A 56,067-nucleotide genomic window follows, 5' to 3' on the forward strand; every position below is an offset into this window, starting at 1 on the left:
CAGACCAGGAGGGGAAAGACGAGGAAGAGCAGGCTGACCTGGCTGATCGCGGCGAGGGGGACGAGGACGGCGGCGGTGGCGACCAGGCACAGCGCCTCCTTCCACCGGCGGACCCGGAACCGCTCCTTCGGCCCGACGAGCAGCAGCAGGAGCGGGGTGACGAGCAGGACGCCCATGGTGTCGCCCACCCACCAGGCCAGCCACACGGCCCAGAAGTCCCCGGTGTCCAGCGTTCCGAGCAGCACCTGCACACCGGCGCCCGCCGTCGAGCTGATCACCATCGCGCAGAGCCCGCCGAAGACCAGGGCCAAGCCGTCGCGCAGGCGGGAGACGTCCGGCCGGAAGCCGACCCGGCGCAGCACGAGGACGGCGCAGAGCGGCGCGACGGTGTTCCCCGCGACGTTGACGAGGGTGGTGGCCTGCGGCGTCGTGAGGGAGGCGATGACGAGGAGCGAGCCGAGGGCGATGCCCGGCCACACCCGCAGGCCGAACACCAGCAGGGCGGCGACGGCGACGCCGGTGGGCGGCCAGATGGGGGTGACCACTATGCCCTCGATCGTGAGCCGGCCCAGCAGGCCGAGCCGCCCCGACAGGTAGTACAGGGCGGCGACGGCCAGCGTCGTGAGGGCCGTCCCCAGGGGCCTTCGTAACCATTGACTGTCCACCACACAGCCATCAGACACCGGCGCGGGCCGCTCGGCCACCGGCACCGGGTCCGATCAGGGGTCGGTGGGCCGCCGCCACCGGGCGCCGCCGTCGTAGCCGACCACGAGCACGGCCGCGTCGTCCTCGTGCCCCACCGAGTCCGCCAGCTTCATCACCGCGCGGGCGAGGGCTCCGCTGCTCATGCCGGCGACGACGGCGATCTCGGCGAGCCGGGTGACCTGACGCAGGCCCTCGTCGAGGCTCAGCGACGGGCCCTCCACCACGCCGTCGGTGAGGAGGACGAAGACGCCGCCCTCCGTGAGCCGGTGACGGGCTACGGGGAACGCCGCGCCCTGGAGCACGCCCAGCGGCGGTCCCCCCTCCCTGTCGTCCACTCCGGAGCGGCCGTCGGCGGTCGCCCAGATGTGCGGGGTGTGCCCGGCCCGCGCGCAGTCCAGGGTCCCGGTGCGGGGGTCGAGACGCATGAAGGTGCAGGTGGCGAAGAGGTCGGCGTCGAGGGAGACGAGCAGGTCGTTCGTCCGGGCCAGCAGTTCGCCGGGGTCCGCCGTGACCGAGGCCAGCGCGCGCAGGGCGACCCGGACCTGTCCCATGAAGGCGGCCGCCTCGATGTTGTGGCCCTGCACGTCGCCGATGGACATCCCGATGCTGCCGTCCGGAAGGGGGAAGGCGTCGTACCAGTCGCCGCCGACGTTGAGCCCGTGGGTGGCCGGGGTGTATCCCACGCCGAGCTGGATGCCGGGCGGGTGCGGCAGGTCGCGGGGCAGCATGCCCCGCTGCAGCTCCACGGCGAGCTCGACGCGGGAGCGCTGGATCGCCGCCAGCTCGCGGGCCCGCGCCGTCATCGTCCCGAGCCTGTCGAGCAACTCCTCGCCGTCGTCGACGGACCTGCTGCGGAACATGGCTCGCTCTCCGGTTGTCTGGCTGCCCCTCCAGACTGCCCTCAGTCGGCGCGGGGCGCACCCGGGCGGGCGGCGGGTCAGGGCATCCGGTGCGGCGGCCCGGGAACCGCCTCGTGCGTGAGCGGGGTGCCCTGCGTGGCGGGAGAGCCGATGCCGGACGGCGAACCGCCCAGCGCCGCGTCCATGGTGTGCAGCCGGCGGTTCTGCAGACTGCCGATGTACGACATCCAGGAGAGGAACACCACGGTCAGGATCGCGAATCCGATGGTCTGGCGGGGACCCGCCGTGAAGCCTGTCAGGACGGTGATCGCCACGAACATGAACGCGAGGAGGGCGAGCGCGGCCTTGCGGTGCCGGGTCCGGTGCAGCCGCTGGTCGACCAGCCGCCCCATGGCCTGCCGCTCGGCGGGGTCCGAGGGGACGTCGCCGGTGCGCAGCCGCCGGTCGAGGGAGACCAGGCCGTCCGTGCTTCCGGCGGCCCGCCGCTCCTTGCGCCGCATCACCAGCGCGACGCAGACGCCTCCGACGGACGTGACCGCGGTGCGGATCAGGACGGCGCCGAAGGAGCCCTGCGGGTAGAGCAGTTGGACGAGCACGGCCCCCGCGAGCACGCCCAGCAGAAGCTGTGCCCAGAAGTGTCTGGCCAGAAAGACATGGACGCGTTCCATGGACCCACTCCTCGGTTCGGCTGTCGGGTCCCACCCGGGTTCCCCTGTCACCAGCGCGTACGCCGTGGCCGGGTCACGGGATACGGAAGCGGGCCGTCCGGGGGGGGCGGGCAGGGTCAGTTCGCGGAGCGCTCCTCGTTGAGCGCGCGGACGGCTCCGGCCGCGTCGCCGATCGTGGCGTAGTCGACGGCGACGAACGTGACCGGGTGGCCGCGCTCGCGCTCGCACCGGTGGACCCGGTCGAGGACGAACCGGCGGGTGTTGACCGTGCCCGCGTCCAGACGGCTGCCGCCGTTGTCGGTGATGAAGTGGTTCAGCAGGAACAGTCGCCCGTCGGTGCCCCCGCGGTGCGGGGAGCAGTTCATCCGGTCCGGGGAGCGGAACGCGAACGGGGTCTCCATGCCGTACCGGTAGAAGTTCCGGTACCAGGGGGCCGGGCCGTCGGCGTCCTCGGCGAACACGACGAGCCGCCGGCCGCTGTCGACCATCTCCCCGAGGGTCGGCCAGGGATGGTCGGGGTCGGCGTCGGGGGTGAACAGCAGCGGGTCGAGGCCCGCCTCGTGGAAGGCCTGCTCGGTGTCGCTCGCGCTGATCTCGTCCTGCACGATGAAGGTGACGACCTCCGTGGGGTGCTGCCGCATCCACGCGCCGATCTCCCGCAGTTCCGGGACGAGCGCGACGGCCCCCGCCCGGCACACGGCGTGGCACAGCCACAGTCCTTCGCGGGGCGGGTTGATCGTGTTGACGGCCCGCTGCACGAGCTGCTTCTGCTCGGCCGTGAAGTCGGACTCGTCGAGACGCGCGGTGATCTCCTCGGGCCGTTCCCAGCGGTAGGTGTCGAGTTGCAGGGCGCGTACGCCGTCGTTCAGCTGAGCGGTGATGTCCGGGTCCTGGAGCGGCCCGATGAAGCGGTCGACGGTGGTCGACATCGCGTTGTGCGCCGTCAGCTGGGCCACCTCGTCGTAGGGGCGGTCGCACAGCTCGGCGCTGCCCTGGCACAGCCGCGGGGCGGACGCGGCGGTCAGCAGCGGGGTCACGACGATGCCCGCCACGGCGAGCGCGGCCGCGCCGAGCCCGATCGCGGGGGCCCGCCAGGGCGCGCCGCCGTCCGTACGGCGCCGGTCGAGCAGGCGCCCGGTGACGGCGAGCAGCGCGGCGGCGGCCACGGCGACCAGGACCGTCAGGAGGACGGTGTCGAGCAGCATGCCGTGGGCGCGGTCCTGCACGTCGTCGACGAGCCGGTTCAGGGACGGCGGCCAGGACGCGGACGGGCTGACGAGCCGCCCGTCGCCGAGCAGTTCCCAGACGCCGACGGCGGCGGCGACCAGGGCGGCGCCCCCGAGCAGCGGCAGGGCCAGTGCCATGAGCCTGCGGCCCGGGCGCGCCGGGCCGGTGATCCAGAGCGCGACCAGGCACAGCGCGAGCACCGCAGCCGCCAGCGCCTCCACCACGCCGAGCCCCACGGAGGTGTAGGGGCGGATGTCGTGCACGGCCCGCAGATCGTTGCCGGACGCGGCGAGCACCGTGGCGGGGTCCCAGGTGCCGCCGTCCAGACTCTCCTGGACCCGGCGGACGGCCGAGCCGGAGCGGTCGGTCCTGGCGGACGCGGCGACGGCCGCCAGCGCGGTGGCCACGTCGCCGTCGGCGAGCGCGGTCTCCACCTCGCCGCGCAGGGCGGCCCGCTGGTCCGCCGGCGCGACGGCCAGGAGCGCGGTGGTCACCGCCGCCGCCTGGCTCTCGGTGAGCGACAGCCGGGGCACGCCCTGGGGCGCGCGGCCCGCGGCGAGTTCGCGCAGGGCGTCCGAGACGTCGGCGGAGAACCGCTCGAAGTCCGGCTCGGAGCGGTTCTGCACGCCGGCCACGAGGTCGCCCAGGTAGATCTGGGCGAGCTGGTCGAGATTGGCCAGCACCGGCCGCAGGTCGACGGTGAGGTCGAGGGTGGAGCGGCTGCCGTCGAGGTAGCCGACGGTGGCGTCGATCCGCTGCCGGACCAGGGCGCGGACGGTGTCGGGCGGCAGCACCAGTTTGATGTTGGAGGTCACCTGCGCCTCGGGGACCGGCAGCTGGGCGAGGAGCTGCCGGGTCGCCGGCGCCGTGCGCGGATCGACGAGGACCTGGTCGTACAGCCGGTCGTAGGCGTGCTCCCGGTCGAGGGCCGAGGCGTAGAAGCCCGGCGAGAGCAGGGTGCCCCGCAGGCTCGCCGTCACGATGACGCAGATCGTGGCGAGCACGGCCCCGACGAAGGCGGCCGTGCGCACCGCCCTGCTCCGCAGGGTCCCCTGGGCCGCGGCCTTCTCCATGGGGCTCACTCCCTCCGCCCGGAGCGTGCGCAGGCGCGTCGCCCCCGCTCTCCCGATGATGCTGCCTGCGGGCGCCGTCCGCGTCCCGGGCGGGCCGCGAGGGACGGATTCCAGACGGATCAGGCGGAACCGAAACGAAAGGGGCGGGAGGGAGGTCAGCGCACTCCGGCCCGGGTGCGCTGGGGCGGCATCACCGGCAGCCCGGCCCAGTCGAGCCGCAGGACCGCGAGGTCGTCGGTGTGCCGGCCGGCGTTGCGGACCTGGACCTCTTCGAGGATGCGGTCCAGGTGCGCGCCCGCGTCGGAGTCCGCGCACGCGTCCATGATGGCCAGCAGCCGGTCGACGCCGAGCCGCTCGGCGCTGGCGTCGACATGCCCCTCGACCAGGCCGTCCGTGTAGAGGAGCAGCGAGCCGGAGGGCGGCAGCCGGACGGTGGTGACCGGCCACTTGTGCAGCCCGGGGGCGATGCCCAGGGCCACTCCGTGCTCGATGCCGAGTTCCCGTGAGTGTCCGTGGGACGTCAGCAGCGGCGCGTGGTGACCGGCCAGGTGGAGGGAGGCGGTGCCCGTGCTCCGGTCCACGGTCACCAGGGTGCAGGTCGTGAACAGGTCGGTGCTGCTGCGTTCGGCGATGTGCATCTGCTCCAGGAGTTCCAGGAGCGCCCCGCCGCGGTGGCCGCCCAGCGTCAGGGAGCGCCAGGCGATCCGCAGGCACACGCCGAGCGCCGCGGCGTCCGGGCCGTGCCCGCTGACGTCGCCGATGACGGCGTGCACCTGTCCGTCGGCGGTCTCCACGACATCGAGGAAGTCGCCGCCGAGCAGCGCCTGCTGGCGGCCGGGGAAATAGCGGCTGGTGGCGACGACGTCGCCGGACGACAGCATGGGGGCCGGCAGCAGGCCGCGCTCCAGGCGGGCGTTCTCCTCGGCGCGCAACTTGCCCGCCTGCAGATTGGCGTTGGCCCGCTCGGCCTGCTTGCGGTGCAGGGCGTAGCGCACGGCCCGCTGCAGCAGGTCGGGCTCCACCTTGCCCTTGACCAGGTAGTCCTGGGCGCCGGCGGCGAGCGCTTCGACGCCGGCCTGGGACTCCGCCAGACCGGTCAGCACGATGACGGCCGCGTCCCCGGCGGCGTCGAGCAGCTCGGCGACGGCGCCGACCCCGGAGGCGTCGGGCAGATGCAGGTCGAGCAGCACGCAGTCGCTGCGCCGCGCGGCGAGCGTCTCGCGGGCCTCCCCCAGGGTGCGGCAGTGCACCAGAACATGGTCGATGTCGGTGTCGAGCAGCAGTTCCTCGACGAGCAGGGCGTCTCCGGCGTCATCCTCCACCAGCAGGATCCGGCAGGGTGCGGACGTCCCATCGAGCGCTGTCATGACAGCAGCGATCCTTCACTGTCGGCCGCCGCGGCGGACGGTTGGAGGGGGAACGTGAAGCTGATCGAGGTGCCGTCGCCGTCGACCGGGTCGACGGTGATGGTGCCTCCGTGGAACTCGACGGTCTTCTTGCACATCGCGAGGCCGATGCCGGTGCCCGGGTAGGCCTCGCGGGTGTGCAGCCGCTGGAAGATCACGAAGACCTTCTCGCGGAACTCGGGGGCGATGCCGATGCCGTTGTCCCGCACGGTGAAGTGCCACATGCCGTCCTCCTCGCGCACGCTCACGCGGATGTGCGGAGGGCGCTCGGGGGCCCGGAACTTGATGGCGTTGGACAGCAGGTTCTGCCACAGCAGACCGAGCTGGCCGGCGTCGCCGTGCACGGTCGGCAGCTCGTCGTGCTCGATGCGCGCGCCCGACTCCTCCACGGCGACGCTGAGCCCGTCGATCGCCCCGTTCAGGGAGTCCTCGAGCGACACGGACCGCTGATCGTGGACGCGTCCCACGCGGGAGAACATCAGCAGGTCGTTGATGAGGACCTGCATGCGGTTGGCGCCGTCGACGGCGAAGGCGATGTACTGGTCCGCCCGCTCGTCCAGCTTGTCGCCGTAGCGCCGCTGGAGCAGCTGCGTGAAGCTGGAGATCTTCCGCAGCGGTTCCTGGAGGTCGTGCGAGGCCACGTACGCGAACTGCTCCAGCTCCGCGTTCGAGCGCTTCAGGTCCTCGGCCTGCTGGTCGAGGAGCGTGCGGGCCTCCTCGCTGCGGGCCAGCTCCTCCACCAGCCGCTCCCGCATCCCGTCGACGTCGCGGGCCAGCTGCTGCAGATCGGCGGGGCCGGTCGCGGTGACCTGCCGGTCGAACCGGCCACGGCCCACGTCCCGTGCCGCGGCGCCGAGGTGGGCCAGCGGGCCGGTCACGCCGCGCCGCAGCCCGTAGAAGATGATGCACATCAGGACGGCGATGACGGCGGCGATGGCGACGAACACGCCGTTGCGCAGGCGCTGCGCCGCGTCGAGGTCGTCGCCCGCGCGCACCCGGGCGGCCCGCAGGTGGTCCTGCTGCCGGGAGAGCGAGGTCCGCACGGAGTCGAAGAGCCGCTTGCCGTCGCCGGCCCGCGCCGAGGCGCTCCGGACGGCGTCGCCGCCGGTCGCCGCGGCGACCGGCTGTGCCACCTGCCGCTGCCAGGACTCGACGGCGGTCCGCACCGCGCGCAGGTCCTTCTCGGCCTCACCCGACCCGGCGACGAGCCGGTCCAGCGTCTTCAGCGCGGTCTTCTCGTCCGCCCTGCCCTGCGTGTACGGGGTGAGGAAGTCGCGGCGGCCGGTGAGCCCGTAGCCGCGGACTCCGGTCTCCTGGTTGACCAGGGCCGCCTCCAGGCGCACCGCGTTGATCAGCGCCGGGGAGCGGTACAGGACGACCTCGTCGGTCAGCCGCGACGTGGTGCCCAGCGCCCACGCGCCCAGCGATCCGAGGAACAGCAGCACGGCGGCGCTCGCGGCGACCCCTGTCGTCAGCCAGCGCCGCGTCGTCCACCGGGCTATGCCCTCCGGCCCGCGCCGGCCTCCGCCCACGTCCATGCTTTTGTGCTCCTTCGACCGTCACGAGGCCTGCCGCCGACAGCAGCGGCGTCGATACGATACGGCACATGACAACACTTGTTGTCGTCGGTATTCCCTGAGGGTACGGTTCGGGCATGCCAGGAAATGATCCGTCACTTCTCCCTGGAAGCCGAACCTTCGAGGAACTGGCCGTCCAGGCGGTCCAGGACCTCGTCGCCGACCTCGTCCCGCAGGCCGAGTACCCCCCGGACAGCGATCTCCACGGTGAAGCCCCCCACAACGCACTCCGACGCCTCCGCGTCCTGACCCATCTCCAGCACGCGGTGAGCGAGCTGGAGAGCGAGGCGGCCCGTGACGCCGCCGCCGCAGGCGCCGGATACCCTCAGATCGGCGAAGCGACACACCTCAGCCGTCAGGGGGCGCGCCGCCGCTGGCCCGGGCTCATCACCCATGAAGCCCGCCCGTGCCCCCCACTCGTCCCCCGGAGTACCACACCATGATCGCTGCTCCTCGCTCCTACGACGTCCTGCTCGTCGAGGACGACCTCGCCGACGCCCTGCTGATCCAGGACGCCCTCGCCCAGCACAGCACGCGCAACCTCACGCAGGTCGCCGACGGGCTGGAGGCCCTGGAGTATCTGCGCGATCCGGAGACGTCGCTTCCGGACCTCATCGTGCTGGACCTCAACATGCCGCGGATGAACGGGCGGGAGCTGCTGCGCATCCTCAAGGACGACGCCGCCCTGCGCGCCGTCCCGGTGGTCGTGCTGACCACGTCCGCCGCCCCCGACGACGTCAGCGACGCCTACCACCAGCACGCCAACGCGTATGTGACGAAGCCGGTCAATCTGGAGGATTTCGAGGCGGCGGTCCGCAGCATCGACGCCTTCTACCTGGAGACGGCCGCCAAGCTCCCGCGAACCTGACCGTCCCACCCCGGGGCCTCGCCCCGTCCCCCCAGTTCACGTGGCCTTTCCCTCAGTGCCCCCACGCCGCTCCGCCGCGGCTGGGGGCACTGTGCGTCGCGGCCCCGCGGGTGCCTCCCGGGCCGACTCGACCTTGACAGGAACACAGCCACTTGTATGGTCTAGGCCAAGCGTCAACGGCCGTTCCGCTTACGGGAGTCGGCCCTGCTGTGCAGGGCTGATCTCCATGTCCCTTCGCGCCTCTTGGCCCCACCCTCGAGAGGCCGTCCCGGGCGTGCGTCCCCACATCACGCACACCCCGGGAGACCTGCAGTGAAGGAGTAGGCATGCACGCCCGAAAGAAGACGGCCGCCCTCATCGGCGCGGCTCTGGCCCCGGCTCTGGCCCTCACCCTCCCCACGGGTACGGCGAGCGCTCACGGCTACATCAACTCACCGCCCAGCCGGCAGGCGCAGTGCGCGGCCGGCACGGTGTCCTGCGGCGACATCACCTACGAGCCGCAGAGCGTCGAGGGCCCCAAGGGGCTCACCAGCTGCAGCGGCGGCAACAGCCGCTTCGCGGAACTGGACGACGACTCCAAGGCCTGGGTCGCCACCCCGGTGCAGAGCAACGCGACGTTCGAGTGGAAGCTCACCGCGCAGCACGCGACGAGCACCTGGCAGTACTTCGTCGGCGGCCAGGAGATCGCCGAGTTCAATGACAACGGTGCCAAGCCGGGCGCGACCGTCACCCACCAGGTCGACTTCGGTTCGCTGACGGGGCATCAAAAGGTGCTGGCCGTCTGGAACATCGCCGACACCACCAACGCGTTCTACTCCTGCATCGACGTGAACGTCGGCGGCTGACCCCACTCCCCCGCCTCCGTGGTGCCGCGGGCCGTCCCCCACGACGGGCCCCCTGACGGGCACGTCACGGCCCCCGGCACCACGGCTTCACCCCTCCGGCCGCGCCGCCCACGAGCGGCGCGGCACGGCACACCCCCCACACCTCTCGCCCTTGGGAGCGCACGCATGCGCCATCGCATCCTCGCCCTGCTGACCGCCGCCGGTTCGGCCGCGACCCTCACCGCACTGACCCTGACCGGTCCGGCCTTCGCCGAGAAGCCGGCCGACCGGCCCGCCCAAGAAACTTCCGCGCAGGCGGAGTTCGTCGTCAGCGAGGCCCAGTTCGACCAGATGTTCCCGGGCCGGAACTCCTTCTACACCTACTCCGGGCTCACCGCCGCGCTCGACGCGTACCCGGGATTCAGCGGGACCGGCAGCGACACCGTCCGCAAGCAGGAGGCCGCCGCCTTCCTCGCCAACGTCAGCCACGAGACCGGCGGCCTGGTCTACGTCGTCGAGCAGAACACCGCCAACTACCCGCACTACTGCGACGCCTCGCAGTCCTACGGCTGCCCGGCGGGCACCGACAAGTACTACGGCCGCGGCCCGATCCAGCTCAGCTGGAACTTCAACTACAAGGCGGCGGGCGACGCCCTGGGCATCGACCTGCTCAACAACCCCGACCTGGTCCAGAACGACGCGGCCGTCGCCTGGAAGACCGGACTCTGGTACTGGAACACGCAGACCGGGCCGGGGACGATGACCCCGCACAACGCGATCGTGAACGGCGCCGGGTTCGGCGAGACCATCCGCAGCATCAACGGCAGCATCGAGTGCGACGGCGGCAACCCCGCGCAGGTCCAGAGCCGCATCGACAGCTACGAGAAGTTCACGCAGATCCTGGGGGTCGAGCCGGGCGGCAACCTCGGCTGCTGACCCCCGCAAGGCCCTGACCAGCAATCGGTCACCGGAATGCGCGTGAAGGAGTCGTGACGGGGCAGTGGATGTCGTGCCACTGTCCCCGATCCCCGGAGCATCCCTTGACCGCGAGCATCACGGCCCCCGTGAGTCCCGCCGCAGACACCGACGCCCCCGCCCACGACGCCCGGCAGCGTCTGCGGCGGCGCCTCGAGCGCCTCATCGGCATCGCCGCCACCGAGGGCAATGCGCTGACTCCGTTGCGCAACGGCGACGAGATCTTCCCCGCCATGCTGGACGCCGTGCGCGGGGCACAGCACACGATCGACATGATGACCTTCGTGTACTGGCGGGGCGAGATAGCCCGCGAGTTCGCGCGCGCCCTCGCCGACCGCGCCCGCGCCGGTGTCCGGGTGCGGCTGCTGCTCGACGGTTTCGGCAGCCGCACCATCGAGAACGAGCTGCTCGCCCTCATGGACGAGTCCGGGGTCGAGGTCGCCTGGTTCCGCAAGCCGCTGCTGCTCTCCCCCTTCAAGCAGAACCACCGGTGCCACCGCAAGGTGCTGGTCGTCGACGAGACGACGGCGTTCACCGGCGGCGTCGGCATCGCCGAGGAGTGGTGCGGCGACGCCCGTGACCCGAGTGAGTGGCGCGACACCCATGTGCGGATCAGCGGCCCGGCCGTCGACGGGATCTGCGCGGCCTTCGCCCAGAACTGGGCCGAGTGCCACGACGAGCTCTTCGACGAGCGCGACCGCTTCGTCGACCACGAGCCGAGCGGCGACGCCATCGTCCAGGTCGTACGCGGCTCGGCGAGCATCGGCTGGCAGGACATGCAGACCCTGCTGCGCGTGGTGATCCAGTCCGCGCAGACCCGGCTGCGCCTGGCCACCGCCTACTTCTCGCCCGACGTCTACTTCGTGGATCTGCTCTGCGAGGCGGCCCGGCGGGGTGTCGAGGTCGAACTGCTCGTGCCCGGCCCGCACACGGACAAGCAGGTGAGCCGGATCGCCGGCCGCCACCACTACGCACGGCTCCTGGAGTGCGGGGTCGTCGTACGCGAGTACCAGCGGACGATGCTGCACTGCAAGGTCGTCACGATCGACGGGATCGCGTCGCTGGTCGGCTCCACGAACCTCAACCGGCGCTCCATGGACCACGACGAGGAGGTCATGCTCGCCGTCCTGGACGAGCCCTTCACCGCCGCCCTCGACGCCGACTACGAGCAGGACGTCTCGCACAGCATGCGCGTGCAGCCCGACCGCTGGGCCGACCGGCCGGTGGCCTTCCGTGCCGCGGAGAAGACGACCAGGGCGATCCAGCACTTCCTGTGATCGTGGGATCCAGGGCCTCTTGACGGCGCTTCAGCGGCTGAGTACAACGATGTAAATCGACTCGTGTCCCCACGGGTCCCGTTCGTCCCCCGCACCCCCACCGCGCCATGCACCCCTCCCCCCACGGCTCGCAGGAGGCCCGATGACGTCCCGGTCACGCATGCTCGCCCCACCCAGGACGGACCGGCCCACGGCCGGTCCGTCCCTGCTCGTCGCGCTGCTGCTCGGTCTGCTGATCGCCCTGGTCGCACCGCCGACGACGGCGGCGCACGCGGCGACCGGCACGCCGCTGCGCGACGGGACCGGCCTGTATCCGCGAGCCGTGCGCCTGGCGCACAGCGGCGCCGCCGACGGGCGCGTGCTCGCGTCCGTGGTGACGTTCTCCGGCAACGACGGTCTCGGCGCGATCCACGAGAGCACCGACGGCGGGAAGACCTTCACCCAGGTCGGCACGGTCGGTGACCCGGAGGCGGCCGGCGGCCAGGGCCTGTGCTGCTCCACCCTCTTCGAACTGCCCGGCGCCGTGGGTGATCTGCCGGCCGGCACCCTGCTCTGGGCGTCCTCGGTCGGCCAGGACGAACCCGGGCGCCGCATGGCGATCCGGGTCTTCCGGAGCAACGACATCGGCCGCACGTGGAGCTATCTGTCCACCGTGGCCACGGCCGCGAACGACAAGGGCCTGTGGGAACCGGAGTTCTCCGTCGACGCCGACGGCAACCTCGTGTGCCACTACTCCGACGAGACCGACGGGGTGCACAGCCAGAAGCTGGTCGCGGCCCGCACCTCCGACGGCGTCACGTGGACCGGCCACCACGACACGATCGCGAGCACCCTGGCATCGGACCGGCCCGGCATGGCCGTGGTGCGGCGGCTCGGCGACGGCTCGTACTTCATGAGTTACGAGATCTGCGCGGCGAGCGGCCAGTACGCGTGCGTCGTGCACTACCGCACCTCGTCCGACGGGTGGAACTGGGGCGACCCCGCCCACCTCGGCTTCCGCCCCGAGACGCCGGACGGCAAGTACTTCAAGCACGCCCCGACCGTCGGCTGGTCACCGCTGGCGGGCAGTGCGAACGGCCGGCTCTTCCTCGTCGGCCAGGTGATGTACAACGCCGACGGGTCCCGCGCCACCGGCAGCGGCAGCACCGTCTGGGTCAACGACGCGGGCGGCGCCGGGACCTGGCGGGAGATCCAGGCCCCGGTGTCGGTGACGTCCACGACCGTCGACTACTGCCCCAACTACAGCTCCGCGCTGCTGCCCTCGGCGGACGGCACCGGCCTGCTGGAGATCGCCACCGACTACGACGGGACGGTGTGCAAGCCGTACGTCGCGTCGGCCGCCGTGCCGGGCTGACGCGCGGCTGTCGGCGTCGGCGTCACACCTTGCGCCAGCGGGCGTTCGCCCAGGAGAAGATCCCGAAGGCGGCGAGGCCGACGGAGACCAGCACGAGCAGCCAGGGGCCGGCCGGGGTGTCGGTGAAGGCGCGCAGGGTGTCGTCCATGCCCTTGGCCCGGCCCGGCTCGTGCTGGACGGCGGCGGCGACGGCGAACCCGCCCGCGACGGCGAAGACGAGGCCGCGGGACGCGCCGCCGAACACCCCGAAGAAGTCGACGGCCTTGCGGGTCCGGCCCGACAGCTCGGACATCTTCAGGTGCTTGTGGAACTTGCGCAGGACGGCCCGTACGGCGATCCACAGACCCGCGGCGGCCACTCCGACACCGGCGGCGGCCACGATCCACTGGCCCTGCGGCCAGTCCAGGGCCGTCGCGGTGACGTCCTTGGAGCTCTTGTCGGACCCGCCGCTGCCGCTCGACTTGTCTCCGGCGGCGAAGGACAGCACGGAGTACGAGACGAACCCGTAGAAGACGAAACGGCCGGCGGCCATCGCCCGCTTGCCGGCCTTCTTCCCGTCGGTGCCCGCCTGGCCGAACGCCGCCTCGGACAGTCGCCACAGGGCCATTCCGGCCAGGGCCGCGCCGAGCAGCCACAGCAGGACCGTGCCGAACGGCTTGTCGGCTATCTCCGCCACGGCTCCGCCGCGGTCCGCCTGTTCGCCGCCGCCGTCGGCGAAGGCGATGCGCAGGGCCAGCAGGCCGATCAGTACGTAGATGATCCCGCGGGCGACGAAGCCCGCGCGGGCCGCCATCGCGACCGCCGGGCTGTTCGCCGCGCGCCGGGCGTGTCCGAGACCTTGTGTGGTGACCGATCCAGTAGCCATGACATCCAGTTGCCCCCGGATGCCCGCTCAACTCCTGGCGGGCACTCCTTCGTCCGCCCGGACTCCGGCCAGGACCGCGGTGATGGTCTTGCCGTCGTCGTGCCGGTCGATGCTGACGCGCCGGGACAGGTGCTGGATCATCAGCCAGCCGAAGCCGCCGGGCCGCGTCGGATCGTGCGGCTGGTCGCCCGGGAGGTGGGCGCTGCGGTCGCGGACCCGGATCACCAGGTCGCGGTCGTGGACGCAGGCGCTGAAGCGGGTCATGCCGTCCCCGTGCCGCAGCGCGTTGGAGACCAGTTCGTCGGCCACCAGCATCGCGTCCTCGGACAGCCTGCGGGCCAGCCGCCACGGAACCGCCGCGCACAGCGGCCGGACGGCGGCGCTGGTCTCGGCCCGCGCCTGCGAACAGGTCGTCCGTCCCACTTGGGGCATGTCGAAAGCGCTCATGGTGAGGCTTCCTCCTGAGGTCGCATGGTGCGAGGTGGTCCGCCTGTCCCCTCCCGCCTTCCCGGGCTCCCGGGCAGGCACTCCTGCCGACGGTCACCAGTCGTGCAGGGATCCGTCCAGCTGGAGCCGGTTCACGGGGAGGTAGGCGGGGGCGTAGGGGTGGGCCCGGGCCGCCTCGTCGTCGTAGTCGACACCGAGGCCGGGCTCCTCGCCGGGGGTGAGCAGGCCGTCGGTGAACGCGTAGGCGGGCCGGAAGACCTCGTCGGTGGCGCGGGAGTGCTTCATGTACTCCTGGATCCCGAAGTTGGGGATGGCGACGCCCAGGTGCAGGGCGGCCGCGAGGCCGACCGGGGAGATGTCCGTGGGTCCGTGCACGCCCGACTTGATCTGGTAGACGGCGGCGTAGTCGAGGATCCGCCGCAGCGCGGTGATGCCTCCGGCGTGGGTGACGGGCGAGCGGACGTAGTCGATGAGCTGTTCCTCGAACAGCTCGCGGTAGTCCCAGATGGTGTTGAAGACCTCGCCGATCGCCAGCGGTGTCGTGGTGTGCTCGCGGACGCGGCGCAGCATCGTGGCGTTCTCCGCCGGGGTGACGTCCTCCAGCCAGAACAGGTCGTAGGGCTCCAGGTCCTTGCCGAGCCGGGCCGCCTGGATGGGGGTCAGGCGGTGGTGGGCGTCGTGCAGGAGGGGCAGTTCCGGGCCGAACTCGGCGCGGACCGCCTCGAAGACCCTGGGGGCGTGCCGCAGGTAGGCGCGGGTGTCCCACTCCTCCTCCACCGGCCGGTTCGCTCGGCGGGCGGGCTCGTGGTCGTAGCGGGAGGTGGCGCCGGTCTCGCCGACCGCGGCGTTGGCGCTGGAGGCGACGCCGTAGACGGAGCCGAGTCCCGGGATGCCGCTCTGCACGCGGATGGCACGGTAGCCCTGGTCGAGGTGGTCGCGTATGGAGTCGAACAGTTCCTCCAGGTCGGCGCCGCTGGCGTGCCCGTAGGCCAGGCAGCCGCGCCGGCTGCGGCCGCCGAGCAACTGGTAGAGGGGCAGCCCCGCCAGTTTGGCCTTGATGTCCCACAGCGCCGTGTCGACGGCAGCGATCGCCGCCATGGTGATGGGCCCGCGCCGCCAGTACGCGCCCCGGTAGAGGTACTGCCAGGTGTCCTCGATCGCGTGGGCGTCGCGTCCGATGAGCAACGGGGTGACATGGTCGTCGAGGTAGGAGGCGACGGCCAGTTCGCGGCCGTTGACGGTCGCGTCGCCGAGTCCGACGACGCCGTCCTCGGTGGTCAGGCGCAGCGTCACGAAGTTGCGTCCGGGCGAGGCGACGAGCACCTCGGCGGAGGCGATGCGGGTGGCGGCGTCGCGTGCGACGCCGGGGGCTGGGGTGGACACCTGGAGCTCTCCATCGGTCGGGGCGTGGCGAAGGTGCGGACCGCGCGCCCCGGAGGGATGCCAGGAGGCGGGCGCGGACGGCGAACTCACCGGCCGCGGCCGGGTATCGGTCCAGGTCGTGCGGTACTCCGTCACCGTAGATCTTGATGCGGCCCGGGGGTAGACCGGCCGCGGATCGCGCGGTTCAGGGCCGGTGGCCGCCCGCTCCGTGCATGGCCGCGATCTGCGACCGGGAGCCGAAGCCCAGCTTGGTGAGGATGTGCTCGACGTGGGAGTCGACCGTCCGTTTGGACACCACGAGCTTCGCGGCGATCTCCTTGTTGGTCAGGCCCTCGCTGACCAGCGCGGCGACCTGGCGCTCGCGCGGGGTGAGCCCCTCGGCGGGGCCCGGCCGCTGGGCCGGGACCGCGGGGGCCTCCGCGGTGCTCTGCCGCAGCGCCGCGTCCACGGCGGCCTCCGGAGAGAGCTTCCCGCCCTCGGTGAACGACTCGTGGTAGCCGTCGGCGCCCAGCGCCTCGCGGGCCTCCCGGGCCGCCGCGTCGTGGAGTTCGTGGAGTACGGGGATGGCGAACCGGGCCTCCTTCGCGGCCCGGCGCCACAGCGCGTCGGCGGCGCCCTGGAGGACGGCGACCCGCTCGAAGTGGCGCAGGCCGGCCGCGTGCCAGGCGAGCCCTTCCAGGAAGTGGGCGAGGCCCATCACGTCGTGCAGGGCGGCCTTGCAGCGGATGCCCTCGCGGGCGCAGTCGACCGAGGCGTCCCGGCCCTCCTTGTCACCCCGCAGCCACAGTCCGACGCTCTTGACCCACAGGGCCCAGCTGCGGGCCCACTTCTCGCGCGGGTGCCCGGCGTTGCGGGCGAGGGAGTCGTCGCACCACGCGATGCCCTTGTCCAGGTCCCCGCTGAGGATCAGCATGAAGCCCGCGTAGAAGCCGAGCATGAGCAGGCCCTGCTCGTCGCCGAGGCCCGACATCCGCGACCGCGCCTCGTCGAAGTCGTCGGCGCACCCCTCGAAGCGACCCGCGAAGTAGCGGCGGTGGGCCTGGAAGGCGAGCGTCCAGGCCCGGCCCCGCTGGTCGCCGATCCGGGCGGCCGTCTCCTCGGCCTCGATGAGCAGGACCTCGTTGTTGCCGCGCTCGCCCTGGAGGTCCATGTACCAGCTCTTCAGCCAGAGGGCCTTGACGCGGGTGGGACTGTCGCCGGGGCAGCCGTCCAGGGCTCGGCGCAGCCAGTACCGGCCCTCGGTGAGCAGTCCCGTGCAGTGCCAGTAGCCCGACAGGGCGGTCGCGAGTTCCAGGCCGTCGCAGGCCAGGCCCTGCGGGGAGGCGCAGTACTCCAGGGCGGCGCGCAGATTGGCCTGGTCGTGCACGAGGGCGCGCAGCAGCGGCAGTTGGGCGTCGGTCGTCCACCGCGCGTCGAAGTCGCGGGCCGTGCCGAGGAAGTACGCGAGGTGGCGGGCGCGGGTGCGCTCCTCCTCGCCGGTCCCGAGGAGCTGGCCCCGGCCGAACTCGCGGATGGTGTCGAGCATCCGGTAGCGGGTGCCGTCCGGGGTCTCCACCCGCAGCACGACGGACTTCTCCACGAGGCCGATGAGCGCGTCGAGGACGGCCTCGGGCGGCAGGATCCGGTCGTCGGAGCAGACCTCCTCGGCCGCCGCGAGGCTCAGTTCGCCCGCGAAAACGGACAGCCGGGCCCAGAGCACCCGCTCCTGGTCGGTGGAGAGATCGTGGCTCCAGGCGATCGCCGTGCGCAGGGTCTGGTGGCGTGGGACGGAGGTGCGCCTGCCGCCCGTGAGGATGCGGAAGCGGTCGTCGAGGCGGCCGAGCATCTCCTCGAGGGACAGCACGCGCAGCCGGGAGACGGCCAGTTCGATGGCGAGCGGTATGCCGTCGAGGCGCCGGCACAGGGCGAGGACCTCGGCGCGGTTGTCGTCGTTCACGGTGAACCCGGCGACCGCCGCCCCGGCCCGGTCGGCGAACAGCAGCAGCGCGTCGCACGGCGCGCTCGCGCCGCTCTCGTGCGGACCGTCGGGCACCTCCATCGGGGGGACGGGCAGCACGTGCTCCCCCACCACGTCGAGCGGCTGCCGGCTGGTGGCGATGATCCGCAGCCGGGGCGCCGCGGGCAGCAGCGCGTCGCAGAGCATCGCGCACGCGTCCACCAGGTGTTCACAGGTGTCGAGGACGAGCAGGGCCGCCTTGTTCTCCAGGTGGTCGGCGACGACCTCGATCGCGGGCCGTGCGGCCTGCTCGGGCAGGTCGAGGGCGGACGCCACCGTGTTGGCGAGCAGGGCGGGATCGGTCAGCGCCGACAGGTGCACCATGTACACGCCGTCGGGGAAGTCCCGGCCGGCCCGGTGGGCGGCGCGCACGGCGGTCCGTGTCTTGCCGACGCCGCCGGGTCCGGTCAGGGTGACGAGCCGGGCGCGGCCGAGCACGTCGGCGAGCCGGGCGAGTTCACGCCGGCGGCCGATGAAGGGGGTCGCGTCGGCGGGGAGTTCGCCCGAGGTGCGACGGCTGGCGCGTGCGTTCATGAGCGGTACTGCTCCCAGGACTTGACTGCTGTGACATGGCCTGTGATCACGCTAGGGAGAAAACCGACCGGCACACCCCAGTTCTGCACAGAACCGCACGGGCGGCCCGCGATCGGGTACCGTTCGGCCCTGTTTTCCGTACCCCTGACGGGTCATCCTGCGGACTCCGCGCATCCTCTCCCCGACCGACGCCGTTCCCGCACACGGCAGGACGTCCCCCACGGCGGCGCACGACAGGCGGGAGCCGATCATGAACGCCAGCACCTCGGACCCGGGGTTCGTGGGGCGTGACACGCTCCTGGCGGAGGCCGGTGCGCTGCTCGCCGACGGCCGGCATCTCACCCTCAGCGGACTGCCCGGCGTGGGCAAGTCCCGGCTCGCCCGGTCGATCGCCGCACGTCCGGCCGCGCGGGACGGCGCGCACGTGATCGATCTGGCGCCGCTGCGCAAGGCGGCCCTGTTGCCGCACGCGATCGCCGCCGCCGTCGGGCTCGACGTCTCCGGCGGACGTCCCGCGCGCGACGGTGTGCTGGCCCACCTCGCCGGCCGGGAGGTGCTGCTGGTCCTCGACAACGCCGAGCACTTGGCCGACGTCTGCCGGATCCTCGTCCCCGAACTGCTGTGGCAGTGCCCCGGGGTCCGGATCCTGGTGACCAGCCGGGTGCCGCTGCGGACGGCGGCGGAGCGGCTGCTCGTCGTGGGGCCGCTGAGCGAGGAGGCGGCCATGGAGCTGTTCCTGCATCGGGCGCGGGCGGTGACGCCGGGCCTGATCGGCACCCCGCTCCACGACGTGCTCGCGCGCAGTCTGTGCCGGCGCCTCGATCTGCTGCCGCTCGCCCTGGAACTCGCCGCGGCCAAGCTGGGCTCACTGAGCCTGGGCGAGTTGGAGCACGCGCTGGACATCGGGGACGATCTCGCGCCCCCGGACTGCGATCCGGACCGGCGCCCCGCGCACCACCACTCGCTGAGCACCGTGCTGGGCCGCAGCCATGAACTGTGCAGCCCCGCGGAGCGGTTGCTGTGGGCCCGGCTCTCCGTCTTCATCGGCGCCTTCACCGCCGAGGACGCCCACGAGGTCTGCGGCGACCGGCTGCTGCCGGACGTCGCGGGGGAACTCGACCGCCTCGCCGAGGGGTCCCTGCTGCACGGCCGCGCGGGTTCGTTCTGGCTGCCGGTGACCGTACGCACGTACGGGATGCGGCTGCTCGTCGCGCTCGGGGAGAGCGCGCGGCAGCAGGCGCGGTACCGGGCCTGGCGCGGCCGGGGCCGGTCCTGAGCCCCAACCGGGTGGCCTGTGCACCTGAAGTGATTGATCGCTGTGTCGTGAGGTACAGGGTGGTATGCGCACCTTGGCTGCCTCGGGCAGCGCCTCCTGGATCTTCACCATCGTCGGCGTACTGATCGTGATCGGCCTGCTCGTCCTGTTGTGGACGAGCAGGCGCCGCCTGGCCCGGCGTCCGAACCCGCCGCAGTCGCCGCAGCCGCGGCAGGACTCGTGGCAGGACCCGGACGAACAGAAGCGGGACGATCACTGATCCGACGCGGGCACACACCGTTCGAGCACGGCGTAGGCGAGAACGGCGACGACGAGGCCGGTGACGGCGTCGGAGAGCTGCGGCGCCGACCAGTGGGCGACGGCCGCGGCGCCCGCGCCGATCGCCCAGGCCCCGAACGCGGTGGGCCGCACGGCCACCGTGGCGCGGTGGTCCATCGCGCCGCGGCCGCCGCGGGCGAAGAACTGGTCGGCGATCAGGACCCCGCCCAGCGGCGGGACGAAGACGCTGAGGATCACGAGCCAGTCGAGGAAGTGGTCCCAGACGCCCGCGAGCGCGGCCACCGTGCCGACCAGGCCGAGGACGACCGTCATCAGCCGCATCGTGCGGCCGGTCAGATGGGACCAGCCGAGCGCCCCGTTGTAGAGGCAGTGGCTGCACACCGAGCCGAGGTTGACGAAGACGAACACCGCGGCCAGCACGTTGAGCACGCCCGAGTGCTCGCCGGTCAGGATCGGCAGGAAGTCGCCGCCGGTGACGGCCGGCGCGGCGATCGCGCCCGCCGCGACGACCAGACCGCCGGTGACCTGCGCGACGACACTGGCGACCGGGAACGCGCTGACGGTCGCGAGGACGGCCTGCCGGCCGTTCTTCGACCAGCGGGTGAAGTCGGCGGTCATGGTGCCGGAGTCGGCGAACGTCGCCATGATCGTCGAGACGGCGGCGCCGAAGGTGAGGGTGGAGGCTCCGCCCACGCCCTCGTACGAGAAGACGGCCCCCAGGTCGTGGTCCTTGGCCACGACCACCAGGGCGGTCACGCCCGCGACGATGAAGAGCGGGGCGGCGACCGCGCCGAGCCAGGACAGCGCCTTGATGCCGAGGTAGGTCAGGGCTATGAACCCGAGCCCGGCCAGGACGGCGACCAGTTGCTCGTGCCAGCCGAACGCCTGGTGCAGGGTGGCGCCGGTGGCCCCCGTGTTGAACGCGAACCAGCCGACCACGATGGTCGCGAGGAACGCGGCGGCCACGATGTATCCGGCCCGGCCGAACGTGCGCGTGGCCTGGAGCGAGAAGCTCTCGCCGGTGGAGCCCGCACGGTGGCTGAGGATCCCCACGTAGACGAGCATGACCAGGTTGGCCACCGCGATGGCGGCCATCCCGCGCCAGAAGCCCAGCATGGCGACGACCACGCCGCCGGGGACGGCGTTGGTCAGGATCATCGGGAATCCGAACCAGACGGCCGAGACCGTCCACAAGCCTTTGCGCCGGTCGGCCGGGACCGGGCTGTGCTCGTACTCGGCGTCTAGGACCGCGGTGTCCGGCTGTCTGGCCGGGTCCGTGGCGGAGTGCTGTGTGTTCATCGTGTGTGTGGGCTTCCGGGGCGGGCGCTCGCGCGCGTCGGGACCAGCGGGACCGTCAGAAGGAAGAGCCGGCGAACGCTTCGGCGAGGGCGGAGACCGCCTTGGTGAAGGCCTCGGCCGGCGGGTGCGTGATGCCCGCGCCGATCATGCCGATGCCCGCTTCCTTGTGGGCGATGGCGGTGTTGATGATCGGCAGGATGCCGGTGTCGATGACCTTGCGGACGTCGATGCCGGTGGGCAGGCCCTGGAAGTCGAGGGCGGGGATGGTGACGTTGGGGTTCCGCGCCGTGGTGATCTCGCCCATGTCGCGCGTGTACTGCATCGCCTCGGCCACGGTGCCGCCGACGAGGGCGACGATGGCGGGCGCCGCCGACATGGCGAAGCCGCCGAAGCCGTAGGTCTCCGTGATGGCGCTGTCGCCGATGTCGAGGCCGGAGTCCTCCGGCTTGTACCCGGCGAACATGGGGCCGACCACGCGCTGCGCGGGACCGGTGAACCACTGGCCCGGCAGGCCCGCGACGCGGATGCCGAAGTCGACGCCGTTGCGGGCCATCGTGGTGACGACGGTGGAGTGCTCGATGCCGTTCGCGGCGTCGAGGGCGGCCTTCGCCACGGCCATCCAGGTCGGCCCGGAGAAGTAGTCGGAGGACGCGACGAAGTCGAAGACCTCCTTCTTCTGCGCAGTCGTGAACGACGACTGGAGGAGTCCGGGCGCGAGGGCCTGGAAGAGCAGGAGGGTGCCCGCGCCGTTGCGGTTGTGGCACTCGTCGCCCATGTGGATCGCCTGGGACAGCAGCAGCCGCAGGTCGATGGGGCCGGTGAACTCGACGGCCTCCTTCAGCATCGGGCCGAAGACGTCCCGCATCCAGATCAGCCGCTCGACGACCGAGTCGTCGTTGGCGCCCATCCGCAGAATCTTCGCCATCTGCTCGGAGAGGTTGGTGTACGCGGTGTTGCCGTGGGTCTCGTTCCGGACGATGTGCATGTACATCGACGCGGAGGTGACGCCGGCCATCGAGCCGACCGCGTTCATCTCGTGGCAGGGCTTGAAGGTGATCCGGCCGGAGGCGGCGACCTCGGCGGCCTCGGCCAGGTCCTTCGCCAGGCCCTCGAAGACGAGCGCGCCGGTGACCGCGCCCTTCATCGGGCCGTTCATGCGGTCCCAGGTGATGGGCGGGCCCGCGTGCAGGATCGTCGTCGGGGTCATGCCGGGGACGACGTCGAGGGCGCGGCCGTAGCCGACGAGCATCGGGCGGGCGGCGGTGATCCGCTCGACGGCCTCGGCGTTGGCCTCCTCGATGCGGGCGACGAGAGCCGGCTCGTCGAGCGTGTCGAGGGCGCGGGCCGCCTCGACGCTGCCGCCGCCGGGCGGGGTCCAGTCGAGGGTGGTGACCCGCGCGCCCTGGGCCGCGATGTCGGTGTCGAACATGGCGAGGCCGACGTTGACGACGTTCAGGTCGGCGCCGAACAGGGCGGCGGCGCCGGTGGCCGTCCCGGGGGCGGTCGCTTCGGCAGGGGTCACTTCGGGGGTGCTCATGGCTACTTGGCCTTCCGGGCGATCTCGCGGGCGAACTGGCCCGTCTCGGTGGAGCTGCGGGTGACGATGACGCCGGCGGCCTCGAGGGCGGCGCTCTGGGCGGCGACCGACGGGGTGTCCAGGTCGGTGCCGAGGACGTAGGCGATCACCGGCAGGTGGCGGCCCGCCTCCTCCGCGATGCGCTGCGCCTCCCGGATGGCGGGCAGGGTGGTGCCGACCGGGTCCTCGTGGGAGCCGAAGCCGAGGACGAAGTCCAGGACGAGCGCGGCGACGGACGGGTCCTTCGCCTCTTCGACGAGCCGTTCCAGGCGCAGGGCGGGGTCGATCATCGGGTGCGGGCGGCCGTTGGTGAAGTCGTCGTCGCCGAAGTCGAGGAAGGTGTGCCCGGTGCTGGGCGCGTCGGCGGGGAGGCGGAAGGCCGGGTCCTTCTGGATGTTGCTGTGGACGTCGACGCCCGCGTCCTTGACGGCGTACATCGTCTCGTCGCACAGGGTGCCGCCGCAGAACAGGCCGCGCACGTGGCGCTGGCCGTCCGCGAGCCGGGCGACGACGGCGGTGGCCGCTGCCTCGGCGTCGAACTCCTCGGCGGCGACGGCCGGTTCGACGCCCGCGTGGGTCACGGCCTGGCGGGCCGCGTCCAGGCTGGTGGCGGCGAAGTGGGCGCCCGCGGCGGTGACCGCCTCCTCGGAGCCGCCGATGAAGTAGACGACGACGGGCTTGCCCGCGGCGGCGGCCTCGGCCAGCACCTTCTTCTCGACGGACGGCGCGGGCGGCTTCGACACCAGCACGATGACGTCGGTCGCCGGGTCGGCGGCGAGGGCGCGGATCCCGTCGGTCATCATCAGCCCGCCGACCTCCTCGCTGAGGTCGCGGCCGCCGGTGCCGATCAGCTGCGAGACGCCGCCGCCGAGCGCGTGGACGCGGACGGAGACCTCCTGCGATCCGGTGCCGGAGGCGGCGACGATACCGACGGAGCCGGGGCGCACCTTGTTGCCGAAGCACAGGGCGACGTTGTTGATGATGGCGGTGCCGCAGTCCGGGCCCATCATGAACAGGCCCTTCTCGTGGGCGAGTTGCTTGAGGGCCACCTCGTCGGCGACGGAGACGTTGTCGCTGAACAGCATCACGTGCAGGCCGCCGGCGAGGGCCTTGCGGGCTTCGCGGGCCGCGTACGCGCCGTTGACGGCGATGACCGCGAGGTTGGCTCCGTCGATCGCCTCGGCTGCGCCGGTGAGGGTGCGGTAGGTGACCGCTCCGGCACCGGCGGACGCGGGCGCCTTGCGCTGGAGCAGCTCCTCGACCTGCGTCAGCAGGGCGTCCGTGTCGGCGTCCTCGGCGGCGACGAGGACGATCATGAGGTCGCCGCTGGCGGCCTCCCGCAGCTCGTCGGTGAGCAGGCCCAGGTTGTCGAGGACCCCCTTGTTCATCTCGGTGCCCATGGCGGTGAATGCCTGCTCCACCCCCTCCAGGGCGTTGGCCTTGGTCGAGACGGACATCAGGGACACGGAGTCGTAGTACGTGTTCTTCCGTACGACGGCTGTGGTGGTACTCACAGCGAACCTCGCAGTTCTTCTTCCAGGTGGAGTCCGGCCACCAGGCCGGACAGGGTGTCGCTGCCCGAGGTGTGGCCGATGGCCAGCAGCCTGCGGACAGGATCGTGCGGTGCGCGCGGCCGCGGGCCGTCGTCGGCCGACTGCCGCAGTACGTCGATGAGTTCGGCCCTGACCCGGCCGTCGGCGGCCTCGGTCAGGGTGGCGTGGGAGACGTCGGTGGTGCGTCCGCGGTGTTCGGCGAGGACGGAGCGCACGGCGGGGACGAGTCCGGTGGGCACGGCTCCGGGCAGGGCCGCGACGAACGTGAGGCCGGTGAGGAAGTCGTCGCCCGCCGGGGTGAGCCCGGGGCCGAGCCCGAGCAGGGCGAGGACGCCCCGCCGGATCTCCGCGTCGTCCCCGCCGTCGCGCAGCGCGGTGAGCAGTGTCGTGCGTCCGGCGTCGAGGGCGCGGGCGACGGCCTGTTCCAGCGGACCGGCGCCGGGCGCGGGGCCGAGCATGCCGCCCCGGGGCCCCCACTCCTCGTTGAGCCGGTCGAGTCGGTCCGCGATGCGGGCGAGGGCGCCGGGGGCGAGGTGGGTGAGGGACGGGGGCGTCGCGCGCCAGGGCCGTGCGCCGGTGCTGGTCACGTGCAGGGGGCGGGGCCCGGTGCCGAGCGTCAGATTTCCGGACGCGAATGTCACGGGCTGCCCGGCGGTCAGGGCGGTGCCGGTCCAGTCGGCCAGGTCGACGACGAGGGTCCGCGGGGCGTCGCCGCCGTCGCGGGCGGCGAGCGTGACGAGCGTGCCGTCCGGGGTGAGCAGGTTGACGACGCGGGCGAAGACCGAGTGGACGCGCCCCTGTCCGGTCGCCGTGCGCAGACGGTCCAGGAGTGCGGCGTCCGCCGAGAGCGCGGACACCGTAGGTGTCGCGGCGGATTCCTCACGGCTCATCGTCACGCCCTCCTTCAGCCTGTCGCCCTCGCCGGTGTGCGAGCCCTTCCGACGGTGCCCTCTGCGGAACACCCACCTTGGTATACCATTCGGCGTCTCGTAGGCGAACACCTGTACCCGCACTTCTCAGCAAGGGACATCACCATGCGCATCGTCGTCGCTCTCGGAGGCAACGCTCTGGCCCGGCGCGGGGAGCCGATGACGGCCGACCGTCTGCGCGCCAACGTCCGCGGCGCCTGCCAGGCGCTGGCCGGTCTGGCCCGCGAGCACGAGGTCGTCATCACGCACGGCAACGGCCCGCAGGTCGGCCTGCTCGCCCTGCAGAACCTCGCCTACCAGGACGTGGCGGCGTATCCGCTGGACATCCTCGGCGCCGAGACCCAGGGCATGATCGGCTACGTCATCCAGCAGGAGCTGTCCAACGCCCTGGCCGGCGAGCGCGAGGTGGCGGCCCTCGTCACCACGACCGAGGTCGACGAGGCCGACCCGGCCTTCGAGCGTCCGACCAAGCTGATCGGCCCGACCTACTCGGCACAGGACGCCGCCGAGGCCGCGGCCGAGTACCGCTGGACGATCGCCAAGGACGGCGGCGCCTTCCGCCGCGTCGTGCCGTCCCCCCACCCGCTGCGCATCATGCAGGCTCCGCTGGTCAGCACGCTGCTCGACCACGGCACGCTGGTGGTCTGCGTGGGCGGCGGCGGGGTGCCGGTGCGCACCGACTCGCGCGGCCGCCAGATCGGCATGCAGGCCGTGGTGGACAAGGACGCGGCCAGCGCCGCGCTCGCCGCCGACCTGCGGGCGGACATGCTGATCATGCTGACCGACGGCGACTTCGTCAGCGAGAACTGGGGCACGCCGCAGCAGCGCGACATCCTCACCGCCTCCCCCGCGGGCCTGGCCTCCATGCAGTTCGCCGAGGGGTCGATGCAGCCGAAGGTCGAGGCCGCGGTACGGGTGGCCGAGGCCGGCGGACGCGCCCTGATCGGCCCGCTCGACCGCCTCGACGACCTGCTCGCCCGCGAGGTCGGCACGGAGATCCGGGCCGACGTGCCCGGAGACGTCGTCTTCGTCGGCGCCTGACCCGGACGCCATTCGGTATACCACCTACTGATCCCGCCACCCGTACGGGCCGGACACCGACAGGAGAGGAGCACCGTCGCGGTGCGCAGGAATTCGCTGGATGCACCCCCGTCGGCCACCCCGCCCGGCCGGGCGGGCCCGCTCGCGGCGCTGCGTGCGAGCCGGGATTTCCGCGCCCTGTGGATCTCCAACGTGTTCTTCTTCGGCGGGGCCTGGACCCAGACGATGGTGCTGGGCTGGATCGTCTTCGACACCACCGGTTCGGAGTTCCTGCTCGCGGTCTTCACCGCGGTGCGGCTCGCCCCGATGCTGCTCGGACCGCTGGCCGGTGTGCTCTCCGATCGTCACGATCGCGTACGTTTGCTCACGCTCGCGTGCGGCTGGGCGCTGGGCGCCGCCGTCGTCCTGTCGGCTCTCGAATCGTCCGGGCACGTACCGTACTGGGCCCTGGTGCTGGGCGGCCTCGCCATCGGTCTCGCGCAGTCCCCCTCGCAGCCCGCACGCTCGGCGCTCGTCCTCTCCCTGGTCGGGCGCCGCCATCTGAGCAACGCCAACGCCCTCAACGCCATGGCGATGAACATGACCCAGGTGCTGGGTCCGGCCCTGGGCGGCGCGCTGATCAGCGCCTTCGGTGCCGCGGCCGCCCTGTGGATCTCCGCCGCCTGGTACGGGCTCTCACTGCTCGCACTGCGGCCGCTGCGCCGGGCCCGGGTGGCACGCGACGCCGAACTCCCGCACGCCGAGGAGTCGTTGAGGGTCATGCTCGTCGGCGGTGTGCGGCACATCCTGCGCAACCGGCTGGCCACGGGCGTCCTGGGTGTCACTCTCGCCGCGAACGTGCTGCTGTGGCCTGTGTACCAGGCGTTCATGCCGGTGTTCGCGCAAGAGTCGCTGGGGCTCGACGCCGACGGTCTGGGGTGGCTGCTCACCTGCAGCGGCGTCGGCGGGCTCGTCGGCTCGACGGTCATCGCCGCGCTCGGCGACTTCCCCTTCAAGGGTGGCCTGTTCGTGTTCGGCACGGCGGGCTGGGCGGCCCTGTGGGCCCTGTTCTCGCTGTCGCACCAGGTCGCGGTGTCGTTCGCGCTGATGGCGGGGATCGGCCTGCTCAGCGCCGCGTTCGGGGTCCTGCAGACGACCCTGCTGCTGATGACGACCGAACCGGCCGTGCAGGGGCGGGCGTTGGGCGTGCAGGAACTGGCCATCGGCGTCATGCCGGTGTCCTCGCTCGTCCTCGGCGCCGCGGCCGAGTACACGGGGGTGGCCACGACCACGTTCGTCAGCGCCCTGATCCTCGTCGCGTTCCTGGCGCTTCTCGCGCTCCGGATGCCGGCGCTGTGGCGCTACCGCGGCGTCTGAACCGGCCCGCCGCGCTGATGCGCCTCGGCCTCCACCTCGCTGGTGGCCAGGTGGCGCTCCGTCAGTTCCTCGACGCGCCGCACGTCCCGCGCCTCGATCGCCCGGTACAGCTCCTCGTGCTCGTCGGCGACGGCGCCCAAGTCGTCGTGCTGGCCCAGCAGCCAGCGCATCCGGCTGCGCAGCGTCCCGTTCAGCTCGCTCAGCAGCGCGTTGTCGGCGAGGTCGGTGACCGTCTCGTGGAAGTCGGCCGCCGCGTTCCGCGCCCGGGGGCCGTCGCCCTGTGCCGCCGCGTCCAGTTCGGCGTCGAGATCGGCGCGCAGCCGGGCCAGCCCGGCCCGGGTACGGCGCTGCGCGGCGAGCCGGAAGCCCAGCGTCTCCAGTGCGGAGCGCACCTCGCCGAGGTCGGCGATGTCCGAGGGGGTGAACTCGCGCACCACGGCCCAGGTCCGCGGGCGCGGCGTCACCAGGCCCTCGCCCGCCAGGTCCCGCAGGGCGTCCCGCACCGGGAGCCGGCTCACCCCCAGCTCCTGGGCGATCTCCCGCTCGACCAGCTTGCTGCCCGGCGCCCGTGTCCCCTCGATGATCTGATCGCGCAGAGTGCGCATGACACGTTCCGACTCGGGGGTGAACTCCTCAGCGCCAGTCATGCCGTCATTGTCCCATCGCAGGTCACGGCCCCGGCCGAGGCCACGGGCGGCTGGTTACAGTGGGAGGGCGACGCGGCGGACGAGCGAAGGGCATCTACACGTGAGCGGCACGGCACCGACGGCATCCGCATCCTCGGCGCCCGTGGAGCGCGCCCTGGTCCTGGAGGAGTTCGGCAGGTTGCCGCGGCTCGTGGAGCGGCCCGTTCCGGCCCCGCTCCCCGGTCATACGCTGGTGCGGATGGCGGCGGCGACCGTCGCCCATCTCGACCTCAACGTCCTCGACGGCGCGTTCGGCATCCTGCCGCCGCTGCCCGCGGTGCCCGGCACCCAGGGCAGCGGCACCGTCCTCGTCTCCGGCACGCACCCCGAGGGGGCGCTGGTGCGGGTACGCGGCGAGGGGATCGGGCTGAGCCGCGACGGCGTCTGGGCGGAGCACGTGCTGGTGCCCGACGCCGCCGTCGAGGTCATGCCCGAGGGCACCGATCCGGCCCTGGCCTGCGCGTACTTCTCCCCGGTCGGTACCGCCTGGGCCGCCGTGCACCCCATCGCGGGGGTGCGGCCCGGCGAGCGGGTGCTGGTCACGGGCGCGTCCGGCGCGGTGGGCGGGGTCGCGGTGCAGCTCGCCGCGCGGGCCGGTGCAGAGGTGGTCGGTGTGGTGGGCCGCCCGGCGAAGCTGGCCCATGTGCCCGCACCGGCGAAGGCGGTGCTCGCCGCCGAGCTGTCCGAGGAGCGGGCCGGCGGTCCCGTGGACGTCCTCATCGACACCGTGGGCGGCCCGGTGCTGCGCTCCGCGCTCTCGCTGGTCGCGCCGCGCGGCCGGGCGGCGCTCGTCGGCTACACCGCGGGCCGTGAACTCGTCCTGGATCTCGCGGACTTCTTCCTCGCCGATGTGGCACTGCTGCCCGTCAACATGATCAGCCGTGGCGCCGAGGTCGCCCCGGAGGTGCTGCGGCTGCTGCCGGACCTCGCCTCGGGCGCGCTGACGCTGCCCTACGAGCGGTACGGCATCGAGCAGTTGGCGGTCGCGGTGGAGCGCCTGCGCACGGGGGCGGCGGTCGGCAAGGTGCTGCTCGACCTCGGCTGACCGCCACCCGCACCCGCTACGGGCGAGGAGTCGCCCCGGACTCACCGGCCCCGCCGAACCCCCGCTCGCCCTGCGCGTCGGCGTCTCGGCGGACCGCCCCCGACTACCGCCGCCGGACGCGGAGTTCACGGCCGGGTGCGACCGACTGCCGCTGCGGGGCGAGGCGTTCTCGACCGACCGTCCCCGACTAGCCCTGCGGGGCGAGCAGGTGCAGCATCGCCGACCGGCCCGCGTCGAGGGCCGCGCGCAGGGTGGCGCCGTCCCGGGTCAGCCGGCCCACACGCGGGGCGTCGGGCCCGGGCCGTACCGAGAGGACGGCCGCGCCCTCCTGCTCGGCGAGGTCGTAGCGCGCGAGCAGGGCGTCGTCCTCCAGGAGCCGCCGCTCCCGGGCGAAGTACACGTCGTGCAGGGCTTTGGGGTGGGCGCGCAGCGCGGTCGCGGCGACCAGCCGGGATCCGTACGAGGGCCGCTCCACGGCGCCCGGGACGTTCGCCCCGGGCGGCGGCGCGGTGCGGGAGCGCAGCACGAGGACGTGGGTCGCGCCCTGGGCCAGCGCCGTCCGGTAGGGGACGGATTCGGCGAGCCCGGCGTCGTAGAAGAGCCGTCCGCCGAGTGCGACGGGCGGGCCCGCTAGGAAGGGCAGGGCGGCGCTGGCGCGCAGGGCGAGCCGGAGTTCGGCGGGGCCGGTGAGCCAGGGGCGCAGGTCGGTGGAGGCGCCGGTCTCGGTGTCCGTGGCGAGCGGGTGGTACTCGACGGGGTGCGCGAGGATCGCGTCGAAGTCCATCCGCGCGACCTCGCGGTACAGGTGCTCCACGAGGTTGCGCACGTCGACGACGGGCCGGCCGCGCCAGAGGTTCGCCGGGCGAATCATGGCCTTCGCGTAGGCGGGCTCGGCCCAGCCGGTGAGCTGTTCCGGCGTGCCGCTGAGCAGCCAGGCGCCGGTGATGGCGCCCGCGGACGCTCCGTACACGGCGTCGAACGCGTCGGCGACGCCGGCCTCGTGCAGGGCCAGGGCCATGCCCGCGGAGATCGTGCCGCGCATGCCGCCGCCCTCGATCACCAGGGCGACCCGTGCGCGGTCGCGGCGCGCACCCGGGCGGCTGCCCTCGGCGGCACGCTCGCCGAGCACCCGCAGCACCGCGTGGCGCTCCCGCTCCCCCGCGATGAGACTCTCTCGTCGCATACCGTCCTCGCTCGTCGTCGCTGCGGACAGTCTGCGGCACGGTGGTCCCGAGAGATCGCGCGGGCCCGGGCACCGCGCAGGCGTCCGCCCGCCTCCCCGGAGGGCGGCGGGCGGAGGGCCGAACCGGATCAGGCGGTCGCGATCGCGCTCACGCCTTGTGCTGCATGCTGCTGCGGGCCGGATTGGCCTGCTGGTCGGCCTTGGGGTCCTTCTCGCCCGCCTTGGCGCGCACGCCCTGCTCGATGCGCTCACCGATCGACTTGTCGATGTTCGACCAGTACGTGAAGGCCCTGGCCAGGACGGGCTCGCTCACCCCGTTGAGCAGGTGGCCGACGACGTTGTCCACGAGCCGGTCGCGGGCAGCGTCGTCGAAGACCTCGCGCACCAGGGTGCCCGCCTGGCCCCAGTCGTCGTCCTCGGCGTGGTCGACGTAGGCGGCGCGGGTGATGTCACCGTCCGCGTACCAGCTGGGCGGTGTGCCGTAGCGGTCGGTGTCGGCCGCCGGGCCGCCCTTGGAGTTCGGCGCGTACACCGGATCCTCCGTCTTGCGGAAGGCCATCGCTCCGTCCTTCGAGTACGTGCGCAGGGGCGCGACGGGAGCGTTGACCGGCAGCTGCTGGTAGTTGCCGCCGATCCGGTGCCGGTGGGCGTCGGCGTAGGAGAAGAGCCGTCCGAGCAGCATCCGGTCGGGGCTGGGGCCGATGCCCGGGACGAGGTTGTTGGGCTGGAACGCCGCCTGCTCGATCTCCGCGTGGTTGTCCGTGGGGTTGCGGTCGAGGGTCATCCGGCCGACCTCGATGAGCGGGTAGTCGGCGTGCGGCCACACCTTGGTCAGGTCGAACGGGTTGAAGCGGTAGTCCGCGGCGTCCTCGTACGGCATGACCTGCACGTGCAGCGTCCAGCTGGGGAGCTCTCCGTCGCGAATGTGTTCGAAGAGATCCCTGGTGTGGTAGTCCGTGTCCGCCGCGCACATCTGGTCACCCTCGTCCTGGGTGAAGTACTCGATGCCCTGGTCGGTCTTGAAGTGGTACTTCACCCAGAACCGCTCGCCCTGGGCGTTGATCCACATGTACGTGTGCGACGTGTAGCCGTTCATGTGGCGCCAGCTGCGCGGGATGCCCCGGTCGCCCATCAGCCAGGTCACCTGGTGGGCGGATTCCGGCGACAGCGTCCAGAAGTCCCACTGCATGTCGTGGTCGCGGAGGTTGTTGTCGGCGCGGCGCTTCTGGGACCGGATGAAGTGCTGGAACTTCATCGGGTCCTTGATGAAGAAGACCGGGGTGTTGTTCCCGACCATGTCGTAGTTGCCTTCGCTGGTGTAGAACTTCACCGCGAATCCGCGCGGGTCGCGCCAGGTGTCGGGGCTCCCGCGCTCGCCCGCGACGGTGGAGAAGCGGGCCACGAGGTCGGTGGTGGTCCCCGGCTGGAACAGCGCGGCCTTGGTGTACGCGGTGACGTCCGCCGTCACCTCGAACCGGCCGAAGGCGCCGCTGCCCTTGGCGTGCGGCTGCCGCTCCGGAATCCGCTCCCGGTTGAACTGGGCCATCTGTTCGATCAGATAGGAGTCCTGCAGGAGAATCGGGCCACCGGCGCCGACCGTGAGCGAGTGCTCATCGCTTTCGACCGGGATCCCGGCGTCCGTGGTGGTCGCTTTGCCTGTGACGTCACTCATGGGAAACGCGTGCCTTTCGATGGGGATGTTCTCCACGCCTGGTGGGCCTCGCCGGCTCAGCGGCCGGGGGACCCTTGCCCGAGGGGCGGCTCCTCCGTGCTCGGGGGCGTACGGAACGCCCCGGCAGCTCTTCCATCCTGCGGCCCCTTCGACGAGACGGCCATTTGTCAGGAGTCGGCTCCTGTTCGCCCCGCCTGCGAACGGGGCCACCCCCCGGCTGTCCGAGCGAAGCGTCCTTAAACGGATGGTTCCGGCGCCTCTGGGTACCCGGGCGCCCGGACGCACCGGAGAAGAGAGTGGGAGGTGACCGCCGTGCCGGACATCCAGCCGCATGCCGCCGCGGAAGGCCGCGACATGGGTCAGGAGCCGGTCAGCGACCTGGTCCAGCGCGCTTCGCAGCAGCTCACCGAGCTCGTGCGGGGTGAGCTCAGGCTGGCCCAGGCGGAGATGAAGGAGAAGGGCAGGCGCTACGGCAGGGGCGGAGGGCTGTTCGGCGGCGCCGGGGTCGTCGGGTTCCTGATGCTCCAGGCCGCGGTGGCGACCGCGATCGCCGGCCTCGCGGTCGTGTGGCCGGTGTGGGCCGCCGCGCTGACCGTGACGGCGGTGCTCGGGGTGATCGCCGCCGTGCTGGCCGCCCGGGGCAGGCGTCAGTTCGGCCGGGCCGCTCCCCCGGCCCCCGCCGAGACCATCGAGAACCTGAAGGCCGACGTGGCCGAGATCAAGGAGAGTGCCCACCGATGACACACGAGTCGCAGTCGCCGCCGGACGGGAAGCCGTCCGCGTCGGAACCGGAGGAACTGCGCGAGCAGGTCGAGCGCACGCGGGCCGAGCTGGGCGACACCGTAGAGGCGCTGGCCGCCAAGGCCGATGTGAAGGCGCGGGCCAAGGACCGCGCCGCGCAGGTCAAGGAGCAGGCGACGGCCACGGCCGACGCGCTCAGGGCGCAGACCTCGGACACCGTGGACACGGTCAGGACGAAGGTCTCGGACGTCGCCCACCAGGCGCAGGACAGGCTGTCCGGCCCGGCGGGCACCCAGGCGGCGCGCTCGGTGCGGGATCACCGTGCCGCGGTCCTGGTGGCCGCCTCCGCCGGGGCGCTGGCGCTGTGGCTGGCCCTGCGGCGCCGGAAGGGATGAGCTGGGCCCGGTCGGCGACGGCGGCCGCCCGGGCCACGAGGTTCGCTTCGGCAGTGAGGCGGACGGCGGCCGGGGCACCGCATGTGCGGGCCCCGGCTTTCGCCATGGTCATGGCTGTTCGCTCGAATCGGTTTCTCTGACTAAAGTCAGAGAATGACCACGGACACGACAGAGATCGATCAGGTGCGCCGTTTCAACCGCACCGTCACCGAGCGCGTGGGGGTGCTGCACGACCACTACCTGGGCCGCGACCGGCCGATCGGCGAGGCGCGGCTGCTGTGGGAGATCGGCGACGAGGGCCGCGACGTACGGAAGGTGCGGGAGCGGCTGGGGCTCGACTCCGGGTATGTCAGCAGGCTGCTGCGCGCGCTGGAGGCCGACGGTCTGGTCACCGTGGAGCCGCTGCCCCGGGACCGGCGGGTGCGCACGGTCCGGCTCACCGACGCGGGCCGCGCGGAGCGTGCCGCGCTCGACGGCCGCAGCGACGACCTGGCCGCGTCCCTGCTGGCCCCGTTGAACACCACGCAGCGCGCGCGGCTGGTCGCCGCCATGGCGGAGGTCGACCGGCTCCTGACGGCGGCGACGGTCACCCTGGACACGGTCGACCCGGACCACCCGGACGCCCGGCACTGTCTCTTCTCCTACTACTCCGAGCTCCAGGACCGCTTCGACACGGGCTTCGACCCGGCCCGCAGCCTGCTGCCCGACGCCGGTGAACTCCGGGCGCCACGGGGCCTGTTCCTCGTCGCGCGGCTGCACGGTGAGGCCGTCGGCTGCGCGGGCCTGAAGCTCCCGGCGGGCGCGCCGGCCGAGGTCAAGCGCATGTGGATCGCCCCGGCCGCCCGGGGCCTGGGCCTCGGCCGCCGCTTCCTCGCCGAACTGGAGGCGCTGGCCGCCGGGCACGGGCGCGCGGTGCTGCGCCTGGACACCAACAAGGTGCTCGACGCCGCGATCGGGCTCTACCGGTCGGCCGGGTTCCAGGAGGTCGAGGCCTTCAACGACGAGCCGTACGCGCAGCTGTGGTTCGAGAAGCGCGTCACGGCGGCGGACACGCCCGCGCGCTGAGGCCGTGGCCGTCCGCTCGCCTACGAGACCGCGGCGCGAACGAGCCGGGCCACCTCGTCCGTGGGCAGCCCCGGCGCGTGGTGGCCCCGTACTCCCGTGACCGGGTGCGCCGCGAACAGCGAGGCGAGGACGGCCTCTTCGGTGGCCTCGGCCGCGGCCCGGAAGAGCAGGTCCAGCACGGGTCCGTGCTCCGCGACGGCGGTCGCGGAGCGGACCGGGCCCCGCGGGATGTGCGGGGTGCGCTGGGCCGTCGACCAGGCGAGCGCGTACTCGCCGCTGCCGTGCTGGATGATGCCGCCGGTCCTGGCGAGTCCGACCGATGCCCGCTTGGCGACGCGCCGCAGCTGACGGGCGTCGGCCGGGGCGTCCGTGGCGACGAGGACGACACACGATCCGGCGCCGCGCGCGAACTCCCCCTGTTCCACGGCGTGTTCGGGGGTGAGGGTGCGGCCGACCGGGGCCCCGGCGACGGTCAGGTCGGCGGCGCTCCCGAAGTTGGCGAGCACCAGGACGCCCACGGTCCAGCGGATGCCGTCCCCGGCGTCGACGAGGCGCGAACCGGAGCCGATGCCGGCCTTCCAGCCGAAGGAGACCATGCCGGTGCCCGCGCCGACCGCCCCCTCGGCGACGGGCGCGTCGCTCGCCGCGTCGAGGGCGGCGCGCACGTGCCGAGGACGGACGTGCAGGCCGCGGATGTCGTTCAGCCAGCCGTCGTTGCACTCGAACACGGCCGGGTTGACGGTGCCCGTGGTCGTGCCGATCTCGGGGTGCCCGGCCAGCGCGTGCCGGACGAGTCCCTCGAAGGCGGCGCCCACCGCGAGGGTGTTGGTGAGGGCCAGCGGAGTCTCCAGCACGCCGAGTTCGGCGATCTGGCTGAGCCCGGCGGCCTTCCCGAAGCCGTTGACGACCTCCAGGCCCGCCGCGGGTTTGTCGCGGAACACGGAGCCGGGCGCCGGGACGACGACGGTGACCCCGGTGCGTACCGGCAGTTCGGCGTCGTCGTGGGCGAGCGTGACGTGGCCGACGCGGACGCCCGGGACATCGGTGAGGGAGTTGGCGGGGCCGGGCGGCAGCACGCCCGGGGCGATGCCCAGATCGCGGGGGCGCGGGCGGCGGCCGGGGGTGTGGCCGGAGTGCGGTGTCATGGCACGATCCTCGCCGTTCACGGCCCGGTTCGGCCGACCGTCCCCCGATACGCTGACCGTTCGCCGCGCGGCACAGAACGTGCGGGACACCGAAGGATCGGGGACGGGAAGTGATCGTGCGCAGTGCCGTGGGGAACAGGGCCCGGGCCGTGGGGACCGCCGTCGCGCTGGCGGCCGTGTGCACGCTGGCCGGGTGCGGTACGGACGCGCGTCACGACGGTGAGCGGGCCGCCTCCTCCGACGGCACGCGCTCCTCCCCCGCGTCCCGCGCGTCCTCCCTCACCTGGGAGTTCGACCACATAGCGGACTTCAACGGCAAGTTCACCGATGTCGCCGCCCTCGCCGAGGACGACATCTGGGCGGTCGGCACGGAGAACGACGGCGGCGCCGCCCTGCTGATGCACTACGACGGCTCCCGCTGGACCCACGAGGACCTGCCCGACGCCCTGGGCAGGTCCGACTACCCGCCCGCGCTCGACGAGATCGGCGCGCGCACGCTGTGGCTGCGGCCGCAGCCGGCCGGCGAGGTCTCCGGCACGAACGGCTGGGCGCAATGGGACGGCACCGCGTGGTCCGCCGTGCCGCATCCGCCGTCCGGCGACGTCGGCGACCTGGAGACGACGGGCCCCGACGACATCTGGGCGCTGACCGGCGAGCGGTCCGCCCAGCACTGGGACGGCAGCCGCTGGACGGCGACCCGGCTCCCGTACAGCATCGCGGATCTCGCCGTCGTGGACCGCGACGACGCCTGGGCGGTGGGCCGGCGTTCGACCGGCCCCGGCACGGAGTCGGCGGATGCCGGCCTCCCCTACGACCAGCCGGCGACGATGCACTGGGACGGCACGTCGTGGCGGGCGGTCGACACCCCCGAGAGCCGTTTCGACGATCCCGTCCCGGCGGAGGCCGGTGCCTCGCTGACCAAGGCATTCGTGCTCGACAGCGGTGAGGTGCGGGCGTACGGCCTGAACAGCTTCAACCACGGCGAGAGCGAGGGCGACGAGCCCGACGACCAGTACATCCGGCTGCGCCGGGACGGCTCGGCGTGGGTCGCGCAGGATCCGGCACCCGGCGACTGCGCGCTGCGCGTCCCGGTGGGCCAGGACGACCGCGGGCTCCTGCTCGACGGGAACCGGTATCTCACCGACGACGGTACGTGCGTGAAGATCGGGCGGCACCGGCTCCCGGCGTCGACCGGGGCGCGTAGGACGTCGAACCAGTCGCTGTGGCTGTCGGCGGTGCGCCGGGTCCCCGGCACCGACACCTGGCTGGGCGCCGGGCACGTTCAGGTCAACCAGTCGGGGGACCCCTTCAACGCACCGGTCGTCGTGCGCCTCGACCGCTCCGGGGCGACGGGGTAGGACGCGGCAGCCCTCACAGACCCCGGCCCTCAGCCGCCGGTGCTCTCCCGCACGATCACCTCGTGCCCGACCACGTGGTCCTGCAACGGCCCGCCGTCGGGGTCGTCGATCCGGTCGACGAGCAGCGCGACCGCGGCGCGGGCGATCTCCTTCTTGTCCGGGGACACCGTCGTCAGGGTGGGCACGCTGAACCGGGACGCCTCGATGTCGTCGAAGCCGACCACGTCGATGTCCTTCGGCACGCTCACGTCCTTCTCGTGCAGGGCCCGCAGCGCGCCCAGGGCGAGATGGTCGTTGAGGCAGAGCAGCGCGTCCGGCGGAGTCTCCCGCTCGAGGAGCGCGGCCGCGGCCCGGGCGCCGTCCCGCCAGTGGTAGGCGTCCACTCCGATCACGAGGTCGTCGTCGAAGGGGACGTGGGCCGCCTTGAGGGCCGACCGGTGGCCGTCCGTGCGCAGCCGGTCGGTGCCCTGCCGGCCGCGGACCCGGCCGCCGACCACCGCGATGCGGCGCCTGCCGCGCGCCAGCAGGTGTTCGGTGGCGTCGCGCGCGGCCCGTACGTTGTCGATGGCGACATGGTCCGTGCTGCCCTCCGCGGGCCGCTCGCCGAGCAGGACCACGGGCAGCCGGCGGTCCCGGGTGGCGAGGTCCTGGGGCCGGAGCGCGAGCGGGCTGAGGATGATCCCGTCGGAGAACTGGGCGTCGAAGCCGTGCAGCGCGGCCAGTTCGCGCTCGCGCGAGCCGCCGGTCTGGTGCAGCAGCACCGTCCTGCCGTGCCGGTCGGCCTCGGTCATCACGTGCTTGGCCAGCTCGGAGAAGTACGCGACGTCGAGTTCGGGGACGGCGAGGGTGATCATGCCGGTGCGACCCTGTCGCAGCTGACGGCCCGCGATGTTGACCCGGTAGCCGAGGGCGTCGATCGCCTCCCGGACGGCCTCGCGGGTCCGGTCGGAGACATGCTCGAAGTTGTTGATCACGTTGGAGACCGTCTTGGGCGAGACACCCGCGTACTCCGCAACGTCCTTGATCCTGGGTCTGGCCGCCACGCTGTTCATTCCTTCCGTCTGCCGTCCGCGATCGTATCGACCATCACGAAACGGTTTCGGGCCGGATCCCGCCCCGCCCCGGATATTTACAACGATGTAATCGCCATGGTGCCATGAGCCGCGCACCAACTGGCACCGCATTCACCTGGCAAGGAGCACCATGCCTGTCCCCCGCCCCGAGTACCCGCGACCGCAGTTCGCCCGTGCCGCCTGGCTGAATCTCAACGGCACCTGGCAGTTCGAGATCGACCGGTCCGACACCGGCCTGGAACGCGGTCTGCGCGAGCGCGAGCTGGCCGACCGCATCACCGTGCCGTTCTGCCCGGAGTCGGAGCTGTCCGGGATCGGCGAGACGGACTTCCTGGAGGCCGTCTGGTACCGGCGCACGGTCACGGTGCCCGCCGACTGGGCGGACGCCCGGGTGCTGCTGCACTTCGGCGCGGTGGACCACGACGCGACCGTGTGGGCGAACGGGACCGAGGTCGCCCGGCACCGCGGCGGCTTCACCCCCTTCACCGCGGACCTCGGCGACCTCGCCGCCCCGGGCGAGGAGCTGACGCTCGTGGTCCGGGCCCGCGACACCCGGCACGGCCCGCAGGCCCGCGGCAAGCAGGCGACCTGGTACGCGAACTCGCACTGCCACTACACCCGCACGACCGGCATCTGGCAGACGGTGTGGCTGGAGCCGGTGCCGCGCACGGTCGCCCTGCGGCGGCCCCGGATCACCCCGGACCTGGCGTCCGGCACCTTCCACCTGGAGCTGCCGCTGACCGGCAACGCCCCGGGCCACCGGGTGCGGGCCACCCTCGCCGACGAGCAGGGCGCGGTCGTCACCGCCGAGGCCCGCGCCGACCTGGACCTCAGCCCGCGCCTGGCCCTCGCCGTGCCCGCGGACCGGCAGCGCGTGTGGTCGCCGGCCGACCCGCACCTGTACGACCTCACCTTCGAGATCGTCGACGCCGAGGGCGCGCCGGTGGACCGCGTGACGTCGTACGCAGGGCTGCGCTCGGTCTCGATCGACGGCAAGCGGCTGCTCCTCAACGGCGAGCCCGTCTTCCAGCGACTCGTCCTCGACCAGGGCTACTACGCGGACGGCCTGATGACGGCGCCGACCGACGCCGACCTGGTGCGCGACATCGAACTCGGCCTCGCGGCGGGCTTCAACGGCGCGCGGCTGCACCAGAAGGTCTTCGAGGAGCGGTTCCTGTACCACGCGGACCGGCTGGGCTATCTGGTGTGGGGCGAGTTCGGCGACTGGGGCTGCGAGGTCGGCGTCCGCGACGACAACCAGCGGCCCGACGCCAGTTTCGTCGCGCAGTGGCTGGAGGCCGTCGAGCGGGACTACTCGCACCCGTCGGTCATCGGCTGGTGCCCGCTCAACGAGACGTACCAGAACCTGCACGACCGCATCACCCAGCTCGACGACGTCACGCACGCGATGTTCCGTGCCACGAAGCAGGCCGACGGCACCCGTCCGGTGATCGACGCCTCCGGGTACGCGCACCGGGTGCCGGAGACCGACGTGTACGACTCGCACTGCTACGAGCAGGACCCGGCGGAGTTCGCGAAGATCATGCACGGCCTCGCGGAGAACCGGCCGTTCCTCAACACCGGCCCCGAGGGCCGCACCTGGTCGGTCCCGTACAACGGGCAGCCGTACTTCTGCAGCGAGTTCGGCGGCATCTGGTGGGACGCGGCGGCCGCCGCCGAGGCGGCCGGCAACGTGCTCGACGACTCCTGGGGATACGGCGAACGGCCGCGCAGCGCCGAGGAGTTCGTCGAGCGGTTCACCGGCCTGACGGGCGTCCTGCTCGACGACCCGGACATGTTCGGCTACTGCTACACCCAGCTCACGGACGTCTTCCAGGAACGCAACGGCGTCTACCGCTTCGACCGCGGTGAGAAGGTCGACACCGCCCTGCTGCGGGCGGCCCAGCTCCGCGCGGCCGCCTTCGAGAACTGAACCGGCCCAGCCCGTTCTCATCCGAATTTACATCGATGTATGTCCGTGGGCGGCGGTGTCGGGACGACGCCGCCGCCCACCGGGAAGGAGCCTCATGACCGGCATACCCGCCCCCGTCGGTCGCCCCGCGCTCACCAGACGGCGCGCCCTGACGGCCGCGCTCGCCGCCGGGGCCTCGGTCCTCGGCGCGGGCGCGCTCAGCGGCTGCGGCAGCGCACTGGCCGCGGGCGACAGCACGGTCCGCCTCTGGGACCTGTTCCAGGGAGCCGACGGCGGCCTGCTCAACGAGATGGTGCGCAAGGCGCAACCCGACATGCGGGGCACGCACATCGAGCGCACCGTCCTGGAGTGGGGCACCCCCTACTACACGAAGCTGGCCATGGCGTCGGCCGGCGGACGCGGCCCGGACGTCGCCGTCGCGCACATGTCGCGGCTCGCGGGCTACGCGCCTACCGGGCTCGTGGACCCGTGGGACATGGACCTGTTCGCCGAGTTCGGCATCCACCAGGGCGACTTCGCCGACGCGGTGTGGGAGCGGACCCAGTACGACGGCGCGACGTACGCCATCCCGCTCGACACCCACCCCTTCATCGTGTTCTTCCACCCGGAGCCGGTGAAGAAGGCGGGCCTGCTGAAGGCCGACGGCACGCTGGACCTGGACGCGTTCTCGTCCCCCGACAAGTTCCTCGCCGCCGGACGGGAGCTGGCGAAGGCCTCGGGCAAGGAGGGCATCTCCTTCGGCTACGTCAACGACACCGCGCAGGGCTGGCGGCTCTTCTACGGCCTGTACAAGCAGACGGGCGGCGTCTTCGACCTGCCGCCCGGCGGGCCCGCGAAGGTGGACCTGGACCGGATGGCCGAGGTCATCTCGTTCATGGCCAAGCTGGTCGGCGACAAGGCCAACCCCGGGCGGCTCGACTACAACGCGAGCGTCGCCGCGTTCACCAACCGGCAGACGGCGATGGCGCTGTCCGGCGAATGGGAGCTCGGCACGTTCCGCAGCGCGGACAAGAAGGTGGACGCCGCCCCCTTCCCGACCGTCTTCGGCACCCCCGCGATCTACGCCGACTCGCACTCGTTCGTGCTCCCTCACCGCGACGACCCCGACGCCGGGCACCGGCGCCGCACGCACCAGGCCGTGGCCGCGCTGCTCAAGGCGGGCCAGACCTGGGCGACCGCCGGGCACATCCCCGCGTACACGCCGGTCACCCGCACAGCGGAGTACGCCGACCTGCTGCCGCAGGCCCACTACAAGTCGGCCGCCTCGCGGGTGGTCCTCGACCCGGCGGCCTGGTTCGTCGGCGCGGGTTCCGACTTCCAGAACGCCATGTCGCAGGTCCTCCAGCAGGCCCTGCTCGACGGTCTCTCCCCGGACCGTGCGGCGCGGGCGATGGTGCGCCGCGTCAACACCTTCCTCTCCAAGCCCAGCCCGGCCTGACACTCCCTGGAGGCACAACGATGTCCTCTCCACACGTTTCACCCCGGCCGGGACCGCCGTCGCTGCGCCGGCTGCTGCCCCCGGGCCTGCTCTTCGCCCTCCCCTTCCTCGTCCTGTTCGCCGTCTTCCTGCTGTGGCCGCTCGGCCAGGGCCTGTGGATGGCGCTCACGGACCGGGCCCTGTCCGCGCACGCCCCGTCCTTCGTCGGCCTCGACAACTTCAGCGAGGCGTTCAAAGACGCGGAGATGTGGCGGGCCCTGTGGCACACCGTCCTGTTCACGCTGATCTCGACCGTCCCGCTGGTCGTGGTGGCGCTCGGCATGGCGCTCCTCGTGCACACCGGGCTGCCCGGCCAGTGGGTGTGGCGCCTCGCGTTCTTCGCGCCGTACCTGCTGCCGGTCGGCGTCGTCGGCCTGCTGTGGCTGTGGCTCTACCAGCCCGATCTCGGCGTCTACAACCACCTCCTGGGCGCCGTCGGCCTCGACAAGGTCGCCTGGTTGAGCGACGAGTCGGTGGCCCTGTGGGCGGTCGCGCTGACGACCCTGTGGTGGACGGTCGGCTTCAACTTCCTGCTCTACCTGGCCGCCCTGCAGTCGATCCCCGACCACCTGTACGAGGCCGCGGCCATCGACGGCGCCGGTGCCTGGCGGCGCCTGTTCTCCATCACGCTGCCGCAGCTCGGCCGCATCACGACGGTCATCACCGTGCTGCAACTCCTGGCCTCCCTGAAGGTCTTCGACCAGGTGTACCTGCTGACGAGGGGCGGTCCGAACAACTCGACGCGGCCGGTCGTCGAGTACATCTACGACGTCGGCTTCACCGGCTACCGGCTCGGCTACGCGTCGGCGATCAGCTACATCTTCTTCGCCCTCGTCCTGCTCGCCTCCGCCGCCCAGTTCGCCGTACTCCGCCGCCGGGAGAAGTGACATGACGACCACCACCGACGCACCCGTCCGCCCCGCCCGGCAGCGCATCGTGCCCGTCCGCCCGCCGCGGCCGGGAAGAGCCGAGGGCCGTACGACCACGAACCTCACCCTCGGGGCCGGCCGCACCACGCGCGTCCTCGCCCTCGTGGTCCTCGTCGTCGCCGCCCTGATCTGGCTGCTGCCGATGGCCTGGGCCCTGCTCACCGCCTTCAAGTCCGAGGCGGACGCGAGCGATCCGGTGCACTGGATCTGGCCGGAGCACGGCTTCACCCTCCAGGCGTTCAGCACCGTGTGGGAGCGCGGCGACCTGCCGCTGTGGATGCTCAACAGCTTCCTGATCTCCGCCGCCGTCACCGCGATCACCGTGCTGGTCTCCGCGATGGCCGGGTACGCCTTCTCGCGCACCCTGTTCGCCGGTCGCAAGTGGCTGTTCACGCTGACGATCGCGGCGGTGCTGGTGCCGCCGCAGATCCTCATCGTGCCCTGGTTCGAGCAGATGCTCTCGCTGCACCTGCTCGACACGTACGCGGCGGTGATCCTGCCGCAGACCGTGGCCCCCGTGATGGTCTTCATCCTGAAGAAGCACTTCGACTCGCTCCCCGTCGAGCTGGAGGAGGCGGCCCGGATCGACGGCGCCGGACACTGGAGGATCTTCTGGTCGGTGCTGCTCCCGCTGTCCCGGCCGATGCTCGCGGCCGTCGCGATCTTCGTGTTCATCGGGGCGTGGAACAACTTCCTGTGGCCGTTCGTCTCCACGTCCGACCCGTCCCTGATGACGCTGCCGGTCGGCATCACCACGGTGAAGGACGCGTACGGGATCCAGTACGCGCAGTCGATGGCCTCGGCCGTGCTCGCCGCTCTGCCGCTGGTCGCCGTGTTCGTCTTCTTCCAGCGGCACATCGTCAAGTCCGTGGCGACGACCGGTCTGGGCGGACAGTAGCCGGTGCACCAGGGGCAACAGCTGTCCGGCTGTGCCTCGTTGACACCGCGCCACTCCCTTCCCTAACGTCCTGAAGCTCTGGGACTTACATCGATGTAAGGAGCCGCTCGTGCGCGCACGGTCCCGTACCGCCCTCGTTCCCGCACTCCTCGCACTGCTCGCGGGGCTGGCCTGCAGCCCGCAGGCCAGCGCCCGTCAGGAGCCCGCCGCACAGGCGACGGGTTCCGTGGCCGCGAGCGGCACCTTCCGCAATCCGCTGAACACGGGGCCCGATCCGTTCGTCACCTACGCGAACGGGGCCTACCACCTGACCACCACCCAGGGCGACAGCATCAAGATGTGGAGCTCGCCCTCCCTGGGCACCCTGCTCGACGCCGAGCCCAAGACGGTGTGGACGGACACCGACACCACCCGCAACCAGCACATCTGGGCGCCGGAGTTCTACCGCTTCAACAACCACTGGTACCTGTACTACACGGCGGACGACGGGACGGACGACCACCACCGGCTCTTCGTCCTGGAGTCGTCGGGCGACGACCCGACCGGCCCGTACCACTTCAAGGCGAAGCTCACCCCGCCCAACCACACCGGCGACTTCGCGATCGACCCGGGCATCCTCCAGCACGACGGCAAGCTGTACCTCGCGTACAGCGGCATCAACCCGTACCAGCACAACGGCCTGAACATCGCGCCGATGTCGAACCCGTACACCGTCTCGGGCGACGCGGTCGCGATCGACGCGGCCGGCGGCTGCCCGGAGGTGCGCGAGGGGCCGGAGTTCCTGAACCGCAACGGCCGTACGTGGATGACGTACTCGACGTGCGACACCGGCAAGCCGGACTACCAGGTCTGGATGATGTCCCTGGCGAACGGCGCCGACCCGCTCGTCCCGGGCAACTGGACGCAGCGCTCGGGTCCGGTGTTCTCCCGCGCGGACGCCCGCGGCGTGTTCGGCCCCGGACACCACGCCTTCTTCACGTCCCCCGACGGGACCGAGGACTGGCTGGTCTACCACGCCAAGACCACGTCCACGAACACGTACACCAACCGCACGACCCGCGCACAGAAGATCTCCTGGAACTCCGACGGCAGCCCGAACCTCGGGACGCCGCTGGCGATGGGCGCGACCCAGAACCTGCCGTCCGGCGACCCCGGCTCGGGCAACTACTGGATCAACGACGACAGCCGGACCAGCGGCGACGGCGGCGTGACGTACACCGGCGCCTGGAACTCGGGCACCGGCTGCGCCGCGCAGTGCTTCTGGAGCGACGACCACTGGAGCGACGGGGCCGGCAACACGGCGACGTTCACCTTCACAGGCACCCGGATCGCGCTCCTGTCGGTCAAGGACACCGGGAACGGGATCGCGGCGATCAGCGTCGACGGCGGCCCCGAACAGCGCGTCGACTTCTACGGCGCGATCCGCACCGGCGAGACCCTCCAGTACCTGAGCCCGCGCCTGGCGAACGGTCCGCACACCCTGCGGGTCCGGCTCACCGGTGAGCACAGCGCCGCGTCCTCCGGCTCGTTCGTCAGCGTGGACCGGGCCGAGGTCTACACGGACTGACGCCCGGCTGTCTCACGTCACGTCACATCCCCTCACTCCCCTCGATGTCCGCGTCGATCTCGATCTCCAGCAGGCAGAATCCTCCGCCGCGGCAGGAGTCGCAGACCTCACCGTCGCGACTCCCGCTCCCGTGGCACGCGCCGCACAGGCCGTCGTGCCATGTCGTCCCGTCCAAGGCGTAGTGCGGGCGCGGGTAGTGCGTGTCGGGGAGCACGCACTCCACCTGTGTCTCGGGATGCCGCCGCACACACAGGTCCTGCCCGGAACGCCTCTGCCGTCCGTCCTGGATGATGACTCCTCCGTCGTCGGTCCGTTGTCTCCTGTCCCTTCCCAGGGATAGCACCCGGTACTGACAACGGCTCCGACATGGAGGGTCAGGACACGGACGCCCCGGTGCGGACCGCCGTGACCGCCACCGTGACGTACGGCATCGTGAACGTGCCGCCGAGTTCGTCGATCACCGCGCCGGTGCGGGCGAGCAGGTCCGCCGCCTGGCGCGGGGTGTGCAGCGCCGCCTCACCGCTGGTCGTGAGGTGCTCCAGCCAGGCGTCGCGGGTGTAGGGCTGCTCCCAGGCGGCCTCCCAGCGTTCGGGCGCGCCGAAGGATCCGGTGGCGCGCAGGCCGTCGGCCACCTTGTCGAAGACGGCCCCGTAGGCGTCGTGCGCGGAGCGGTTCCAGGGCATGCGCGGGGCGTCGGGCAGGGCCGCGCGGTGGGCGGCGGCGAACGCGTCGGCGAGGTCGTCGCCGGGCCGGTAGACGTTCCACATCAGGGCGACGCGTCCGCCGGGACGCAGGACGTCCGCCGCCTTCGCCCCGCCCGCGGCGGGGTCGATCCAGTGCCAGGTCTGTCCGGCGACGACCGCGTCGAAGGTGCGGCCCGCGGCGTCCCAGGTCTCGAACCCGGCGACGTCCACGGGCAGTCCGCGCTCGCGCGCGAAGCCGGCCATGCGCGCGTCGACGTCGACGCCGAGGACCGTGCAACCCGCCGCCTGGAACTGACGCGCGGCGATCCCCGTGCCGCAGCCCACGTCGAGGACGTCGTGGCCGGGGGCCGCCGCGACGATCCTGCGCACCAGGGTGTCCGGGTAGCGGGGGCGGGCCCGGTCGTAGCGGGCGGGGTCGGTGCCGAACGACTCGGCCATATCGCGGGCCCTGTGCGGTTCGTCCGGGGCGGGAGCAGCATTAGTGGGCATACGCCCACTCTAGGTGGGCACTTGCCCACTCGTCTACGGTGGGACCGTCCTACGAAGGAGTGACGCAGGTGCCGACCGGGGTGGCCATCCGCGATGTGCGCGCGCAGTTGTTCGACGCGGCCGAGCGCGTCCTGCTGCGGGACGGCGCCGCCGCGCTCACCAGCCGGGCCGTCACGGACGAGGCGGGCTGCGCCAAGGGCGTGCTGCACCGGCACTTCGCCGACTTCGACGCGTTCCTGTGCGAGTTGATCCTCGACCGGGTCGGCGGGATCGACGCACGGGGCGCGACGCTGGCCGAATCGGCCGGCACCGGGTCGGTCGTCGACCACCTCACCGACGCCCTGACCGTCCTCTTCACCCCGGTCGCACTCGCCCTGGTCACCCTGATCACCTTCCGCGACGGCCTGCGCGCCCGGCTGCGCGCGGCGGGCAGCCCGGGCGTCACGGTCCTCGCCCGGGCCACGCAGGCACTGATCGCCTATCTCGACGCCGAGCGGACGGCCGGCCGGATCGCCCCTGCCACCGACGTCGACACACTCGCCCTCACCCTGGTCGGCACCGGCCACCTGCTCTTCGCCGGCCGCGACGACGGCCCGCCCGCGCGCGCGGAGGTCCGCCGGATCGTGGAGTCGGTCGTGGGCGGGGCGCTCGGCGGCTGACCGGCGTACGATCCACCGTCATGGACACCTCTCCGCCCACCGAGTGGATCACCGTGGTCGCGTACGAGAACCTGCCGGGACGCCCGCACCCGATGGCAGCCGCGCGCGCCTGACTGCGTGACCGTGGCATCGACTGGATGCCGTTCGCGTCCGCCGAGTTGTACGGGAACCTCGCCTGCGGCGTCGGGTCGGACGGGCACTGGCACGGCTGGTTCGACATCCGGGTCGACGGCGCGGCTCTGCGCCGGCTCGGCCTGCATCCCGCGCAGCCGACGGCCGTCGTGCGCGGCCCCTCCCCGCCCGGCTGGTGGCACGCCGCCGCCGAACGTGCGGCGGGCCCGCACCGATTCGTCGGTGCGGGCCCGCGCGGGTAGCGGCCGGGGGGTCAGCCGCGCGCCGTCTCCAGTTCGCGGTCGTCCCGCGCGGACGGCTCGTCGGCCGTCAGCGACTTCTGGAGCTTCTCGCCCTCCACGTCGACGTTGGGCAGTGCCTTGTCGAGCCAGCGCGGGAGCCACCAGGCCGACTTGCCGAGCAGCGCCATGACCGCGGGCACGATCGCCATGCGGACCACGAACGCGTCGAAGAGGACGGCGATCGCGAGGCCGAAGCCCATCATCTTGATCATGCTGTTGTTCTCCATGATGAAGCCGGAGAAGACGCTGATCATGATGACGGCGGCGGCCCCGACGACCCGGCCGCCGTGCCGGAAGCCGGTGACGATGGCCTCGCCGGGCCGCGCTCCGTGGACGTAGGCCTCGCGCATCCGGGTCACGAGGAACACCTCGTAGTCCATGGCGAGTCCGAAGACCACGCCGATCAGGAAGATCGGCATCATCGACATGATCGGGCCGGGCTGTTCCACCCCGAAGACGTCCGCGAGCCAGCCCCACTGGAAGACCGCGACCACGGCGCCGAGCGCCGCCGCGACGGAGAGCAGGAAGCCGAGCGCGGCCTTGAGCGGGACGAGGATCGAGCGGAAGACCAGCATCAGCAGGAGGAAGGCGAGGCCGACCACCAGCAGGAGGTACGGGACCAGCGCGTCGTCCAGGGTCTGCGAGAAGTCGATCGTCATGGCCGTCGCGCCGGTGACCAGGATCTCCGCGCCGGTCTGCGCCGACCAGCCCGAGGCGTCCGAGCGTATCTCCCGGACCAGTTCCTCGGTCTTGTGATCGCTCGGTCCCGTCTTGGGGACGACCGTGATGATCGCGGTGTCACCGGCCTCGTTCACCTGGGCCGGGGTGACCGCCACGACGCCGTCGACCTTGGCGAGGTCGGTGCCGACCCGCTTCGCGGCACCGGCCGCGCCCTTGCCGTCGACGGTCACCATCAGCGTGCCGTTGAACCCCGCGCCGAAGGACTCGGAGAGCATGTCGTACGCCTTGCGCTGGGTGCTGTCCGGCGCCGACGAACCGTCGTCGGGCAGGCCCAGTTCGAGGCTGGCGGCCGGGACCGCGATCGCGCCGAGTCCGAGGACGCCGACGAGCAGGACGCCGAGCGGGCGGCGCAGCACGAAGCGGGACCAGCGGGTGCCGAGATTGGCCTTGGCGGACTCGGCGATCGGGCCGGACTTCTTGCGGTCCTTGCGGCGCAGCACCTTCTTGCCGGCGAAGCCGAGCAGCGCCGGGATCATGGTGAGCGCGATGAGCACGGCGATGGCGACGGTCGCCGCGGCGGCCAGGCCCATCTTGGTGAGCATCGGGATGTTGACGACCGACAGGCCGCTGAGGGCGACGACGACGGTGAGGCCCGCGAAGACGACCGCGGAGCCCGCGGTGCCGACGGCACGTCCCGCCGCCTCCTCGCCCTCGCGCCCCTCGGCCAGCTCCGCGCGGTAGCGGGAGACGATGAACAGCGCGTAGTCGATGCCGACGGCGAGGCCGATCATCGAGGCGAGCGTGGACGTGGTGCCGGACAGGTTCAGGACGCTGCCGAGGGCGGCGATGCCGGAGACGCCGATGCCGACGCCGATGATCGCGGTCAGCAGCGGCATGCCCGCGGCGACCAGCGACCCGAAGGTGAGGATCAGGACGACCGCGGAGATGGCGATGCCGATCATCTCGGCGCTGCCGCCCATGTCCATCTCGGCTTCGACGGCGTCGCCGCCCGCCTCGACGGTGAAGCCTTCGGCGCGCGCGTCCTCGATGGCCTTGGTCAGGGCCTCGTGCGCCTCGTCGGTCAGCTCGGTGCCGGCGACCTTGTAGGTGACCGAGGCGTAGGCGGTGGAGCCGTCCTTGCTGACGGCGTTCGCCTTGTACGGGTCGGCGACCGAGGCGACCTGCGGTCCCTCGCCGAGCTGCTTCACCATCTTGCCGACGTCGGCCTTGGCCGCGGGGTCGGTCAGCTTCTCGCCGCCGGGCGCGCGGATGACGACCCGGGCGGTCGCCCCCTCGGAGTTGGCCGCGGGGAACTTCTCGTCGAGGAGGTCGAAGGCCTTCTGCGACTCGGTGCCCGGCATGGAGAAGGAGTCCGCGGGCGGGGCGGGCGCGGCCGACGACGCGAAGCCGATCCCGCCGAGCAGCAGCACCCACAGCAGTGCGACGTAGCGGCGGCGCCTGAAGGACAGCCGGCCGAGTTTGTACAGGAACGTAGCCACGGCGAAGGGGGCTCCCGTCGGGGTCGTGAGAGATCTCTCGAGGCAGGTGCGACCGCCCGGCGGTGCGTCGTTGCACGTCAGAAGGGTCGGCAGGATCTGTGTCCATCCTCGCCGCCCGCGCGGCCCCGCAGGTCAGCCTCAGAGCCACAGTCCGCGCCCACGGCTGCGGTAGTGACCGGCGGGCGGTGTCATACCCGGGGAGGAGTCGGGTCCCATCGGTGTAAACCCCACGATGGAGCGCGACCCTGACGTTTTACCTATGTTGACATACCTATCTTCGTAGACCTATCTTCTGCGGCATGCCCGCTTCCGCAGCCCGTCAGGACCTCGACCGCGTCGCCGACGCGCTCGCGGCGTGCCTGCCGACGCTGCACCGGACGCTCGACCGGCGGATCCTCGGCGACTTCCCGCACGACCGGCTGCCCGAGGCCCAGATCGCCCTGCTCCGCCTCGTGGCGGACCAGGAGGGCGTCACCGTGCGCGAGGCGGCGCGGGCGCTGCTGATGCAGCCGAACAATGTCAGTGCCCTCGTCTCGCAGCTCACCCGTGAGGGACTGCTGGAGCGGCGCGGCGACGCCGCGGACAAGCGGGTGGCCCATCTGCACACCACCGCGGTGGCGCGCGAGCGCATCGCGGAGGCGGAGGGCATCGCGCGCCGCCACCTCGCCGCGGCGCTGCGGCATCTGACGGGCGGCGAGCTGGACGCGCTCGGCTCCGCGCTGGGCGCGCTGAACGCGCTCGACACCCATCTGCGGCCGACCGAGGACTGACCCAGCCCCTCCGGTCCCCCGCATCCCACCCTGTCCCGGCCGTCCGGGGCAGGGCTCTTTCGTGCCCCGGCACGCTCAACCCCCGTACCAGACAAGGCAGTCGTATGCCCCCTTCGTCCGTAGTCCCGCTCGCCCCGGCGCCGCCCGCTCCGGCCCCGGCGCCCGCCGGGCGGCGCGCCAATCCCTGGCTGACGCTGATCGCCGTCGCCTTCGGCCTGTTCATGGTCGGCCTCGACGGGTCGGTGGTCTCCATCGCCAACCCGGAGATCGGCCGCGACCTCCACGCCTCGACCGCCGGGTTGCAGTGGGTCACCAACTCCTACCTCCTGGCGCTCGCCGCCGCGCTGATCCTCGGCGGCAAGCTCGGCGACCGGTTCGGGCGCCGGACCGTCTATCTGGTCGGGGTCGCCGGGTTCACCGTCGCCTCGGTGGCGATCGGCCTGTCCGGGTCGATCGAGCTGGTCATCGCGTTCCGCGCCGCGCAGGGCTTCTTCGGGGCGCTGCTGATGCCGAACACGCTGGGTCTGCTGCGGGCGGTGTTCCCGCCGCGCAGGTTCGGCATGGCGGTCGGCATCTGGGCCATGGTGTCGTCCGTGTCGACGGCGCTCGGCCCGATCGTCGGCGGTCTGCTCGTCGAGCACGTCGACTGGGAGTCGGTCTTCTACATCAACGCGCCGGTCGGCGTGGTCGCCCTCGTCGTCAGCGCGTTCGTCCTGCCGCAGAGCAGGAACACGGCCGCGGCGGACGAGAGGTTCGACGTCGTGGGTGTGGTCCTGCTGGCGCTCGGCATGCTGGTCGTGGTGTTCGGCGTGGTCAAGGGCGAGACCTGGGGCTGGGGATCGGCCGGGACCGTCGGGGCGATCGGCGCGGGCCTCGTGCTGCTCGTCGTGTTCGGCCTGTACGAGGCGCGCACCGCGCACCCGCTGCTGCCGATGCGGCTGTTCCGCAGCCCGGCGCTGACCGTCGGCACCGTCATCACCGCGCTGAACTTCTTCGTGCTGCTCGGCGGGATCTTCTTCGTGATGCTGTATCTGCAGAACGTGCGCGGGTTCTCGCCGGTCGAGGCCGGCGTGCGGACGCTGCCGCTGAGCCTCGCCTCGGTCGTGGCCTCGCCGCTCGGGGCTGCGCTGACCGACCGGTTCGGGCCGCGGCTGACGATGCCGCTCGGCATGGTGCTCCAGGGCGCCGCGTCGTTCCTGATGCTGACCTGGGACGCGGAGTCCGGGTACGGGGCGCTGTGGCCGCCGTTCGTGGCGCTGGGCCTGGGTGTCGGCATGGTGATGTCGGCGTCGTCGGCGGCGATCGTCGGGAGCGCGCCGGTCGAGGACGCGGGCGTGGCCGGCGGACTTCAGGCGACGGCCCTGCAGGTGGGCGGCGCGCTCGGCACCTCCGTCCTCATCTCCCTGATCAGCGGCCGGGTCGGCGCCACGCTCCACGGTGAACTGGTCTCGGCCGGAGTGCCGGAACAGGCCGCCGGGCCGTTGGCGGAGGCGAAGGACGCGGTGTCGATGGGCGTCGCGCCGGTCTCCGGCTCGATGCCCGGCGGGCTCAGGTCCGCTGTCGTGGAGGGCAGTTCGCAGGCGTTCATGAACGGGGTGCACTCCGCCGTGCTCGTCACCGGTCTGCTGTGCGCGCTCGGCGCGGTGGCGTCGGCGGTCGTGCTGCGCGGGAGGGGCGCCCCGCAGCACGGGCACTGACGGACGGTGCCGGGCGCTCCCCTCGGGAGGGCGCCCGGCACCGGTGTGCCGTCAGGCCTTCGCGCGTGCCTTGATGGTGAGCGCGGCGAGCGCCATCATCACGGCGCCGAACAGGGCCGCGCAGGCGTACATCGTGAAGCCCAGGTCGGCGTTGCCCGCCGCGATCAGCGCGCCGCCGATCCACGGGCCGAAGATGGCGCCGAAGCGGCCCATGCCGGAGACCCAGCCGAGCGCGGTGGGCCGGTCCTCGTCGTTGTGGTGGGTGCCGACCGTCGCGTAGACCATGGTCTGCCCGGAGAAGAGCAGCAGACCGGCGAAGAAGACGACCACGTACAGGACGCCGACCGACATCTCGACGCCCATGAGGTAGACGAAGACCGCGGTCAGGACGAACCAGGCGATGACGACCTTGCGCGGGCCGATCCGGTCGGCGGTGCGGCCGGCGATGAGCATGCCGCAGATGCCGCCGACGTTCAGGAACGTGGAGAACAGGAGCGAGTCGCCGGTGTCGTAGCCGAGATCGACCATGATCTTCGGCAGCCACTGGCCGACCCCGTAGACGAGGAGCAGGCCCGCGAACGACGTGAGCCAGAAGCACAGCGTGGTGGACCACTGGCCGCCGCGGAAGAGGTTCTTGAGCGCGTCGAGCTTGTCGGTGCCGCGCTCCTTCGGCTCCGGCAGCTCGGTGCCGAAGGAGGCGGCGAGCCGCTCGGCGTCGGCGCGGCGGCCGCGGGTCAGCAGGTTGGTCGGCGACTCGGGCAGCAGCTTGTAGGCGACCGGCAGCAGGATCAGCGCCGGGACCGCGGAGGCGAGGAACGCCGAGCGCCAGCCGAAGTCGTCGACCAGCCACAGCGCGATCAGCGGGGCCACGGCGCCGCCGGTCTGGTGCGCGGTCATGATGACGCCGGTGGCGAGGGCACGGCGGCCCTTCGCGGTGAACTCCATGCCGTACGAGATCGCGATCGGCAGCAGCGCGCCGAGGCCGAACCCGCAGACGAACCGGAAGGTGCCGAACATGGCGGCGCTCTGCGACCAGCCGGTGCCCAGGGTGGCGACGGTGAAGACGCACACGCTGGTGAGTACCACGACGCGGCGGCCGATCCAGTTGGACGCCATGCCGGACAGGATCGTGCCGAGCAGCATGCCGAAGTTGGACCAGCTGCCGATCGTGCCCGCGGTGGCGGCGGTCAGGCCGAGGGACTTCCCGCCGAGCATGTCCGGCAGGACCGAGCCGTAGATGAAGGTGTCGATGCCGTCGAGCAGGACGAGCGCCCAGCACAGGGCGATGACGGCGTTACGGCTTCTGTGCGCCGCGGTGCCGCTCGCCTGGGCGAGTGGCGTGGTGGCGGAGGAGGACATCGTTGTTTCCTCTCGTGCGGGACGCGGGTGGGGATCCAGGTCCCTGGCTGCAGAACGCGATGGGTGGGGACGGTGCGGCGTGCGACTCACGCGACCGGTGTGGGGAGTGGCGTAGACGCTAAGAAGTCCCGGGCTCTTCGTCAACACTTTTGTTGACAATCTCAGGAAACATTTCGGCCCCGGTGGCACGCGACGCTCACCGGGGCCGGAAGGCGCAGGTCAGCCCTGGACGGGCGGAGTGCCGTGGGTGTGGAACGACTGGATGGTCTTCAGGCCCCAGGCCTGGCCCTTGGCGCGCTCGGCCTCGGTCCAGGTGATGAGCGGCCAGTCGGGCGCGAGCACGAGCCGGGTGAGCGGGTTGCACAGCTCGATGCGGTTGCCGCCGGGTTCGTAGACGTAGAGGAAGAACGTCTGCTGGATGGCGTGCTTGTGCGGGCCCGTCTCGATGAACACGCCGGAGTCGATGGCGAGGTCGGCGGCGCGCAGGATGTCCTCACGGGTGTCGGTCGCGAAGGCGATGTGGTGCAGCCGGCCCTCGCTGCCGGTCCAGTCCTCGGTGTAGACCACGTCGTAGGACTTGTTCGTGAAGGTCAACCAGCGGGCGGCGACCCGGCCGGTGTCGAGCCGGATCTGTTCGGTCGGCCGGGCACCCAGCACGTTCTGCTGGAACTCCGCATTGGCGAGCACGTCGGCGGCCAGGAAGTTGATGTGGTCCAGACGGCGCACGCCCACGCCCCGGTTGGGCTTGGCCTGCGGCTGGTTCTTGAGGGCCGGCCGCAGCCCTTCGGGGGCGCGGTAGTGCTCGCTCTCCCAGTACAGGGCGTGTTCGTGGCCGTCCGGGTCGGTGGTGACGTAGAGCTTGCCGAGGCCGGGCTCGTCCTCGGTCCAGTACCCGGTGCCGCCCGCGTCCTCGACCGCCTTCACGCGCCGCTGAAGCGCCTCCTCGCTGCTGGTGCGCAGGGCGAGCCGGCCGAGTCCGGGCCGGTCCCGGGCGGTGAGGACCAGGCTGTGGTGCTCGTAGTCGTCGAAGGTGCGCAGATAGACGGTGCCGCCGTCCTCTCCGTCGACGGTGAGGCCCAGGAAGTCGGTGAAGAAGGCGACGGAGGCGTCCAGGTCCGGGGTGAACAGCTGGGCGTGGCCGATGTGGGCGATGTCGCCGAGGGGCGGAGTCATCGTTGACCTCCTGAGGTCGGGGCGGGCAGGGGCGCCGTCGTGGCGGACCTGGGGAAGACGGTGCCGTCGAAGATCTTGCGGGCCGTGCGGACCACTGCGGTGCGGCGGGGCAGGGGGCGGCCGTCGGCGGTGCGGCCGAGGCTGCTCTCGATGTCGGTGAATCCGGTGGGGTGCTCGATCCGCAGCCGGTCGCCCTCCGCGGGCGGCCGGGCGATCCCGGCGGCCACGCTGCCGTCGATCCGGATTCCGGCGGCCACGCTCGCGGCGCCGAGCACGCCGATGGAGGTGTGGCAGCGGACCGGGATGAAGGTGCGGGTGGTGACCGCGCCGCCGTGCCGGGGCGGTGCGAGCAGGGTCAGTTTGGGGACGGTGGCCGACGTGACGTCGCCTAGTCCCATCAACTCCCCCGCCGCCAGCCGGATCTCGCGCAGGCGGGCGGCCAGCCCCTCGTCCGCCTCCAGTTCCTGCGGCGACTCGTAGCCGGTGACACCGAGGGCGTCGGCGGGGATCAGGACGGTCGGCATGCCGTTGTCGACGCAGGTGACCTCGGTACCGGCGACGAGGTCCCGCACCCGGCCCGTGGGCAGCAACGCCCCCTCCCCCGGCGGGAATTCGACCACGACGGGCGCAGCGGCCCCGGGCACACCGGAGATCTCCGCGTCGCCCGTGTAGTCGACGCGGCCGTCCGGCGTGGGGAAGGTCGCCGTGGCACGGTCACCGGAGTTGACCATGCGGATCCGCACTGAGGTCTCGCTCGGCCCCGCGGGCACCAGTCCGCGTTCGACGGCGAACGGGCCGACGCCCGCGAGCAGATTGCCGCAGTTCTGACGGTCCGACACCACCGGCCGTTCCACGCCGACTTGAAGGAACAGGTAGTCGACGTCGGTGCCGGGGTCGGCCGACACGGACACCACCGCGACCTTGCTCGTCAGGGGATGCGCCCCGCCGAGCCCGTCGATCTGGCGCGGGTCGGGGCTGCCCATGACGCGCAGCAGCAGTGCGTCCCGGTCGGCCGGCTCGGCGGGCAGGTCGTCGGCGAGGAAGTACGCGCCCTTGGAGGTGCCGCCGCGCATCAGCATGCAGCGCACCTGCGCCGGGCCGCTCACGAGCCGGCCCCGGTGTGCTCCTCGTACGTCCGGTACTCGACGCCGAGATCCCGCAGGGTCTCCCGCAAGCCGTAGCGGTCCAGGCCGAGCTGGCCCTCGAGGAAGGCGGCGCGGGTGGCGGCCTCCTTGTCCTCGCGCGCCTGCGACTTGGCGGCGGCCTCCCGGGCGCGCTCGCGCGGGACGACCACCACGCCGTCGTCGTCGGCGACGATCACGTCACCGGGGCGGACCGTCTCCCCGCCGATGACGACGGGGACGTTGACGCTGCCGCCGGTGGCCTTCACGGTGCCCTGTGCGGAGACGGCGGCCGACCAGGCGTGGAAGCCCATCTCCCGCAGCTCGGCGGTGTCGCGGACACCGGCGTTGGTGACGATGCCGCGCACTCCGCGCCGCTTCAAGGCGGTGGCGAAGAGCTCGCCGAACATGCCGTCGGTGGACGGGGAGGTGGTGGTGACGACGAGGATGTCGCCCTCGCCGCACTGCTCCACGGCCGCGTGGATCATGAGGTTGTCGCCGGGCCAGGACAGGACGGTCACGGCGGTGCCCGCGACGCGGGTGTCCCGCTGGTTGGGGCGCAGGTGGTGGCCGAGCAGTCCGGTGCGGCCCATCGCCTCGTGGACGGTGGCGACGCCGTACCCGGCGAGTGCCTCGACGTCCTCGGCCGCGGCCTTGGGCGGGTCGGTGACGATGATGCCGGGCATCAGGCGAGCTCCTTCGCGATCTGCGGGTACGGGCGCATGTACGCCTCGGCCATGGTGGTGTGGGCGAGCCCCAGGTTGGGCCCGGCGTTCCGCTTGAGCTGGACCCCGCGGCGGACGGCGAGATCGGTGTAGTAGTCCCACAGGTGCCGTTGTGCGCCCAGGCATTCCATGGCCCTGCGCTTGGTGTCCCAGACCTCGGTGATGTCGAGCAGGACCTCGGGCTTGAAGCCGCTCATCTCCGGCTGGTGCGGCTCGAAGTAGAAGACGGGCGGGGCGCCGATGATCTCGCCCTCGCCGGGGT

The 56,067-nt window shown here is 72.4% G+C and carries 51 protein-coding genes (2 of these 51 running past the window's edge); 23 read left to right on the forward strand and 28 right to left on the reverse strand.

Annotated features, from left to right (window positions below):
• From ABZ930_RS16125 to ABZ930_RS16155, 7 genes are all read right to left on the reverse strand, one after another.
• Positions 1-668: the 5' portion of an MASE1 domain-containing protein gene (locus tag ABZ930_RS16125; RefSeq protein WP_361547734.1), read on the reverse strand. Its footprint begins 355 nt before the window's first position; the window shows 668 of its 1,023 coding nt (coding positions 1-668); the start codon lies at positions 666-668; the stop codon falls past the left edge of the window.
• A gap of 51 nt (positions 669-719) precedes the next feature.
• Positions 720-1,565, reverse strand: a complete 846-nt coding sequence (locus ABZ930_RS16130) for a PP2C family protein-serine/threonine phosphatase (RefSeq protein WP_361547737.1) — start codon at positions 1,563-1,565, stop codon at positions 720-722.
• A gap of 77 nt (positions 1,566-1,642) precedes the next feature.
• Positions 1,643-2,233, reverse strand: coding sequence for a hypothetical protein (locus ABZ930_RS16135; protein ID WP_361547740.1), 591 nt, complete (start codon positions 2,231-2,233; stop codon positions 1,643-1,645).
• 116 nt (positions 2,234-2,349) lie between these two features.
• Positions 2,350-4,533, reverse strand: coding sequence for a hypothetical protein (locus ABZ930_RS16140; protein ID WP_361547742.1), 2,184 nt, complete (start codon positions 4,531-4,533; stop codon positions 2,350-2,352).
• 155 nt (positions 4,534-4,688) lie between these two features.
• Complete coding sequence (locus ABZ930_RS16145) at positions 4,689-5,900, reverse strand: SpoIIE family protein phosphatase (RefSeq protein WP_361547745.1); 1,212 nt, start codon at positions 5,898-5,900, stop codon at positions 4,689-4,691.
• The gene (locus ABZ930_RS16150; RefSeq protein ID WP_361547748.1) at positions 5,897-7,477 is read right to left on the reverse strand and encodes an ATP-binding protein; all 1,581 of its coding nucleotides are present in this window, start codon (positions 7,475-7,477) and stop codon (positions 5,897-5,899) included. The genes ABZ930_RS16145 and ABZ930_RS16150 overlap by 4 nt, the downstream gene beginning before the upstream one ends.
• A gap of 134 nt (positions 7,478-7,611) precedes the next feature.
• Positions 7,612-7,911 carry a hypothetical protein gene (locus ABZ930_RS16155; protein WP_361547750.1) on the reverse strand — a complete coding sequence of 100 codons (300 nt, stop codon included), beginning with the start codon at positions 7,909-7,911 and terminating at the stop codon, positions 7,612-7,614.
• A 44-nt stretch (positions 7,912-7,955) separates the two neighbouring features.
• On the opposite strand from ABZ930_RS16155, the gene ABZ930_RS16160 reads away from it, so the two are divergent.
• The 5 genes from ABZ930_RS16160 (at position 7,956) to ABZ930_RS16180 (ending at position 12,814) form a co-directional block, all read left to right on the forward strand.
• Positions 7,956-8,384 carry a response regulator gene (locus tag ABZ930_RS16160; RefSeq protein WP_361547753.1) on the forward strand — a complete coding sequence of 143 codons (429 nt, stop codon included), beginning with the start codon at positions 7,956-7,958 and terminating at the stop codon, positions 8,382-8,384.
• Between the two features lie 326 nt (positions 8,385-8,710).
• Positions 8,711-9,229 (forward strand): lytic polysaccharide monooxygenase auxiliary activity family 9 protein, encoded by a 519-nt coding sequence (locus ABZ930_RS16165; RefSeq protein ID WP_361547756.1) that lies wholly within the window; start codon positions 8,711-8,713, stop codon positions 9,227-9,229.
• 165 nt (positions 9,230-9,394) lie between these two features.
• Positions 9,395-10,144, forward strand: a complete 750-nt coding sequence (locus ABZ930_RS16170) for a chitinase (RefSeq protein WP_361547759.1) — start codon at positions 9,395-9,397, stop codon at positions 10,142-10,144.
• A 104-nt stretch (positions 10,145-10,248) separates the two neighbouring features.
• Complete coding sequence (locus ABZ930_RS16175) at positions 10,249-11,460, forward strand: phospholipase D-like domain-containing protein (RefSeq protein ID WP_361547762.1); 1,212 nt, start codon at positions 10,249-10,251, stop codon at positions 11,458-11,460.
• Positions 11,461-11,602: 142 nt separating this feature from the next.
• Entirely contained in the window at positions 11,603-12,814 is a 1,212-nt protein-coding gene (locus ABZ930_RS16180; protein WP_361547765.1) for a sialidase family protein, read from the forward strand.
• Positions 12,815-12,836: 22 nt separating this feature from the next.
• Here the strand turns inward: ABZ930_RS16180 and ABZ930_RS16185 are convergent, their stop codons facing one another.
• The 4 genes from ABZ930_RS16185 to ABZ930_RS16200 form a co-directional block, all read right to left on the reverse strand.
• Positions 12,837-13,679 (reverse strand): DUF1206 domain-containing protein, encoded by an 843-nt coding sequence (locus ABZ930_RS16185; protein ID WP_361547768.1) that lies wholly within the window; start codon positions 13,677-13,679, stop codon positions 12,837-12,839.
• 27 nt (positions 13,680-13,706) lie between these two features.
• The gene (locus tag ABZ930_RS16190; protein ID WP_361547771.1) at positions 13,707-14,126 is read right to left on the reverse strand and encodes an ATP-binding protein; all 420 of its coding nucleotides are present in this window, start codon (positions 14,124-14,126) and stop codon (positions 13,707-13,709) included.
• Between the two features lie 93 nt (positions 14,127-14,219).
• Positions 14,220-15,509: a D-mannonate dehydratase ManD gene (manD, locus tag ABZ930_RS16195; protein WP_361547774.1), complete on the reverse strand. Its 1,290-nt coding sequence runs from the start codon at positions 15,507-15,509 to the stop codon at positions 14,220-14,222.
• 184 nt (positions 15,510-15,693) lie between these two features.
• Positions 15,694-18,039: a LuxR C-terminal-related transcriptional regulator gene (locus ABZ930_RS16200; RefSeq protein WP_361547777.1), complete on the reverse strand. Its 2,346-nt coding sequence runs from the start codon at positions 18,037-18,039 to the stop codon at positions 15,694-15,696.
• 250 nt (positions 18,040-18,289) lie between these two features.
• Here ABZ930_RS16200 and ABZ930_RS16205 point away from each other — a divergent pair, with 250 nt between their 5' ends.
• Both ABZ930_RS16205 and ABZ930_RS16210 read left to right on the forward strand, forming a co-directional pair.
• Entirely contained in the window at positions 18,290-19,315 is a 1,026-nt protein-coding gene (locus ABZ930_RS16205; RefSeq protein ID WP_361547780.1) for an AAA family ATPase, read from the forward strand.
• 64 nt (positions 19,316-19,379) lie between these two features.
• A complete protein-coding gene (locus ABZ930_RS16210) occupies positions 19,380-19,574 on the forward strand; it encodes a DUF6479 family protein (protein WP_361547782.1) in 195 nt (64 codons plus the stop codon).
• Here ABZ930_RS16210 and ABZ930_RS16215 read toward each other — a convergent pair.
• Genes ABZ930_RS16215 through ABZ930_RS16230 form a run of 4 tightly spaced genes read right to left on the reverse strand, consistent with a single transcriptional unit; the run spans position 19,568 to position 24,912 of the window.
• Positions 19,568-20,893 carry a cytosine permease gene (locus ABZ930_RS16215; protein WP_361547785.1) on the reverse strand — a complete coding sequence of 442 codons (1,326 nt, stop codon included), beginning with the start codon at positions 20,891-20,893 and terminating at the stop codon, positions 19,568-19,570. The genes ABZ930_RS16210 and ABZ930_RS16215 overlap by 7 nt on opposite strands.
• Before the next feature lie 55 nt (positions 20,894-20,948).
• Positions 20,949-22,430 carry a DUF1116 domain-containing protein gene (locus ABZ930_RS16220; protein WP_361547788.1) on the reverse strand — a complete coding sequence of 494 codons (1,482 nt, stop codon included), beginning with the start codon at positions 22,428-22,430 and terminating at the stop codon, positions 20,949-20,951.
• A gap of 2 nt (positions 22,431-22,432) precedes the next feature.
• Complete coding sequence (gene fdrA, locus ABZ930_RS16225) at positions 22,433-23,983, reverse strand: acyl-CoA synthetase FdrA (protein WP_361547791.1); 1,551 nt, start codon at positions 23,981-23,983, stop codon at positions 22,433-22,435.
• Positions 23,980-24,912: a DUF2877 domain-containing protein gene (locus ABZ930_RS16230; RefSeq protein WP_361547794.1), complete on the reverse strand. Its 933-nt coding sequence runs from the start codon at positions 24,910-24,912 to the stop codon at positions 23,980-23,982. Before ABZ930_RS16230 ends, fdrA begins: the two co-directional genes overlap by 4 nt.
• Positions 24,913-25,056: 144 nt before the next feature.
• Here ABZ930_RS16230 and ABZ930_RS16235 point away from each other — a divergent pair, with 144 nt between their 5' ends.
• Both ABZ930_RS16235 and ABZ930_RS16240 read left to right on the forward strand, forming a co-directional pair.
• Positions 25,057-25,992: a carbamate kinase gene (locus ABZ930_RS16235; protein WP_361547797.1), complete on the forward strand. Its 936-nt coding sequence runs from the start codon at positions 25,057-25,059 to the stop codon at positions 25,990-25,992.
• 81 nt (positions 25,993-26,073) lie between these two features.
• Positions 26,074-27,348, forward strand: a complete 1,275-nt coding sequence (locus ABZ930_RS16240; RefSeq protein WP_361547800.1) for an MFS transporter — start codon at positions 26,074-26,076, stop codon at positions 27,346-27,348.
• Here ABZ930_RS16240 and ABZ930_RS16245 read toward each other — a convergent pair.
• Positions 27,333-27,995, reverse strand: coding sequence for a GntR family transcriptional regulator (locus ABZ930_RS16245; protein WP_361547802.1), 663 nt, complete (start codon positions 27,993-27,995; stop codon positions 27,333-27,335). The genes ABZ930_RS16240 and ABZ930_RS16245 overlap by 16 nt on opposite strands.
• A 100-nt stretch (positions 27,996-28,095) precedes the next feature.
• On the opposite strand from ABZ930_RS16245, the gene ABZ930_RS16250 reads away from it, so the two are divergent.
• A complete protein-coding gene (locus ABZ930_RS16250; protein ID WP_361547805.1) occupies positions 28,096-29,079 on the forward strand; it encodes a zinc-binding alcohol dehydrogenase family protein in 984 nt (327 codons plus the stop codon).
• A gap of 187 nt (positions 29,080-29,266) precedes the next feature.
• On the opposite strand, the gene ABZ930_RS16255 is transcribed toward ABZ930_RS16250, so the two are convergent.
• Together ABZ930_RS16255 and ABZ930_RS16260 are read right to left on the reverse strand one after the other, a co-directional pair.
• Positions 29,267-30,262: a patatin-like phospholipase family protein gene (locus ABZ930_RS16255; RefSeq protein WP_361547808.1), complete on the reverse strand. Its 996-nt coding sequence runs from the start codon at positions 30,260-30,262 to the stop codon at positions 29,267-29,269.
• A gap of 148 nt (positions 30,263-30,410) precedes the next feature.
• Positions 30,411-31,934, reverse strand: a complete 1,524-nt coding sequence (locus ABZ930_RS16260) for a catalase (protein WP_361547811.1) — start codon at positions 31,932-31,934, stop codon at positions 30,411-30,413.
• 354 nt (positions 31,935-32,288) lie between these two features.
• Between ABZ930_RS16260 and ABZ930_RS16265 the strand changes: the two genes are divergently transcribed.
• The 3 genes from ABZ930_RS16265 to ABZ930_RS16275 all read left to right on the forward strand — a co-directional run bounded on the left by ABZ930_RS16265 (position 32,289) and on the right by ABZ930_RS16275 (position 34,135).
• Positions 32,289-32,675: a phage holin family protein gene (locus ABZ930_RS16265; RefSeq protein ID WP_361547972.1), complete on the forward strand. Its 387-nt coding sequence runs from the start codon at positions 32,289-32,291 to the stop codon at positions 32,673-32,675.
• Positions 32,672-33,070 carry a DUF3618 domain-containing protein gene (locus ABZ930_RS16270; protein ID WP_361547814.1) on the forward strand — a complete coding sequence of 133 codons (399 nt, stop codon included), beginning with the start codon at positions 32,672-32,674 and terminating at the stop codon, positions 33,068-33,070. The genes ABZ930_RS16265 and ABZ930_RS16270 overlap by 4 nt, the downstream gene beginning before the upstream one ends.
• Positions 33,071-33,223: 153 nt before the next feature.
• The gene (locus ABZ930_RS16275) at positions 33,224-34,135 is read left to right on the forward strand and encodes a bifunctional helix-turn-helix transcriptional regulator/GNAT family N-acetyltransferase (protein ID WP_361547817.1); all 912 of its coding nucleotides are present in this window, start codon (positions 33,224-33,226) and stop codon (positions 34,133-34,135) included.
• A gap of 20 nt (positions 34,136-34,155) precedes the next feature.
• Here the strand turns inward: ABZ930_RS16275 and ABZ930_RS16280 are convergent, their stop codons facing one another.
• Entirely contained in the window at positions 34,156-35,280 is a 1,125-nt protein-coding gene (locus tag ABZ930_RS16280; protein ID WP_361547820.1) for a P1 family peptidase, read from the reverse strand.
• A gap of 116 nt (positions 35,281-35,396) precedes the next feature.
• On the opposite strand from ABZ930_RS16280, the gene ABZ930_RS16285 reads away from it, so the two are divergent.
• Positions 35,397-36,638: a hypothetical protein gene (locus ABZ930_RS16285; RefSeq protein WP_361547823.1), complete on the forward strand. Its 1,242-nt coding sequence runs from the start codon at positions 35,397-35,399 to the stop codon at positions 36,636-36,638.
• Between the two features lie 29 nt (positions 36,639-36,667).
• On the opposite strand, the gene ABZ930_RS16290 is transcribed toward ABZ930_RS16285, so the two are convergent.
• Complete coding sequence (locus ABZ930_RS16290; protein WP_361547826.1) at positions 36,668-37,690, reverse strand: LacI family DNA-binding transcriptional regulator; 1,023 nt, start codon at positions 37,688-37,690, stop codon at positions 36,668-36,670.
• A gap of 151 nt (positions 37,691-37,841) precedes the next feature.
• Between ABZ930_RS16290 and ABZ930_RS16295 the strand changes: the two genes are divergently transcribed.
• The 5 genes from ABZ930_RS16295 to ABZ930_RS16315 all read left to right on the forward strand — a co-directional run bounded on the left by ABZ930_RS16295 (position 37,842) and on the right by ABZ930_RS16315 (position 44,515).
• Positions 37,842-39,644 (forward strand): sugar-binding domain-containing protein, encoded by a 1,803-nt coding sequence (locus tag ABZ930_RS16295; RefSeq protein ID WP_361547829.1) that lies wholly within the window; start codon positions 37,842-37,844, stop codon positions 39,642-39,644.
• 94 nt (positions 39,645-39,738) lie between these two features.
• The gene (locus tag ABZ930_RS16300) at positions 39,739-41,082 is read left to right on the forward strand and encodes an extracellular solute-binding protein (RefSeq protein ID WP_361547831.1); all 1,344 of its coding nucleotides are present in this window, start codon (positions 39,739-39,741) and stop codon (positions 41,080-41,082) included.
• A gap of 20 nt (positions 41,083-41,102) precedes the next feature.
• Complete coding sequence (locus ABZ930_RS16305; protein ID WP_361547834.1) at positions 41,103-42,008, forward strand: sugar ABC transporter permease; 906 nt, start codon at positions 41,103-41,105, stop codon at positions 42,006-42,008.
• Between the two features lies 1 nt (position 42,009).
• A complete protein-coding gene (locus ABZ930_RS16310; RefSeq protein WP_361547837.1) occupies positions 42,010-42,948 on the forward strand; it encodes a carbohydrate ABC transporter permease in 939 nt (312 codons plus the stop codon).
• Between the two features lie 109 nt (positions 42,949-43,057).
• Complete coding sequence (locus tag ABZ930_RS16315) at positions 43,058-44,515, forward strand: family 43 glycosylhydrolase (protein WP_361547840.1); 1,458 nt, start codon at positions 43,058-43,060, stop codon at positions 44,513-44,515.
• Positions 44,516-44,537: 22 nt separating this feature from the next.
• Here the strand turns inward: ABZ930_RS16315 and ABZ930_RS16320 are convergent, their stop codons facing one another.
• Both ABZ930_RS16320 and ABZ930_RS16325 read right to left on the reverse strand, forming a co-directional pair.
• A complete protein-coding gene (locus ABZ930_RS16320; RefSeq protein ID WP_361547843.1) occupies positions 44,538-44,729 on the reverse strand; it encodes a hypothetical protein in 192 nt (63 codons plus the stop codon).
• Between the two features lie 160 nt (positions 44,730-44,889).
• Positions 44,890-45,708, reverse strand: coding sequence for a class I SAM-dependent methyltransferase (locus tag ABZ930_RS16325; RefSeq protein ID WP_361547846.1), 819 nt, complete (start codon positions 45,706-45,708; stop codon positions 44,890-44,892).
• A gap of 68 nt (positions 45,709-45,776) precedes the next feature.
• Here ABZ930_RS16325 and ABZ930_RS16330 point away from each other — a divergent pair, with 68 nt between their 5' ends.
• Together ABZ930_RS16330 and ABZ930_RS16335 are read left to right on the forward strand one after the other, a co-directional pair.
• Entirely contained in the window at positions 45,777-46,367 is a 591-nt protein-coding gene (locus ABZ930_RS16330) for a TetR/AcrR family transcriptional regulator (protein ID WP_361547849.1), read from the forward strand.
• Positions 46,368-46,504: 137 nt separating this feature from the next.
• A complete protein-coding gene (locus tag ABZ930_RS16335) occupies positions 46,505-46,741 on the forward strand; it encodes a hypothetical protein (RefSeq protein ID WP_361547852.1) in 237 nt (78 codons plus the stop codon).
• A gap of 11 nt (positions 46,742-46,752) precedes the next feature.
• Here the strand turns inward: ABZ930_RS16335 and ABZ930_RS16340 are convergent, their stop codons facing one another.
• The gene (locus ABZ930_RS16340; RefSeq protein WP_361547855.1) at positions 46,753-48,960 is read right to left on the reverse strand and encodes an MMPL family transporter; all 2,208 of its coding nucleotides are present in this window, start codon (positions 48,958-48,960) and stop codon (positions 46,753-46,755) included.
• 299 nt (positions 48,961-49,259) lie between these two features.
• Between ABZ930_RS16340 and ABZ930_RS16345 the strand changes: the two genes are divergently transcribed.
• Both ABZ930_RS16345 and ABZ930_RS16350 read left to right on the forward strand, forming a co-directional pair.
• Positions 49,260-49,730, forward strand: a complete 471-nt coding sequence (locus ABZ930_RS16345) for a MarR family winged helix-turn-helix transcriptional regulator (RefSeq protein WP_361547858.1) — start codon at positions 49,260-49,262, stop codon at positions 49,728-49,730.
• Between the two features lie 104 nt (positions 49,731-49,834).
• The gene (locus tag ABZ930_RS16350; protein WP_361547861.1) at positions 49,835-51,427 is read left to right on the forward strand and encodes a DHA2 family efflux MFS transporter permease subunit; all 1,593 of its coding nucleotides are present in this window, start codon (positions 49,835-49,837) and stop codon (positions 51,425-51,427) included.
• Positions 51,428-51,478: 51 nt separating this feature from the next.
• Here the strand turns inward: ABZ930_RS16350 and ABZ930_RS16355 are convergent, their stop codons facing one another.
• The 5 genes from ABZ930_RS16355 to ABZ930_RS16375 all read right to left on the reverse strand — a co-directional run.
• Positions 51,479-52,786, reverse strand: a complete 1,308-nt coding sequence (locus tag ABZ930_RS16355; protein ID WP_361547864.1) for an aromatic acid/H+ symport family MFS transporter — start codon at positions 52,784-52,786, stop codon at positions 51,479-51,481.
• A gap of 219 nt (positions 52,787-53,005) precedes the next feature.
• Complete coding sequence (locus ABZ930_RS16360) at positions 53,006-53,959, reverse strand: VOC family protein (protein WP_361547867.1); 954 nt, start codon at positions 53,957-53,959, stop codon at positions 53,006-53,008.
• A complete protein-coding gene (locus ABZ930_RS16365) occupies positions 53,956-55,065 on the reverse strand; it encodes a 4-oxalomesaconate tautomerase (protein ID WP_361547870.1) in 1,110 nt (369 codons plus the stop codon). Before ABZ930_RS16365 ends, ABZ930_RS16360 begins: the two co-directional genes overlap by 4 nt.
• Positions 55,062-55,766, reverse strand: coding sequence for a 4-carboxy-4-hydroxy-2-oxoadipate aldolase/oxaloacetate decarboxylase (locus tag ABZ930_RS16370; protein WP_361547873.1), 705 nt, complete (start codon positions 55,764-55,766; stop codon positions 55,062-55,064). The genes ABZ930_RS16365 and ABZ930_RS16370 overlap by 4 nt, the downstream gene beginning before the upstream one ends.
• Positions 55,766-56,067, reverse strand: partial view of a PIG-L deacetylase family protein gene (locus tag ABZ930_RS16375; RefSeq protein WP_361547876.1) — the end only. 454 nt of this gene lie beyond the right edge of the window; the window shows 302 of its 756 coding nt (coding positions 455-756); the start codon falls outside the window, past its right edge; the stop codon is at positions 55,766-55,768. Before ABZ930_RS16375 ends, ABZ930_RS16370 begins: the two co-directional genes overlap by 1 nt.

This window comes from Streptomyces sp. NPDC046716 (assembly GCF_040645755.1).
Taxonomy (GTDB): Bacteria; Actinomycetota; Actinomycetes; order Streptomycetales; family Streptomycetaceae; genus Streptomyces.

Bases quoted from the DNA above. Each gene is read 5' to 3' on its own strand.
- ABZ930_RS16130 (WP_361547737.1), bottom strand. From the start codon at position 1,565: ATGTTCCGCAGCAGGTCCGTCGACGACGGCGAGGAGTTGCTCGACAGG.
- ABZ930_RS16135 (WP_361547740.1), bottom strand. From the start codon at position 2,233: ATGGAACGCGTCCATGTCTTTCTGGCCAGACACTTCTGGGCACAGCTT.
- ABZ930_RS16140 (WP_361547742.1), bottom strand. From the start codon at position 4,533: ATGGAGAAGGCCGCGGCCCAGGGGACCCTGCGGAGCAGGGCGGTGCGC.
- ABZ930_RS16145 (WP_361547745.1), bottom strand. From the start codon at position 5,900: ATGACAGCGCTCGATGGGACGTCCGCACCCTGCCGGATCCTGCTGGTG.
- ABZ930_RS16150 (WP_361547748.1), bottom strand. From the start codon at position 7,477: ATGGACGTGGGCGGAGGCCGGCGCGGGCCGGAGGGCATAGCCCGGTGG.
- ABZ930_RS16155 (WP_361547750.1), bottom strand. From the start codon at position 7,911: ATGGGTGATGAGCCCGGGCCAGCGGCGGCGCGCCCCCTGACGGCTGAG.
- ABZ930_RS16160 (WP_361547753.1), top strand. From the start codon at position 7,956: ATGATCGCTGCTCCTCGCTCCTACGACGTCCTGCTCGTCGAGGACGAC.
- ABZ930_RS16165 (WP_361547756.1), top strand. From the start codon at position 8,711: ATGCACGCCCGAAAGAAGACGGCCGCCCTCATCGGCGCGGCTCTGGCC.
- ABZ930_RS16170 (WP_361547759.1), top strand. From the start codon at position 9,395: ATGCGCCATCGCATCCTCGCCCTGCTGACCGCCGCCGGTTCGGCCGCG.
- ABZ930_RS16180 (WP_361547765.1), top strand. From the start codon at position 11,603: ATGACGTCCCGGTCACGCATGCTCGCCCCACCCAGGACGGACCGGCCC.
- ABZ930_RS16185 (WP_361547768.1), bottom strand. From the start codon at position 13,679: ATGGCTACTGGATCGGTCACCACACAAGGTCTCGGACACGCCCGGCGC.
- ABZ930_RS16190 (WP_361547771.1), bottom strand. From the start codon at position 14,126: ATGAGCGCTTTCGACATGCCCCAAGTGGGACGGACGACCTGTTCGCAG.
- ABZ930_RS16200 (WP_361547777.1), bottom strand. From the start codon at position 18,039: ATGAACGCACGCGCCAGCCGTCGCACCTCGGGCGAACTCCCCGCCGAC.
- ABZ930_RS16205 (WP_361547780.1), top strand. From the start codon at position 18,290: ATGAACGCCAGCACCTCGGACCCGGGGTTCGTGGGGCGTGACACGCTC.
- ABZ930_RS16210 (WP_361547782.1), top strand. From the start codon at position 19,380: ATGCGCACCTTGGCTGCCTCGGGCAGCGCCTCCTGGATCTTCACCATC.
- ABZ930_RS16215 (WP_361547785.1), bottom strand. From the start codon at position 20,893: ATGAACACACAGCACTCCGCCACGGACCCGGCCAGACAGCCGGACACC.
- ABZ930_RS16220 (WP_361547788.1), bottom strand. From the start codon at position 22,430: ATGAGCACCCCCGAAGTGACCCCTGCCGAAGCGACCGCCCCCGGGACG.
- ABZ930_RS16230 (WP_361547794.1), bottom strand. From the start codon at position 24,912: ATGAGCCGTGAGGAATCCGCCGCGACACCTACGGTGTCCGCGCTCTCG.
- ABZ930_RS16235 (WP_361547797.1), top strand. From the start codon at position 25,057: ATGCGCATCGTCGTCGCTCTCGGAGGCAACGCTCTGGCCCGGCGCGGG.
- ABZ930_RS16245 (WP_361547802.1), bottom strand. From the start codon at position 27,995: ATGACTGGCGCTGAGGAGTTCACCCCCGAGTCGGAACGTGTCATGCGC.
- ABZ930_RS16255 (WP_361547808.1), bottom strand. From the start codon at position 30,262: ATGCGACGAGAGAGTCTCATCGCGGGGGAGCGGGAGCGCCACGCGGTG.
- ABZ930_RS16260 (WP_361547811.1), bottom strand. From the start codon at position 31,934: ATGAGTGACGTCACAGGCAAAGCGACCACCACGGACGCCGGGATCCCG.
- ABZ930_RS16265 (WP_361547972.1), top strand. From the start codon at position 32,289: ATGGGTCAGGAGCCGGTCAGCGACCTGGTCCAGCGCGCTTCGCAGCAG.
- ABZ930_RS16270 (WP_361547814.1), top strand. From the start codon at position 32,672: ATGACACACGAGTCGCAGTCGCCGCCGGACGGGAAGCCGTCCGCGTCG.
- ABZ930_RS16275 (WP_361547817.1), top strand. From the start codon at position 33,224: ATGACCACGGACACGACAGAGATCGATCAGGTGCGCCGTTTCAACCGC.
- ABZ930_RS16280 (WP_361547820.1), bottom strand. From the start codon at position 35,280: ATGACACCGCACTCCGGCCACACCCCCGGCCGCCGCCCGCGCCCCCGC.
- ABZ930_RS16290 (WP_361547826.1), bottom strand. From the start codon at position 37,690: ATGAACAGCGTGGCGGCCAGACCCAGGATCAAGGACGTTGCGGAGTAC.
- ABZ930_RS16295 (WP_361547829.1), top strand. From the start codon at position 37,842: ATGCCTGTCCCCCGCCCCGAGTACCCGCGACCGCAGTTCGCCCGTGCC.
- ABZ930_RS16300 (WP_361547831.1), top strand. From the start codon at position 39,739: ATGACCGGCATACCCGCCCCCGTCGGTCGCCCCGCGCTCACCAGACGG.
- ABZ930_RS16305 (WP_361547834.1), top strand. From the start codon at position 41,103: ATGTCCTCTCCACACGTTTCACCCCGGCCGGGACCGCCGTCGCTGCGC.
- ABZ930_RS16310 (WP_361547837.1), top strand. From the start codon at position 42,010: ATGACGACCACCACCGACGCACCCGTCCGCCCCGCCCGGCAGCGCATC.
- ABZ930_RS16325 (WP_361547846.1), bottom strand. From the start codon at position 45,708: ATGCCCACTAATGCTGCTCCCGCCCCGGACGAACCGCACAGGGCCCGC.
- ABZ930_RS16335 (WP_361547852.1), top strand. From the start codon at position 46,505: ATGCCGTTCGCGTCCGCCGAGTTGTACGGGAACCTCGCCTGCGGCGTC.
- ABZ930_RS16345 (WP_361547858.1), top strand. From the start codon at position 49,260: ATGCCCGCTTCCGCAGCCCGTCAGGACCTCGACCGCGTCGCCGACGCG.
- ABZ930_RS16350 (WP_361547861.1), top strand. From the start codon at position 49,835: ATGCCCCCTTCGTCCGTAGTCCCGCTCGCCCCGGCGCCGCCCGCTCCG.
- ABZ930_RS16355 (WP_361547864.1), bottom strand. From the start codon at position 52,786: ATGTCCTCCTCCGCCACCACGCCACTCGCCCAGGCGAGCGGCACCGCG.
- ABZ930_RS16360 (WP_361547867.1), bottom strand. From the start codon at position 53,959: ATGACTCCGCCCCTCGGCGACATCGCCCACATCGGCCACGCCCAGCTG.
- ABZ930_RS16370 (WP_361547873.1), bottom strand. From the start codon at position 55,766: ATGCCCGGCATCATCGTCACCGACCCGCCCAAGGCCGCGGCCGAGGAC.